A 55,923-nucleotide genomic window follows, 5' to 3' on the forward strand; every position below is an offset into this window, starting at 1 on the left:
GCTTCGCCCTGCCCCGCCCCCTGCTGCGCGAGCCGCATTGCGACATGAGCTTCTCCGGCCTCAAGACGGCCCTGCTGCGCGCCCGCGACGAAGTGCTGCTGGAGGGCAACCGCCTGCACCGGCAAGACGTGGCCGACCTCTCCGCCAGCTTCCAGGCCGCCGTGCGCGATGTGCTGGCGGCCAAGACAGCCCGCGCACTTCAAGCCTACCTGGCGCTCTCGCCCGCCGCCCCGGCGCTCGCCGTCGCCGGGGGCGTCGCCGCAAATGCCCAGCTGCGCGCCGCGCTCGCCGCCGAGGCCGAGCGCGCCGGGGTGAGCTTCACCGGGCCGCCGCTCGCGCTGTGCACCGACAACGCGGCCATGATCGCCTGGGCCGGTATCGAGCGGCTGCGCGCGGACCACCCGGCGGATGATCTCACCCTGGCAGCCCGCCCGCGCTGGCCGCTTGACAGCGCGGCCACGCCAATGCTCGGCTCCGGCAAGAAAGGCGCAAAGGCATGAGCGATATTTCCATCATCGGGGCAGGCGCCTTCGGAACCGCGCTTGCAAGCCAGCTTGCGGGCACGGATGGCCCCACCGTCACCCTCTGGGCGCGTGACCCCGAGCACGCCGCGCAGATCAGTGAAGCGCGGGAGAATGCCCGGCACCTGCCCGGAGTCTCCCTGCCCACCGAGCTGGCCGTGGTCAACGACAACGGCGCCTTCGCCGCGCCGATCCTCATCATGGCCACCCCGATGCAAACCCTGGGCAGCCTTCTGGTCGAGCACCGCGAGCACATCGGCGAGGCCTGCGTTGTCGCCGCCTGCAAGGGCGTCGATCTGGAGCGCGGCAAGGGGCCGACCGGCATCATCGAAGCCGCCGCGAAAAAGGCCATACCCGCCATCCTCACCGGCCCCTCCTTTGCCGTCGACATCGCCCAGGGCCTGCCCACCGCCCTCACCCTCGCCTGTGCCGACAAGCGCACCGGCGAAATGCTGCAATCGGCCCTCTCCACCACCACCCTGCGGCTCTATCTCTCGACCGATCCGATCGGGGCCGAGCTAGGCGGCGCGCTCAAAAACGTCATCGCCATCGCCTGCGGGGCCTGCATCGGCGCGGGCTTCGGCGAGTCGGCCCGCGCCGCCCTGATGACACGCGGCTACGCCGAAATGGCCCGCCTCGCCGCGGCGCTCGGCGGCAAACGCGAAACGCTGGCAGGCCTCTCCGGCTTTGGCGATCTCGCCCTCACCTGCACTTCCGACAAGAGCCGCAACTTCCGCCATGGCTTCGCGCTGGGCCGGGGTGAGCTGCCGCCGCCGGGTGTCACCACCGAGGGCATCGCCACCGCCGAGGCCACGCTGCGGCTCGCCAAGCGCTACAAGCTTGAAATGCCGATCACCGAGGTTGTGGCGGCGCTCACGTCAGGCACGCTTTCCGCGCCAGAGGCGATGGCCGTGCTGCTCTCTCGTCCGCTCAGGAAGGAATAAACCCATGGCCTACTGGCTCTTCAAATCCGAACCCTCCACCTGGAGCTGGGATGACCAGGTTGCCAAGGGCGACGCGGGCGAGGAATGGGACGGCGTGCGCAACTACCAGGCCCGCAACATGATGCGCCAGATGAAGCTGGGAGACCTCGGCTTCTTCTACCACTCCCAGAAAGACAAGGAGATCGTCGGCGTGGTCGAGGTCTGCGCCGAGATCCACCCTGACAGCACCACCGATGACGAGCGCTGGGAGTGCGTGGATATCAAGACCGTCGGCCCCATGCCCAATCCGGTGACGCTGGCGATGTGCAAGGACGAGCCCGCGCTGAAGGACATGGTGCTCGTCAACAACACGCGCCTCTCAGTGCAGCCCGTGACAGAGGCTGAATGGACGCATATCTGCACGCTCGGCGGCTATTCCCATAAAGGTTGATATGCCGCATACTCCCTGAAAACGGAGGGAGTGATATGGGCCTCATCGCAGTTCTCGTCGCCGCGCTGGCAGGCTTTGCCGTAGGCGCCGCGTGGTACATGACGCTCTCCAGGCCCTGGCTCGCTGCGGCGGAGATTCCCTGTGATGATAGCGGCCAACCCGAGGGCGGCTTCTCGCCTCTTCCATTCATCATTTCCGGCATAGCCATGCTACTTGTTGCCGGGATGATGCGTCACATCCTCGCCATGGCGGGCATCGAGGGGGCGGGCAAGTCGGCCATGGTGGGCCTCGGCATCGGCCTCTTCATGATCACGCCCTGGGTGGCGATGAACTACGCCTACGGCCGGCGCAAGCCCGCTCTTACGCTGCTCGACGGCGCTTATTCCGTGCTCGGCCCCACCGTGATTGGGCTGGTGCTCGGGCTGTTCTGAGCGATCCGCACCGCCTCCCACTCCGGCACCGCCTCGTCCGAGCCCGCCGCAAAGACGGCCACGCTCACCGGGCGCGGCGCATCGGGAAAGCGGGTAACCGTACAGCAGCTGAACGGGCCGACGCCCGCGTGCCCTGTCGCCCGTCCCAGCGCGCCTGCGCGCCCCGCCATCAGGCCCAGCCCATAGCCCGTTTCGGTCCATGGCCGCCCTTCGATGCCGCCGCCGAGCGGGTGCACCCCTTCGCCAATCAATTCGGGCACCAGAACCGCCACGAGGCGCGCCGCTTCTGCTGGCGCACCCATGAAGCAGCCGTGATAGACCCATCCGGGGTGATAGCCCTCGGCGCCCGGCACATCGGCAAAATCCTCCGGCTCCGTAGCAAGGCGCATCGTCTCTAGCCCCAGCGGCTCGCCGAAACAGCGCGCTGCAAGGGTGCCGATCCCGCAGCCCGCTGCCGCCTCCACCCGTTCCCGCGCCAGCATGTATCCGACGTTGGAATAGGCCCAGCCCGTGCCGGGAGAGAAATCCGCTGTGTCAGAGACCTCGGCCATCAGCCGCGCCCGGCTCCACGGCACCTCGCCCCGCGCCACCGCCGCGTGATACTGCGGCAACCGGCCATAGCAGGGCACACCCGCACGGTGCTGAAGCAACTGCCGCAGGCTCCACGGCCCTCCCGCCTCTGCGTCCAAGTCCAACCGGCCTCCGCGCGCGAGGCGCAGCGCGCATCCGGCGATGATCGTCTTTGAAAAGCTCCACCATGGCCACAGCGCGCCCAGGTCACCGGCCCCGCCCGTTTCGCCGTCTTCAAATACCCAGGCCGCGTCCACCCGAACCCCGAAATAAATGGAGGGCCTCGACCCCCCGAGACCCTCCATCTTCCCACGAGCTCCCAATCGCACCGCTCGTATCTGGTATGTCCCGGGTCATCCTGACCCTTCGCTTGTGAAGGACCCTACGCCATCCGCACCACAAATGCAATCCCGCCATGCAGAAAAGTGTCTGTTTTACAGTGGGTTAGGATATAAGGCACGTTAACCATGAGGGTCGCCTCAAAGCCGCCACATCCGCCGTCATCCGGCTCGGCGCCAAACCTGCCAAGCGCCCGAAACAAAAGGGGGAACCGCTGAAGCGCGGTTCCCCGTGTTGATCGCATAACCGGGGCGCCGACGCCACTTTCCTCTCGGAGAGGTTACAGTTTCGGCGGCAATCGGCTGCCTTACTTGTAAACGGAGTCTTTCTTGAAGTGCTTCACGAGCAGGTAATAGAAGACCGCGCGATATTTGTTGCGCTCCGATTTGCCATAGGTCTCGATCGCCTTCTCGATTCCCGCCATTAGGTCGGGGCCGGCGGACAGGCCGAGTTTCTTGATCAGAAAGTTCTGCTCGATCGTTTCCAGCTCGCTCTTCTGGCTCGCCGCGACAGTGGAGGCATCGTCGTTGTAGATCGAGGGGCCGCAGCCGATGGTCACTTTCGTCAGCAGGTCCATGTCGGGCGTCATCCCGCACTTGTTCTTCAGATCGTCGGCATATTTCTCGATCAACTCATCTCTTTTGCCCATGATGCTTCACTCCCTCGCATGGTGGCGTTCCGGCGAATTCTCCCGCCGTTGGCAGGGACCATACGCAACGGCCCCATGTGGGCAAAGAAAAAATGCCCTGAACGCAGGGTCAAGCAGATGTCGGGCGACATATTGCGCGAAGCGGCAATTTCGCCCTCATTCCGGCGGGTGCCTGCCGAAACCCTGCATCCAGCGTCAAAATTTCCGTGACAGGACTGTGACATATCGCACAGGCTCAAGGGGCGCCCCACCGGCTGCATTTCGTTTCCGCGAATTTCCGGTGGGATTCAAAGCAGGAAAAGACACGGGGGACTAAACATGAGCTCAGAGACATTCATTGTCGCATATGAGGGCGAGGAGGGCGATACGCCCACGCTCGATTACGCGATCGAACGGGCCAGGAAAGACGGGGCCGGATTGCTCGTCGTCCATATTCTGGAGTGGTCCCCCTACAGCTTTCTCACCCCCGACGAGATTGAAGAGCGCCACGGCCGTCGCAAGCAGGAGATGACCCGGGCCAGGGAAATCGTCCTCGACCCGGCCGTGGCCAAGGTGAAAGCCGCCGGCCTCGTAGGCAGCGCCGAGCTGCGCTACGGCAATGTCGTCGACAAGATCGTCGAGATCGCCTCCGAAACCAATGCCTCGATGATCTTCGTCGGGCGCGCCGGGTCGCAATCCATGGCCGCGCGGGTCTTCGGCTCGGTGCCGATCGGGCTGGCCCAGGTTGCCCCCGTCCCCACCGTGATCGTGCCCTGAGCGCCGGAGAAAGAGACATGAACTTCAAAACAGCCTTCGCCGCCCTCCTTGCCACGCTCTTCGCGCCCTTCCCGGCGCTGGCACAGGGCATCGACGAAACCATCAACACCATCTTCGCGGACTATACCGGCTGGTACGTGTCCTTCATCTTCGCGCCCCTTCCGGGCACCACCTTCTCGTGGATCGCGCTTTGGCTCGTCGTCGGTGCGCTCGTGTTCACGGTCTATTTCGGCTTCATCCAGCTCAAGGGCTTCGTCCATTCGATCCAGCTGGTGAAGGGCGATTACTCCGACCCCAACGATGCCGGTGAGGTCAGCCACTTCCAGGCACTTGCCACCGCGCTTTCGGGCACCGTGGGCCTCGGCAACATCGCCGGTGTGGCGGTGGCCGTGGGTATCGGTGGGCCGGGCGCGACCTTCTGGATGATCGTTGCGGGCCTCTTCGGCATGGCGACCAAGTTCACCGAATGCACCCTCGGCGTGAAGTATCGCAACGAATACCCCGACGGGCGCGTTTCGGGTGGCCCGATGTATTACATCACAAAGGGATTCAAAGAGCGCGGCCTGCCCGGCGGCAAAATCCTCGCCGTGCTGTTCTGCATCTTCACCATCCTCGGTGCACTGGGCGGTGGCAACATGTTCCAGGCCAACCAGGCCCACGCGCAGCTTTCGGGCGTGATCGGGGATTATCCCGGCTGGATCACCGGGATCATCCTCGCCGCCGTGACCTTCGCAGTGATCGTGGGGGGCATCAAATCCATCGCCCGCGTGACCGAAAAGGTCGTGCCATTCATGGGCATCTTCTATGTCGGCGTGTCGCTCATCATCCTGATCATGAACTACGACATGATCACATGGGCCTTCGGCCAGATCTTCATGGGCGCCTTCACCGGCCTCGGCGTGGTCGGCGGCTTCACCGGCGCCCTGATCCAGGGTTTCCGCCGCGCCGCATTCTCCAACGAGGCGGGCATTGGCTCTGCCGCCATCGCCCACTCGGCGGTGCGCACCAAGGAGCCGGTGACGGAGGGCTACGTCGCCCTGCTGGAGCCCTTCATCGACACCGTGGTGATCTGCACCATGACCGCGCTGGTCATCGTCATCACCGGGGTGCTCAACGTCGATCCCGAAACCGGGCTCTACATCTGGAACGCCGAGGCGGGCCGGATCGCGACCGAAGGCGAGGTTTCAGGTGTGGCGCTCACCTCAGCGGCCTATGCCAAGGCCTTCTCGTGGTTCCCGGTCCTTTTGGCCGTGGCGGTGGTACTCTTCGCCTTCTCCACCATGATCTCGTGGAGCTACTACGGCCTGAAAGCCTGGACCTATCTCTTCGGCGAAGGAAGCGGGACGGAAGTGATCTTCAAGGTCATCTTCTGCCTCTTCATCATCATCGGCTCGGCGGCCAACCTCGGCCCGGTGATCGACTTCTCCGATGCCATGCTCTTCTCTATGGCGATCGTGAACATCATCGCGCTCTATCTGCTGATGCCGATCGTGAAGCGTGAGGTGAACAGCTACATCTCCCGGCTCAAGTCCGGCGAGATCAAGCGGTTCAAGCACTAAAACTCCGGCGCTCCGCGATCCGTCGCGGGGCGCCCTTCCGTGGGGTGGGCAATCTGCCCACCGCCCCTACGCGCTGAAAAGCCTCTCGCGCAACTCCGCCACGCTCAGGCTCCCGGGCTTTCCACCCTCCGCCATCATCGCCACCGAAAGCGCCTGCACCCGCGCATTCAGCGGTGCCGCCACCCCGTGCAGCCGCGCAAGCTGCACGATCTCACCATTCAGCCAATCCGTCTCCACGCTGCCCGTCGCCCTTGCCAGACTTTGGGTGGTGGAGTTACCTGCGCGGCCCTGTACGTTGTCGCCCCGCTTTTGCATGAATTTTGCGCGCCGCTCGGTCTTACTGACGTCTTCCCAGGCAATCCCCGCCGCCTTCAACACCGCCTTGCCCTCCTCGCGCAAAGGCCCGTCAAACTCGGCACAGTCCGCGCCCGGCGGCAGCAGGGCACCCGTGATGTTGCCGAGGTTGAGGATCAGCTTGCCATATTTTGGCGCCATCGCATCATCGCGCACTTCGGCCGCGATATTGGCGTGGTTCAAGGCCTCCGCCATCGCATCGTCCGCCTCGTCATGCCCGCCGGGATAGCGGCCAATGTCAAATACACCGAATTTGGGCTGACAGTGGATCTGCACCTCGCCCGGCTTCAGGTAACTGGCAGGCATCATCACCGTGACCGCGTGAACATTGGGGAAGAACCGCATCGCCAGCGGCTCATTGGCCACGCCATTCTGGCAGCAGAACACCGGCTGATCGGTTAGCCCGGCAGCCCGAAGATCGGCCAGCGCGGCGGCGGTGTCCTGCCCCTTCACGCAGAGCAGCACCGCGTCATCGGGCCTGAATGTGATTTCGCTCGGATGGCCAACACAGTCGAACCGGGCCACCTCGCGCCCGCGCTCACTGTCGAGCAGCAGCCCCTTCTCCCGGATTGCCTGCAGCATGCGCCCGCGCGCAATGCCGATCACCTCCTGCCCCGAAAGCGCCAGCGCCGCCGCCACCACGCCGCCGATTGCACCCACCCCATGCACGATGAACCGCATTGCCGTCTCCCATTTGTCCGCCCAAGAAGTCTCAGCCTTTGCCGCCAGTGGCAAACCGAAAACGCGCCAATCCTCTTGCGCGGATCACGGAGGGCACGCCATGATCGCAGCAGTGAGGGCAAAATGAACTGTGATCTGATCTGGAACGAGTACGCATTGGCCTTCAATGCCTACGAGGCGTTCAACAGCCACGCGCTCACCCTCAAGAGCTGGTCGGTCACGGTTGCGCTCGCTGCCATGCTCTCAGCCTATAGCCAGCCAATCCGCCATAACGGACGGATAGCGCTTTTACTGGCCGCCTGCTCAACCTTGCCATTCTACTGGATCGACGCCCTGTGGAAGAGCTTCCAACGCGGCTATCTCCCACGCCTCAAGGAGTTGGAAGAGCTGTCGAAGAAGTTCGACTGTGCCGAAGGTCTGGGCATCATCGGCTCCTGGCAGTTCACCAATGGCGACACCAACCTGCCTAGCTTCCTCCTTGCAAATGTAATGTTACCTCATCTCTTTATACTTGCCGCAGGGGTGCTTCTGGCTTGGAAGTTTCCGCCGAACCCCGCAAGAGAAACGGCCCCGGAGTCTCCTCCAGGGCCGTGAGCTTTCGCCAATAAACGCATATCAATAGCGATAATGCTCGGGCTTGAACGGCCCTTCCGGCGTCACGCCAATGTAGGCCGCCTGATCCTTCGAGAGCTTCGACAGCTTCACCCCGATCCGCTCAAGGTGCAGCATCGCCACCTTCTCGTCGAGGTGCTTGGGCAGAATGTAGACGCCCGGCTGATACTCCTCGCCCTTGGTCCAAAGCTCGATCTGCGCCAGCACCTGGTTGGTGAAACTGGCCGACATCACGAAGCTCGGGTGGCCGGTGGCGTTGCCGAGGTTCAGCAGGCGGCCTTCCGACAGCAGGATGATCCGGTTGCCGCCCGGCATCTCGATCATGTCCACCTGGTCCTTGATGTTGGTCCACTTGTGGTTCTTCAGGTTGGCAACCTGGATCTCGTTGTCGAAGTGGCCGATGTTGCCGACGATGGCCATGTCCTTCATCTCGCGCATGTGCTCGATGCGGATCACGTCCTTGTTGCCGGTGGTGGTGATGAAGATGTCGGCCTTGCTGGCCTCGTCTTCCAGCGTCACCACCTCAAACCCGTCCATCGCGGCCTGAAGCGCGCAGATCGGGTCGACTTCCGTCACCTTCACCCGCGCACCGGCGCCGCGCAGCGAGGCGGCAGAGCCCTTGCCCACGTCACCATAGCCGCAGACCACGGCCACCTTGCCAGCCATCATCGTATCGGTCGCGCGGCGGATGCCGTCGACGAGCGATTCCTTGCAGCCATACTTGTTGTCGAACTTCGACTTGGTGACCGAGTCGTTCACGTTGATCGCCGGGAAGGGCAGCTGGCCCTTCTTGTGCAGGTCGTAGAGCCGGTGAACGCCGGTGGTCGTCTCTTCGCTTACGCCCTTGATCTGGTCGCGCACCTTGGTGAACCAGCCGGGGGAGGCTGCCATCCGCTTGGCGATCTGCTTCTTGATGACTTCTTCTTCTTCCGACTGCGGGACGGGGATGATGTCTTCCCCGGCCTCGGCCCGCGCGCCGAGCAGCACATAAAGCGTCGCATCGCCGCCATCGTCCAGGATCATGTTGGGTCCGTCCTCGAACAGGAAGGACTTGTCGAGGTAGTCCCAGTGCTCTTCCAGGCTCTGGCCCTTCACCGCAAACACCGGCACACCGGCCTCGGCAATCGCCGCCGCCGCGTGGTCTTGTGTGGAAAAGATGTTGCACGAGGCCCAGCGCACATCGGCGCCCAGCGCCACCAGCGTTTCGATCAGCACCGCCGTCTGGATCGTCATGTGCAGGGAGCCAACGATGCGGGCGCCTTTCAGCGGCTTGCTCTCACCAAACTCTGTGCGGCAAGACATGAGCCCGGGCATCTCGGTTTCGGCAATGTCCAGCTCCTTGCGCCCGAACCCGGCAAGAGAAATATCTTTAACAATGTAATCGGCGGCCATCGGGCGCTCCTACTGCATGTTTCGCTTGCAGCGGCACATAGCACCCGGCCCGGAAGGCGGCAACCAAACCCGCCCAATCTGAGGTTGTCCGTTCAGGAGGCCTCGCCGCGGACGCCCACGAAGCCCGAGGCTTCATGGAAATCTTCGCCCGTGAAGGCCACGCAGGTGCGTCCGCCCGCGTCGGTGACGAGAATGGTGAAGCTGCCGGTCTCCTGGGACGCCCAGATCTCCACCAGCGAATCTTCGCTTTGGAGGCCTCCGGCCACGGGCTGCTCTTCGTAGGTCTCCACCAACTGGTCGACAAAGAACTCCCGCTTCCCGCATGGTCCGTCCGATGACTGCGCGGCCAACGGGGCTGCGGCGATCAGAAGCGTGGCGGTTGCAATGGCGGTTTTCATGGTCCTATCCCTTGGGCACGATGCCGGTTGTCGAAATTCTCGTATTGTCAGGAGCATAACAGGCCCGGGGTGTCGCCGGTTCCAGGTCGCGTTTACACCTCGGCGTGATCGCGCTACCCAAATCCCACGAGAGGGAGACGTTCATGGCCAAGGCACCGCCCCGCGCGTGGCAACGCATGCTTTCGGGCCGAAGGCTCGATCTGCTGGATCCCACGCCGGTCGATATCGAGATCGAAGACATCGCCCACGGGCTCGCCTTCGTCGCCCGGTGGAACGGGCAAACCCATGGCGACTATGCTTATTCCGTGGCCGAGCACTCGCTGCTGGTGGAGGCGCTCTATCGCCGCATGAACCCCGCCGCCCCGGTCAAATGGCAACTCGCCGCCCTGCTGCATGACGCGCCCGAATACGTGATTGGCGACATGATCTCGCCGGTGAAAGCCGCCGTCGGCCCCGGCTACGGCGCGCTGGATGATCGGCTCTCTGCCGCCATCCACATCCGCTTCGGCCTGCCCGCCGCCATCCCCGCGACAGTCAAGAAGCAGATCAAGAAGGCTGACAAGGTCTCGGCCTGGCTCGAGGCCACACGCATCGCGGGCTTCACCGTGGCCGAGGCCAACAAGTTCTTCGGGGTGCCCGCGCCCGAGCTGATCGAGGGCATGGAAATCACCCTGCGCCCGCCGGTGGAGGTGCGCGCCGAGTTCACCGCCCGCCACGCCGCGCTGCTGGAGGCGCTCTGATGCAGCCGCTGGCGCTGCGCGGCCTGCTCTTCGTGCTCTACGCACTCGTGGCCTATGGCGTCATGTTCGAGCTGCCAGAGCGGCTTGACAGGCTGCTGCCCAATGCAGGGCTGTCCCCGGTCTCTGCGCTGCTCATCGTGCTTTGGCTCGGCCTGGGGCTGGGCCTCGCCGGGCAGCTGGTGTTCGATTGGCACCGTCGGCACCGTTACAGCACCGTTCTTCTCCGCACCTCTGTCGCCCTCTTGTCTGTCGCCGTGCTTCTTGCCCTTCTGTGGATCGAGACGGTGATCTGCGTGGCCATCATCCTGCCTGTCGCCGTGGCCGAGGCGGCGCTGGGCATCTGGCTCACCCGGCTGCTGCTGGCGCGGTTCGAGGCGCGGACGCAGCTCTGCGTGGCGCTCTTCGCCCTGCCCTTCGCCGCACCCTTCCTCCATCTGCCGCTGCCCGAGATGTCAGAGCGCGTGGCCATCTCCACCTCCATCACGATCGAGGCCCCCGCCGCAGTGATCCGCGCAGAAGCCGAGAACGTCTCTGACATTGCCGAAAATGAGCACATATGGACCTTCACCCACAGCATCTTGCGCGCGCCGCGCCCGGTGTCGGCCCACACATCCGGCGGCATCCGCCACGCCCGCTGGACAAAGGGGGTGCGCTTTGAAGAGCACCTTCTGCCGGGGCCAGACTTCGCGTGGCGCTTCGCCTTCCCGGAGCCGGAGCTGCTGCGCGCTATCGATCCGCGCATCTCTCCCACCGGCCCCGAGGTGGTGATGCTGGAAGGGCGCTATGCCTTCGAGCCACTCGGATCTGCGCGCACCCGCGTCACGCTGACCACGACCTATCAGCTCAACACCCCGATCAACGCCTACCTCAAGCCCTGGGGCAGGCTCTTCTTGAACGACATGCACCGCGCTGTGCTCCATGTCATCGCCAACCGTGCCGAGGCCCGCCCATGATCCACGTCCGCCCCGCCGCCCGGGCCGATGCCCGCGCCATTGCCGAATTGCTGCAAGAGGTCGTCGATGCCGGTGGCACCACCGCCCTCACCGGACAGGTGAGCCGCAACGACATTCTCGACTGGATGCAGGCCAGCCCCCGCGCCGCATGGCACATAGCCGAAGACGAGGGCGGCGCGCTGCTCGGGTTCCAGTGGATCGACCCAATGGTGGACGAGCCCGAAACCTGCGCCGAAATCGCGACCTTCGCCCGCGTCGGGCGCACCGGCCTCGGCATCGGCTCCCGCCTGTTCGAGGCCACCCGCGAGGCCGCCAAACGCCTCGGCTACACATGGATCAGGGCCAACATCCGCGCCGACAACGCGGGCGGCCTGGCCTATTACCAGTCGCGCGGCTTCGAGGACTACGGCCGGATCGAAGGCTACCGCATGGCCGATGGCACCGTGGTCGACAAGGTACTCAAACGGTACGATCTGTAGGGTGGGCAATCTGCCCACCGCCCCGTCAGCACGTCGCGCCTGCGCTCCGCCCCTCGGCCTGCCAGCCCACGAACTCGCGGCCCCGGAAGGTGGCCACCAGCCCCTCGCGGAAGGTGATCCGCGTCATCCCCGGCCCGCAGCTCTCCCGCGCCGTCACCGGCCCGGCCAGCTTGGCGAGCGAGATTTCCGCCCCCGGCAGCACCCGGTCGAAGCTGACCTCCTGCGGCGAGCCCGGAACGCCCACGCCGGTCGGGCGCAATTCGTAACCAAGAGGTTTGCCCATCGGGCGCGGGGCCTCACCAGATGTGGTGCAGCCCGCGAGGAGAATCACTAAAATCGAAATTCGCGTATGCATAGGTTGTGCATGGGATGTGCATGGGTTGTTGCCCATGCGATTTTTCACTTCGGGGAGCGTTTGGCGAGGATCCGCTGGAGCGTGCGGCGGTGCATGTTAAGCCTGCGCGCGGTCTCGCTCACGTTGCGGTCACACAGCTCGTAGACCCGCTGGATATGCTCCCAGCGCACCCGGTCGGCGCTCATCGGGTTTTCCGGCGGCGGCGGCAACTCGTCTCCCGTCGCCAGCAGCGCGGCGGTGACTTCGTTGGCATCGGCGGGCTTGCTCAGGTAGTCCGTCGCCCCGATCTTCACTGCCGCCACGGCGGTGGCGATAGCGCCGTAGCCGGTGAGCACCACAACCTTGGCATCTGGCCGTTTTTCTCGAATGGTTTCAACCACATCGAGGCCATTGCCATCTTCCAGCCGCAGGTCGATCACGGCATAGGCCGGGGGGCGGGCGGTGGCAATCGCCTTGCCCGCGGCGACCGAGCCGGCCATCTCGGGTTCGAAGCCGCGTTTCTCCATGGCACGGGACAGGCGACGCAGAAACGGCTCGTCATCATCCACGATGAGGAGGGATTTATCCTCGCCAATCTCCTTGAGATCACGTTCGGCCACGCGCTCCCCTCCGCTGGTCGTCCCTTGGTTCCGCCACGCTATACGGGCGGGGAATCCGCTACAAGCCTTTCCGCGCAACGGGTTATCCCGCGTCGAGAAAGCACTGCACCCGATCCGCCAACTGCTCCCCCGTCAACTCCCGCTTGAAGAACCCGGCAAAACCGGTGTCGGGCAGGGTGAGATAGGTGAAGGTGGAATGGTCCACCAGGTAGTAGTCGGGGTCATCGTCGGTGTGGGCGTTGTAGTAGGTGCGATAGGCCTTTGAGGCGGCATCCACCTGCTCCGCGCTACCCGTCAGGCCCACCATCTTCTCACTGATATTAGCGGCAAAATCCCCCACCGCCTCTGGCGTGTCGCGAGCCGGGTCGATGCTGATGAACACCGGCGTCACCGCGTAGCCGCGCTCCGCAAGGATATCCACGGCCTCGGCGTTGCGCACCGTATCAAGCGGGCAGACATCGGGGCAAAACGTGTAGCCAAAATAGATCAGCGCGGGCTCGGTGATGACGTCCTTGTCGGTGACCGTCTTGCCCTCGGCATTCACCAGCTCGAACGGCCCGCCGATGCTGGCCGCACTCGCCCCACCGGCGCAGTCGGCAAAGGGATCATCCGGCGCACCGGGATAAACCTGCCAGATCGTCACACCGATAACGCCGCAGATCGCCGCTGCCGCCACTCCCGCCCATATCGCTGTCCGCATCTGATGCACTCCTTCGCCGTCTTGCCCTTTGCTGACGGCGCTGGGCCGGGCTATCAATGGGTCCGACTGTCACACCAAAGGCTCCAGCCGCAAGTCAAATGCCCGAGACCGGCCCTCCTCAAACGCTCTTCGAGCACCCGCATCGGGCCAACTGGATCCGGCTGCGCACGCTGATCGTTTTGCGCTGGGTGGCCGTGGCAGGGCAAAGCGTCGCCATCGCCATAGCGCATTTCTGGTATGGCCTTCAGCTCGAGATCGGGTTGTGCGTTCTGGCCATCGGAATGTCGGTCATCGCCAACCTCGTGGCCATGTTCATCTACCCGGCGAACAAACGGCTGAACGAGACCGAAACCATGCTGATGCTGATCTTCGATCTCGCGCAGCTGGCCTTCCTGATCTACCTCACGGGCGGCCTCCACAATCCTTTCGCGCTGTTGCTGCTGACACCTGTGACCATCGCGGCAACCGCGTTGGGGCTGAACGCGGTTCTGATCGTCGGAACCGCCGCCATCGGCCTTGTCACCCTCGTCGCCTTCGCCTACCTGCCCCTGCGCACAGTTCAGGGCTTCGTGCTGCGCGTGCCCTCGATCTTCCTCTTCGGGTCATGGACGGCCATTGTCATCGGGGTATCGTTCCTTGCGCTCTATGCCCGCCGCGTCACCACCGAGATCGCAACCATGGGCGATGCCTTGCTGGCCACACAGCTTGCCCTTGCCCGCGAGCAGAAGCTGACCGACCTCGGCGGCGTGGTTGCCGCCGCCGCGCATGAGCTGGGCACGCCACTGGCCACGATCAAGCTTGTCAGCTCCGAGATGGCAGATGAACTCCGGGGGGATGGCGACAGGGAAAGCCTGCTGGAAGACTCCCAGCTGATCGCCGAACAGGCCGATCGCTGCCGCGAGATACTGCGCTCGATGGGCCGGGCCGGCAAGGACGATCTGCACATGCGGACGGCCCCGCTCGGCGCGGTTCTGGAAGAGGCTGCGGAGCCGCATATGGAGCGAGGCAAAGCCTTGCACTTCGACATGCAGCCCGGCCCCGGCAACGAGGCCGAAGACCGGCAACCACAGGTGCGGCGCAGCTCCGAGCTCATCCATGGCCTGCGCAACCTGATCCAGAACGCCGTGGACTTCTCGGAAGGCCATGTCTGGGTCGAAGCGCGGTGGACAGCCCGCCGTATCACCGTGCGCGTGATCGACGACGGCGAGGGCTATCCGCCCCATCTGATCGGCCGTATTGGCGACCCCTTCATGCGGCGGCGGCGCAGCCCGGAAGACAGGCGCAAGCGGCCGGAGTACGAGGGCATGGGGCTTGGGCTCTTCATTGCCAAGACCCTGCTCGAACGTATCGGCGCCGAGCTGACCTTCGCCAACGGGTCAGACCCCTTTCTCGCCCCCGAAGAGCGCCCTGACCGGGGCGGCGCGATCGTCGAGGTCACATGGCCGCGGGCGCTTCTCGTCACCGAAGAGGAAGACGCCCGCGCCGCGCTTGGCCTCAACCGGCCAATGCAGGCCTGAAGCCTCCGCCTGACGTGGGGTTTGCCTGCGGGGGTGCGCCAAATTAACGGACGGTTAACCAGATTGCCCTTTGATCGGTCTGATCGAAGGCAAATACCCTATCTGGAGAACAAGCCTTGCTGAGCGATTTGTCGTGGACGTTCGCACTTGTATTGGTGATCACATCTTTCGGGACCGCACTCGTCGCCCTCATGGCCGTGGGCTACCTGCAGCCAAAGCGGCGGATCACCTGGGACAGGTTGAAACGTGACGCGGGCGAGATCACCTTCCTCTTCGAAGATGAAGACCTCGTGGACGCAACCGATGAGGCGCGAAACTTCCTGGCCAAGGGGCCCGAGACCCTGCCCGCCTGGCCGCGCTTTCTCTCCCTTCTCGCAAGCAGCTTCCCCGACATTGGCGCCCGGGTCTCCCGACTGGCGGAGGTTGGCGTTCTGGAGATGCGCGCGCGGGACGGAACGTCGCGACTGGAAGCAGAGTGGAAGGCCGGGTTGGCGCGCTTCTCTCTGCACGAGGGTGAAGACGCGGAGCCCGCAGAGTATGACAACTTTTCCGTCGTCGCGATGGCCGAAGAGCTGGAAGTGCTGCGCGCGGTTGTCGATGATGCCCCGGTGCTGGCGTGGCGTGAGGACGAGGACGGGCAGGTGACATGGGCCAATGGTGCCTACATCGACCTGCTCTACCGCATGCACCCAGACCGGACGACACTGACCTGGCCACTGCCACGCGCCTTTGCGCACACCTTTTTCGATTGCGAGGCCGACATTGTGCATCGCGTGTCCGTCACGGTTCCCTACATCGAACAGGTGATCTGGTATGATTGCATGACCCGTCCGGCGGGGAGTGAGGCATTGGTCTTCGCGACGCCCGCCGACCGTCTGGTGCAGGCCGAGCGGTCACGCATCGAGTTTCTCCAGACGCTGACCAAAACCTTTGCCGACTTGCCCACCGGGCTCGCCGTCTTCGACCGGAACAGGCAACTGGCGCTGTTCAACCCCGCGCTTACCGACCTCTCGGCACTCGAACCCCAGTTCCTCTCCTCGCGGCCAACACTGGTCGCCTTTCTGGACCACCTTCGCGAGGCCCAGAGGATGCCCGAGCCGAAGGATTACAAGAGCTGGCGAAAGAGCATCGCCCAACTCGAATCCGCGGCCTCGGAGGGGATGCACCAGGAAATCTGGTCTTTGCCCACCGGACAGACCTACAGGATCACCGGCCAACCGCATCCAGACGGGGCAATCGCCTTCCTCTTCGAGGATATTTCCGCCGAAATGTCGCTGACCCGCCGGTTTCGCTCCGAGCTCGAGATGGGGCAGGCGGTGGTGGACAGCCTTGACGAGGCCATTGCCGTCTTTGCGCATACCGGCTCGATGGTGCTGTGCAACCGGGCTTACCAGGATCTCTGGGGCTGTGATCTGACAACTTCGCTCTCGGATGTGACGGTGCAGGATGCCGTGCGCGACTGGTCGGCTCTCTGTGCTGACGATGCGCTCTGGAACCGCGCTACCCGCTTTCTGTCCGGTCAGGAAGACCGTCGGCCTTGGAGCATCGAGATCCAGAGTCCTGCACATGGTCAGGTCAGCTGTCGTTTCGCCCCGGTCGCCGGAGGTGCAACGCTGGCGGGCTTCAAGACAAGCAAGGCTGTTGTGGAAGGCGCCTCGCCGGGAGCCGCGCAAACCGTCTCGGCCTGACGTCATCACACCTTGCCCTGCGCCGCGCGGAAGATAGTCTGGCGGCGATGACCCGTACTGCTTCGTTCTCCCGCCCGCTCCGTCTCGGCAGCCCCGAGGAAACGAGCCGCCTCGCCGAGGCCATTGCGCCCCTGCTCGCGCCCGGAGACGTGCTGCTGCTGTCCGGGCCGGTCGGCGCAGGCAAGAGCCATTTTGCCCGCGCGCTCATCCGCTGGCGCATGCGCCGCGCCGATGCGCTCGAAGACGTGCCCTCGCCAACCTTCACCCTCATCCAGAGCTATCCCCTCCCGGATGGAGAAATCTGGCATGCGGATCTCTACCGCCTGTCTGACCCTGACGAGGTGGAAGAGCTTGGACTTGCCTCGGCTTTCGACGAGTCCATTTGCCTCGTGGAGTGGCCTGATCGCCTGCCCGAGCCGCCCGCCGACGCCCTGCTGCTGGAGTTTTGCCCCGAAGACGACCCCGACGCCAGAAGCCTGACGATAACCGCGCCGGGCACATGGCCCACACGCCTGGCGTCTGTACTTGAGGCGGCATCATGAGCGATATCGGCAGCTTTCTTTCCGAGGCGGGCTGGGGCGGTGCCGAGCGTGCCCCGCTTGCGGGGGATGCCTCATCCCGCAGCTATGAGAGGCTGGCGCTCGGGCCCGATCGCGCCGTTCTGATGAAGGATCCCGACGGCAACATTCGCCCCTTCCTCGACATCGCAGCGCATCTCGTGGCCGAGGGCCTCTCCGCCCCGCGTATCCTCGCCCACGACGCGGCGGCGGGTCTCATCCTCATGGAAGACCTCGGGAATGCGCTCATCGCAAAACGCGCCGTGGCCCATCCAGAGGAGGAGGTGGCGCTCTACCGTGCGGCAACCGATGTGCTGGTTGCCCTGCACGGCGCGCCCGTTCCACCCGGCCTCTCCAGCTATGGCCCGGCGGAGATGGCGCTGGCAATAGGCCCGGCGGCCGAATTCTACGCCCCTGCCGCGGGCGCACCGGTGACCCATGAAGGATGGCTTCAGCTGACGGCGACAATCGAGGAGGCGTTGTTGGCCTCCGACATGGAGCCACAGGTGATGCTGCACCGGGACTATCACGCCGAAAACCTGCTTTGGCTGCCAGAACGGGCCGGACCCGCGCGCATCGGCCTGCTCGATTTTCAGGATGCTCTCCTCGGCCACCGCGCCTACGATCTGGCCTCCCTGCTCGGCGATGTCCGACGCGATGTGCCCCCGACCGTGAAAGAGGCCGCAGTTCTCCACTATCTCGACGCAACCGGCGTGGAAGAGGGTACGTTCCGCATGGCTCTGGCAGCGCAGGGCGCCCAGCGCAACATCCGCATTCTCGGCATCTTCGCCCGGCTCTGCACCCGCCTCGGCAAGCCAGCCTACCTCGATCTGATGCCGCGCGTCTGGACGCTGCTAATGGCCGATCTCGCACACCCCGCTCTCACCACGCTGCGCGAGGCGGTGCTTGATACCCTCCCCGAGCCGACGCCTGATGCGCTGTCACGCATTCGCAAGGTCGCCGCATGACACCGCCCAGGGCCGCCATGATCTTCGCCGCCGGGTTCGGCACCCGAATGCGGCCGCTCACGGAGACCCACCCCAAGCCGCTCATAGAAGTTGCGGGACGGCCGCTGATCGACCATGCGCTTCACCTCGCGCAGGGCAGTGAACCCATCGTCGTGAACACCCATTACCTCGGCGACCAGATCGCGCGTCATCTTTCCGACCGCGACATTCATGTGGTGCACGAACCCGAGATTCTCGACACGGGTGGCGGGCTCCGCAATGCGCTGCCCCTGCTCGGCCCCGGGCCTGTCATCACCCTGAACTCCGATGCCGTGTGGACCGGGCCAAACCCGCTCGACACCCTCCGCGCGGCATGGGACGCGGAGAGGATGGATGCCCTCCTGCTGCTGGTGCCGGTGCCAGCCGCACGTGGCTACACCGGCGAAGGCGATTTCGCGGTTGATACCGAAGGCCGCCTCACCCGCGGCGCGGGCCATGTCTATTCCGGTGCGCAGATCATCAAACCGGAGGGGCTGGCCGATGTCCCCGACGCGGCTTTCTCGCTCAACCTTCTGTGGAACGCGATGCAACCCGAGGGCCGGCTCTTTGGCGTTGTTCATCAAGGCGGCTGGTGCGATGTGGGCCATCCCGGCGGCATTGCCGAGGCAGAGGCGATGCTGGAAGAGTCCGGCCATGTTTGACCCGTCACCCAAGCCGCGCCTGTTCTCCACGCCCATCGGGGTAGATTTCGGCACCGCTCTCCTGCGCGGCCTCGAATCCCGGCTTGAAGGTGCGGCACCGGACGCATGGGCGCGGGCCACGATCTACGTGAACACCACCCGCATGCGCAGGCATCTTATGGAGCGGTTCGCTGAAGGCCCCGCCCGGCTGATGCCGAAGGTCCGGCTGGTGACAGACCTTGCCTCCGATCCGCGCATCACGGGCCTCTCCGCGGCCATGTCTCCGCTGCGCATGCGGTTGCAGCTTCGGCAAGCGGTGGCCCGGCTGATCGCGCTTCAGCCAGACCTCGCCCCAAGCGCCTCTGCCTTCGATCTCGCGACCAGCCTCGCGGCGCTGCTGGAGGAGATGCAGGACGAAGGGGTGCAACCAGGCGATCTGGCACAGCTGGATGTGGGTGAGCACTCGGCACATTGGGCGCGCAGCCTGCAACTGATCTCCATCCTGGCGGGCACCCCGGGCAACAGCTTTCGCGGTCAGGCCGCGCGCAACCGCGATGCCCTGGAATCGATGCTTGCCATGTGGGAGCAGGCCCCATCGGCTGACCCGATCATCGTTGCGGGCTCAACCGGTTCGCGCGGCACGACCCGCAAGCTGATGGAGGCTGTTGCCGCGCTTCCCCAGGGTGCAGTGGTTCTTCCCGGCGTTGACGCGGAGATGCCGGATTTTGTCTGGAACCAGCTCATCACCTCCGCCTCCGCCGTCTCCCGCGCGCCCGAGGAGGACCACCCCCAGTATCGTTTCGCCGCACTTCTCGAAGGGCTGCAGCTTGCGCCGTCCGACATACGGCCATGGGCTGACTTGCCCGGCAAATCGCCCGCGCGAAATCGCCTGCTGTCACTCGCACTCCGCCCCGCCCCGGTCACCGACCAATGGCGCCGCGATGGCCCGGCCTTGCAGGGTGAATTGCCCAGCGCGACCGACTCGCTCACACTGATCGAAGCACCCACACCCCGGCACGAGGCCAGTGCAATTGCGCTGTCACTGAGGGAGGCCGTTGAAAGCGGCAAATCCGCCGCGCTTGTGACCCCGGATCGCACCTTGGCACGACAGGTCACTGCGGCTCTGGGGCGCTGGGGCATAGTGCCCGACGACTCCGCGGGCCTCCCGTTGCATCAAAGCCCGCCTGGCCGCTTTCTCATCGAAACCGCAGGGCTCTTCGGAAAACCGCTGGCGCTGGCGCCGGCGCTTTCCCTGCTGAAGCACCCCCTTACGGCGTCTTCCCCGGACACGCGCGGCCTTCACCAGTTGTGCAGCGGACGGTTTGAGATCTGGGCGCGGAAGAACAGCGTCGCCCAGCTTGATCCTTCGAGCTTTGTGGCCTGGGTCGCCGACATGGGCGACAACAAGGAAGAGGCCCAAGCCTGGGCGAGCTGGGTGGCCGACCTGCTCCTTTCGCCCCATGCCGCGCCCGGCACGGCGGATCTGGAGGAGCGGCTTGCCGCCCATCTCTCCCTTGCCGAAGCGCTTGCCGCCGGGCCGGGGCAACCCGGCGCCGGAGGGCTCTGGCTCAAGGATGCCGGAGAAGCGGCACGCGCCGCAATGGCCGAGCTGCAGGAGGTTGCGCCGGATGGCGGTGATCTCGCCGCACATGACTATGCCGCCCTGATCCGCGGCTTCCTGGCCGAGGGGGAGGTGCGCGAGGCCATGATCGCCCATCCGCTCGTCTCGATCTGGGGCACCATCGAGGCGCGGACCAAGGTTGTCGATCGCGCGATACTTGCCGGCTTGAACGAGGGCACGTGGCCCGCCAGCCTGCCGCAGGATCCATGGATGAACCGGGCCATGCGCCGCGAGGCGGGCATGCTCTTGCCCGAGCGCCGTGTGGGGCTGGCCGCGCATGATTTTCAGCAGGCGATGGGGGCCACCGAAGTGGTCTTGAGCCGCAGCGCCCGAAGCACCGACGCCGAAACGGTGCCCTCCCGCTGGCTCAACCGGCTCACCAACCTGCTGACAGGCCTCGGCGCAGAGGGGCAGGACGCCCTGGCAGCCATGCGCCAGCGCGGCGCCAATTTGCTCGAAATGGCTGAAGCGGTTTCGCATCACCTTGCCCAACCGGTTTCGGCCCTGCCGGCCCCACGGCCCTCGCCTGCTCCGCCCATCGAGGCCCGGCCCCGCAAGCTCTTTGTCACGGCTATCTCGACACTGATCCGCGACCCCTACGCAATATACGCCCGCCATGTGCTTCGCCTACGCCAGATCGGGCCACGTGCGCCCGACGCCGATGCGGCACTGCGCGGCACCGTTCTCCACGCCGTGATGGAGCACGCATTGCGCAATGAATTCCAGTTTGTCGGCGATCCCGAGGAGCGAGTCGCGGCGTTCCTCGCCCTCGCCGAACAGGTTATATCCGCCCGCATCCCATGGCCTGCCACCCGCCGCCTCTGGCTGGGCCGGTTGGCGGCTGTTGCGCCCGATCTGGTGCGGCTCGAGGCGCGCTGGCAGGCAGAGGGGAAGCCCGTCGTAATCGAGAAAACAGGCACTGTTACACTGCAAAACGCCAATTTCACGGTTGCGGCCAAGCCTGACCGCATCGACTCCCTCGGGGAGGGGCTCTGCGCCGTTCTGGACTACAAGTCCAGCACCCGGCCACCGAGCGAAAAAGAGGTGGAGGCCTTCGAGAAGCAGCTGCTGATCGAGGCCGCCATCGCCGAGGCAGGCGGTTTCACCAAGCTCGGCCCGGCGAAGGCTCTGCGCGTGGGCTACATCTCGCTTGGCAACCCCGGCAACTCGCGCGACGAGCCGCTGGAGGCGGAGGGTATATGGCGGCCTGATGCCATGCTGCACGACCTCGCGGCGCTGATCCGCGTCTACGATGACCCCAAGAAGGGCTATACGGCACGGCGGGCACCCCAGCATCTGAAATATGCCAGCGACTACGATCATCTCTCGCGCTACGGCGAGTGGGATGACACGGCCCCGCCCGAGACGATTTCGGTGGGGCAATGATGGCACTCAACGAAGCTTCGATTGCACAGATCCGGGCCGCACAACCCGAGATGTCCACCTGGCTTTCGGCCAACGCAGGGTCTGGCAAGACCCGTGTGCTCACGGATCGGGTGGCGCGGCTACTGCTGCGCGACGTGCCGCCGCAGAACATCCTCTGCCTGACGTTCACCAAGGCCGCCGCCGCCGAGATGCAGAACCGCCTGTTCGACCGTCTCGGCACATGGTCGATGCTTGATGATGCTGCTCTCGGCGAGGCGCTTGGCTCCGTTGGTGAGGCCACGCCCGTGCAAGCCGAGAGGCTCGCCAAGGCCCGTCGCCTTTTCGCCCGTGCCATCGAAACACCGGGCGGCTTGAAGATCCAGACGATCCACTCATTCTGCTCCGCCATCCTGCGGCGCTTTCCGCTGGAGGCGGGCGTGCCCCCCGGATTCACCGAACTCGACGACACCACGTCGAAGGCGCGTCTGCGGGAGGCGCTCGATCACGTGGCTTCGAATGCCCCCGCTGCGTTCGACAGGTTCGCCGGGCTGTTCACCGGTTTGGAGATCGAGGCCTTCTGTGGTCGCCTCGCCGGCCAGCGCGAAGCTTTCTCCAACCCTGCCTCGTTCGAAGATATCGCGGCCTCCCTCGGGCTTCCGCCCGGATATGACGAAACTGCTCTTCTGCAAGAGGCCTTCGACGGCAGCGAGGCCGACCATGTCGCCGCGCTCCTGCCACACCTGCGCGCCGGATCGTCGAATGACGTGAAGGCCGCAGAGGCGTTCGCCGACCTGCCGGAAGATCCCTTTGCCCGCCTCGCCGTGCTCGACAAACGTCTGGTCGGGCAGTCCGGGCAGAAGGCGGGACAGGCCAAGATCGGCAGTTTTCCCACCAAGGCAACGCAGAAAGCCCTGCCCGCAGACCTGCTTGAAGCGCTTGAGGCCCTGATGACGCGCGTCGAAGCGGTGCACGAGCCAACCAAGCAGCTGCGCCTTGCGCGGCGAACCCACGCGCTGCATGCTTTCGCCGCCGTCTTTCTGCCCGCCTACGAGGCCGCAAAGAGCCTGCGCGGCGAGTTGGACTTCGACGATCTGATCCTGAAAACCCGCGATCTGCTTACCCGTGAGGGCGTGGCCGAGTGGGTGCTGTTCCGCCTCGATGGCGGGATCGACCACATCCTTGTGGACGAGGCGCAGGACACCGGCCCGGAGCAATGGGAGGTGATCGACCTGATCTCGCGCGAGATCACCGCCGGCAGCGGCCGGCGCGAGGCGGGCGAACGGACGATCTTCGTTGTGGGTGACAAGAAGCAATCGATCTACGGGTTTCAAGGTGCCGATCCGGACGGGTTCGAGCGGATGGCCGACACCTTCACCGACAGACTCGGGCAATTCGGCACCCCACCACAGCGGATGGAGCTGCAATATTCCTTCCGTTCCGCCACGCCAGTGCTGCGCGTGGTCGATGAGGCCTTCCCCGATGCGCCGCCTGCCATGGGCGGCGCGCTGACCCATATCGCCTTTCACGATACCATGCCGGGCCGTGTGGATCTTTGGCCCTTCATTCCGAAGCCCGAGAAATCCGAAGATGAAACGCCCTGGTACAACCCGGTGGACATGGTCAGCGCCGATGATCCCCAGGTTCAACTTGCCGAACGTATCGCGGGCGAGATCGTGCGGATGCAGGCTGAGGAGCGGCTCTACGAGCGGGTCGATAAAACGTATCGGCCGCGGCGCATCACCGATGGCGACATCCTCATCCTCGTGCAGCGGCGAGCGCTGATCTTTCACGAGGTGATCCGGGCCTGCAAGGCTGCGGGCCTCGAAGTGGCAGGCGCCGACAGGGTGCAGCTTACCGAAGCGATGGCCGTGAAAGATCTGCTCGCCCTGCTCGCCTTCATCGACACGGCTGACGATGACCTCTCGCTTGCAGCCGCCCTGCGCTCGCCGCTCTTCGAGTGGAGCGAGGATGCGCTCTATCGGCTGGCTCAGCCCAGGCCAGGTACGCTGTGGCAGGCGCTCCGAAACCATGGCGCAGAGGGCGAACCCGCGCGGTCGATCCTCGAAGACCTCCGCAACCATGCAGGTTTCCTGCGGCCATACGAACTGATCGAGCGCATCCTGACCCACCATCAGGGCCGGCCACGCTTGCTGGCCCGGCTCGGCGTGGAGGCGGAAGAGGCGATCGACCTGTTGCTGACCACGGCGCTGGACTACGAACAAAGCGAAACGCCCAGCCTCACCGGCTTTCTCGCGTGGATGGAAGCCAGCGACATTTCCGTCAAGCGCGGGCAGGAAGGCGGCGGGCGGGCCATTCGGGTGATGACGGTTCATGGTGCCAAGGGTCTTGAAGCGCCCATCGTTATCCTGGCCGAAAGTGGTGATCGCCAACCACCGCGCGAGGATGGGGCCATTTTGCTTGAGGGGCGACCCCCGCTCTGGAAACCGTCTCAGGCCGATTCCCCGGCTGATCTCCTGCCAGAGCTTGCGGACGTGAAGGAAAAGCAGGCCGAGGAGCGGCTCAGGCTCCAATACGTGGCGATGACCCGGGCCGAGCAATGGTTGATTGTCTGTGGGGCCGGGGAGGCAAAGGAAGACAAGGAAAACTGGTATCGACGCACCGAGGCCGCGCTGGACCGTGTTGGCGCAGCGCGGCACTTGTTCGGCTTCGGTCAAGGGCTGCGATATCAGAATGCCCGGCCGGAGGGCGCCGATGTGGTGCCCGAACCCACAGCGAACACCGCCCCGCCATCTCTCCCGCAATACGCCCTCTCGGCGGCCACCACGCCCATCCGGCCCCTGGGCCTCATCTCACCGTCCACGCTACCGGGGCCAAAAACGCTGCCCGGAGAAGGCGAGGGAAACCCCGATGCCCTGAGCCGCGGAACGGCCCTGCACCTCCTGCTTGAACACCTCCCTGCGTATCCACCCGAAGACCGGGCTCGCCTTGCGGCCAGCCTTCTTGCCGCCCATGCTCCGACCGCAGGAGAGGACGTGATTGACGAGGCGCTCGCGGTCCTCGCCAACCAAGACCTCGCGCCACTGTTCGCAGAACCGGCCTTGGTCGAGGTTGATCTAACAGCCAACCTCCCGGACCACGACGACAGGCCGATGCAGGGCGTGATCGACAGGCTGATCGTCACCGAAACGCGGGTGACGGCGATTGATTACAAGTCCAACCGGGTCGTGCCGACGCGCATCGAAGACACGCCCACCGGCCTGCTCGCCCAGATGGGCGCCTATGCCTCGGCCCTGTCACAGATCTACCCGAGCCATGAGATTCAAACCGCCCTTCTGTGGACGCATGTGCCCCGCCTCGATGTGCTCCCACACGACCTTGTGACGAATGCGCTAAAGGCCACCGCATCTGCTTGACCTGCCCCAGGCACAACCCTACCTTCCCCACCCGAACCGCAAATCATCAGGAGAGCCGAAATGGCGACCGTTGCCGTGACCGATGACACCTTCGACACCGAGGTGAAAGAAGCTGATCTGCCCGTGGTGGTGGATTTCTGGGCCGAGTGGTGCGGCCCCTGCAAACAGATCGGCCCGGCACTCGAGGAGCTTTCTGAAGAGTTCGACGGCAAGGTGAAGATCGTCAAGGTCAACGTTGACGAGAACCCCAACTCCCCGGCCCAGATGGGCGTGCGCGGCATCCCCGCGCTGTTCCTGTTCAAGGACGGCCAGGTGGTTTCCAACAAGACCGGCGCCGCCCCCAAAGCCGCCCTGCAAGGCTGGATCGAAGAGTCTATCTGATCCGTCTGCACAGTTGAGAATACAAGTGGCGCCTTCGGGCGCCATTTTCATATGTTCCAGCCATGGCTGCGGAGTTTTTCCGGGAGCGTTTCCTCGAAGGCCTCCTGCCCGGCGTTGACGGTGTCGCTGGTCAGGAACCAGTGGAGATAGCGGGCGTAGTCCGGTTGTTGCTTCACATGCTCAAAGGCCGCCTCCAGCCCATGGTGTGGCACCGAGCCCGCGATGTGCCAAAAGTCGATTTCAGCGAAGAGCACCGCGGGTTTCTCCAGAAAATAGCCTTTGAAAGCCAGCGAGCTGTTCTGGGTCACGACAAAACTGCACCGACGAAGCATCAGGTCTGAGCTAGCCTCCTCGACTTCCAGGCGCGGGTTGGCTTTGGCCATTGCCTTGAGCGCGTCAATCTCTTCAGGTGTGTAGGTTTCGCGCGGATGCAGAGTGGCAAGGACCGGCATGTCCGTGCGTTTCAACACATGATCAATCATCCGAACCGGCGACATCGACTGAAACGAGCGGTTCTCCAGTAGCCTGCCTTGCAGCGGCACCAAGACAAACCCGTCGTCACCGACGCCGCGCGCGCCGTCAAAAGCCCAGCGCCGCCAGTTCTGGAAGAATTTGCCGGCGGCAGCGGCGTCCACCTCATTCGGCTGAAACTCTGCGCGGGCGACAGGCCAGTTCCAGCGCTCATGTTCGGCTTCGATCCGCCAGAACGCCCCGATGTAGGCCCGCCGACATGTCAGCGCCCCCGCATGCGTCGGCTCCTCCATGTGCAGCAGCGTCGGGCCGCCCCATTTTCTCGCATCGGCGCGGTCGGTCGGCGAATTGCCCGTGACTTCCACCGACCAGCCGCGCGCTTGGACGATATCCATCAGCCGGTTGAAGAAGTTGAACTCTCCCGCACGCACCCGCTTGAGGCTCGGTGCATCCAGCAGAATTTGCAGCCTTTCCTGTCCCATAGCAAAGGCTAGGCCGGGCCATTTCGACCTGCAAGGGTTGCACCCATGCCTGCGCGCCAATATCTCCCCTGAAAACGGAGGACGCTATGGCGGACGACAATTTCCCCGGGTGGCACGGCACCACGATCATCGGCATCCGCAAGGGCGATGAGGTGGTTGTGGCCGGTGACGGGCAGGTGAGCCTCGGCCAGACGGTCATCAAGGGGTCGGCACGCAAGGTGCGGCGCATCTCCCCCGGCGGGTTCGAGGTTGTCTGCGGTTTTGCCGGCTCCACAGCCGATGCCTTCACCCTGCTGGAGCGGCTGGAGGCCAAGCTGGAGGCCACGCCCGGCCAGCTCGCGCGGGCCTCGGTGGAGCTGGCAAAAGACTGGCGCACCGACAAATATCTGCAAAAGCTCGAGGCCATGCTGATCGTGACAGACGGCAAGGAGCTTTTGGTTATAACCGGCGCAGGCGACGTGCTGGAACCTGAGCATGGCATCGCGGCCATCGGCTCTGGCGGCAACTACGCGCTCGCCGCCGCCCGCGGACTGATCGACCAGGATCTCGATGCCGAAGCCATTGCCCGGCGCGCGATGGAGATCGCGGCCGATATCTGCGTCTATACCAACGGTAACCTCACCGTGGAGAAGATCGGCGGATGACGATCACCCGCGACGATATCCGCGCCGCCGTTGGTGCCGGCAAGATCAGTGAGGCCCAGGCCACGGCCATCGTCGCGCTTTCCGATGCCCGGCGCGGTGCGCGCGAAAATTTGCAGGGCCTCGATGAGCCCTTTGAGCTGTTCAAAGGCTTCAACGAGATCTTCATCGTCGTCGGTCTCACGATCCTCTACGCCGGATGGACGGGCCTCACAGGCGTCACCACGTTCCTCGCCACCAGCTCCATGACGTCGCTCCTGCTGTGCGGGATAACCGGCATGGCAGCCCTTGTCGCGCTGGCGGCCTACTTCACGCGTCGGCGCAGGATGATCGCCCCCTCTATCGCGCTCGCCATCATGTTTGCCTTCTCCGCGATCCAGGCCGGATGGGCGGTGAGCTACTGGATGGTGCCCGAGAACGGCATCCCAAAGGTGACCGGTTTCGAGGATGTGCGCACCGTCATCATGCTGGCCCTCGCCACCCTTGTCGTCATCTTCTACTGGCTCGCCTTCCGGGTGCCCTTTGCAATGCTTCTCATTGCGCTGGGCTTCTACGCCACCTGCTTTGGCCTGACCGCGCTTAATGGCCCCGAGCTCGACAGCTTCCGCGATGTCTTCCTGCTGTCGGCCAACTCGGCATTTTCCTGGATGACGCTTGCGCTCGGCCTTCTCGGCCTGACGATCGCAATGCGCTTCGATATGTCAGACCCGCACCGCGTGACCCGGCGGGCAAGCCAGGCGTTCTGGCTCCATGTCATCGCCGCGCCAGCCATCGTCAACACGGTCGCCTTCACCCTGTTCCTGCAGGGCGGTGCCACCGCCTACCTTATCCTCAGCGGCTTCCTCTTGCTCATGGCGCTCTTTGCCGTAGTGATAGACCGCCGCTCCTTCCTCATTTCCGGGATCGGCTACGTTGTTGCGCTGACCGCTCTCGCAGCCGAGGGCAATACATGGGCCTTCATTCTGCTGCTCGGTGTCTTTCTCGTCGCCCTCGGCGCCTTCTGGGAGAGCATCCGCGGCGCGATCATGGCCGCGCTTCCTGCGTTTCCGGGCAAGGATAACCTGCCGCCCTGGACGCGGCCAGGTTCAGTTCCCGAAGGCTAGATCGAGATCCGCCGAAACCGGAACGACGGGAGGCGCCATTTCACAGACTGAACCCCCCTCATCGAGTAGAACCATTTCCATGGACACGCTTTCAAGCGCAACGCCCGCACGATTCAAGGCAGAAGCCGCCGCTTGGGTGAGCGGCACTTGGGGAAGCAGGCCACTCAGGATTCTCGCGGCATCATGGCTGTCGGTACTGTCCGTCCACTCCGGCGTTTCGGCCAGCTGAGCGTAGAGCGCACAGATGTCGAAAGGCCAGCCGGTAACAGGCGCTTGCCCGAGATAAAACCTGCTGCGGCCCTCAAGCACCCCGGCACCCCACGCCGCCAATGCTGGCCAAAGGTCTTCATTGGCCGGGCATCCCTGGGTCACGAAAAGCCCTTTGCCATCCTCGGTCGCCTGCACCTCGATATCGCAATTCTCGCCAGAGACCACCAGAGGCAGCCCCCCCGGCAGCGCCAGCCAGAGAGCCACAACCGCAACCAGCATGCCCAGCGCGATCAGTGCCCGTTTCATTAACTCATCCTCAAAAACTCGTTCCGATGCCGGGATTGACCATCTTCATCCTTGAGTTGTCCAGCGAGTTTTCGCTGCGGGTTGTGTGCAGCAGTCAGGCGCTTACATAGGGCGGAAGCCAAGGACGGAATACATGACAGACCTGACCCCCCGCGAGATCGTTTCCGAGCTCGACCGTTTCATCATCGGACAAAAGGACGCCAAGCGCGCTGTTGCCGTTGCCCTTCGCAACCGCTGGCGGCGCAAGCAACTGGCCGATGACATCCGCGAAGAGGTGTATCCCAAGAACATCCTGATGATCGGCCCCACCGGTGTGGGCAAAACCGAGATCAGCCGTCGGCTTGCCAAGCTGGCAAAGGCGCCCTTCATCAAGGTCGAGGCCACCAAGTTTACCGAGGTTGGCTATGTTGGTCGCGACGTTGAGCAGATCATCCGCGATCTCGTCGACGCGTCCATCGCCCAGACCCGGGAAATGATGCGTGAAGACGTAAGGTCGAAGGCCCGCGAAGCGGCCGAAGAGCGGGTGCTCCGCGCCATCGCCGGAGAGGATGCGCGCGGCAAGACGCTCGACATGTTCCGCGACAAGCTGCGCCGGGGCGAGCTGGACGATACCGAGATCGAGCTCGACATCGCAGAGTCGGCACCTTCAATGCCGATGTTCGAGATCCCGGGCCAGCCCGGTGGCGGGATGCAGGGCATGGGCAACCTGCAAGACCTGTTCGGCAAGGCCTTCGGCGGTCGGACAACCCGGCGCAAGTTCACTGTGGCGGAAAGCTACGACGTGCTGATCGGGGAAGAGGCCGACAAACTCCTCGATGACGAGACGGTCAAGACAGCCGCGCTGGAGTCGGTGCAGGAAAATGGCATTGTCTTCATCGATGAGATCGACAAGGTCTGCGCCCGAGCTGAAGCCAGGGGCGGAGACGTGAGCCGCGAGGGCGTGCAGCGCGACCTGCTGCCGCTGATCGAGGGCACCACGGTGTCCACCAAGCATGGCCCGGTCAAGACAGACCATATTCTCTTCATCGCCTCAGGCGCCTTTCACATCGCCAAGCCGTCTGATTTGCTACCGGAGCTTCAGGGCCGCCTGCCGATCCGCGTGGAACTGCGGGCGCTGACGGAAGGCGACTTCGTGCGCATCCTCACCGAAACCGACAACGCGCTCACCCGCCAATACACCGCCCTCATGAAGACCGAGGGCGTGGATGTGAGCTTTACCGAAGATGGGATCGCGGCGCTCGCCCGCATTGCGGCAGAGGTCAATCAGAGTGTTGAGAACATCGGCGCCCGGCGGCTTTACACGGTCATCGAGCGGGTGTTCGAGGAGCTTTCGTTCGTTGCACCGGACAAGACAGGCGAGGCGGTTGAGATCACCGCCGACTACGTTGAGGAAAACCTTGGCGAGCTTGCCAGATCAACCGATTTATCGCGCTACGTTCTGTAGGAATGGCGCGCACCTCTACCGCGGGATAACTTGCGCCACATGATGGGCTTCGTTCGGTTTCTTGCGGTGATTCTGCTGCTTTCGGCCTGCGCGCCGCGGGCCACGCTTGTTATCGTGCCCAGCGCGGTTGGCGTGGGCACGCCCTATACCATCTTCGTCGGCAGCACCCGGCAGCGCGACCCTACGAAAAAGGCTCTGCGCTACACCGAACGGGGGCCGCTCGGCTTTCTTTCGTACGATGTGTCGGTGCCCCCAAACCGCGAGCCGGGCGAGGTCCGGACGGCACGACGCAAGGGGCCTGATGTCACCCGTGATTTCGTCGCCACGGCGGCCAAACGCTATGCTGGTCCGCAGGCCTTCCGGGGCGCCATTCTCGCGGCCCTGAAGGCGCGGCCACAGGCGCGCGGCAACGCGATTGTCTATGTCCACGGCTACAACAACACCATCGGAGACTCGGTCTTCCGGCTCGCGCAACTGACCCACGACCTGAAGATAGACGACCTGCCGATCAGCTACACATGGCCCTCCGCCGAAAACCCGCTGGCCTACGCCTATGACCGCGACAGCGCGCTCTTCGCCCGTGACGGGTTTGAGCACTTTCTCACAGAGGTTGCCCAATCGGGGGTTCGGAAGATCACCATCGTCGGCCACTCGATGGGCTCGCTGGTGGTGATGGAGACCCTCCGGCAAATGGCCATCCGGGGTGACAGGCAGGTGCTGCCCAAGTTGAACGGCGTTGTGCTGATGTCGCCCGACCTTGATGTGGATCTGTTTCGCACCCAGGCGAAGCGCATCGGCAATCTGCCCCAGCCCTTCCTCATCTTCACCTCCAGCCGCGACAAGGCGCTGCGCCTCTCGGCGCGCCTCACCGGACTGCCCACGCGCCTGGGCAATCTCGGCGATGTCGAAGAGGTGGCCGATCTGGATGTGACGGTGATCGACGTGTCCGAGTTTGGCAGTGGTGGGCTCGATCACTTTGCAGCCGCCGAAAACCCCGCTCTGCTCAAGATCCTTGGCCAGATCACCGCCGTCGATGCCGCCTTCGGCACCGATAACGCGGGGCGAACCGGGCTGTTGCCCGGAACGATCCTGACGGTGCGCAACGCCACCTCCATCATTCTCTCCCCCGTCACGGCGCTCGCCGGAAACTGACAGGTTTTCATTCCTCTCCCGGGGCGCGATAACGGCGGCATGGGTCTCCTCGGCTTTCTGCGTGGCAATGCCCCGTTCCTGCTGGCCGGAGCGCTCTTGTCGTTCACCTCCTCCTATGGCCAAACCTTCTTTATCTCGATCTTTGCGGGCGAGATCATGGGAAGCTTCGGGCTTTCGGATGGGCAGTGGGGGCTGATCTACACCATCGGCACCACCATCTCGGCCATCACCATGATCTGGGCCGGCACGCTGACAGACCGTTACCGGGTCAGAGCCTTGGCAAACGTCGTGGGGCCCGGGCTTGCGCTGGCCTGTCTGGCCATGGCTGCGGTGTCGAACCCGATCTTGCTGGTATTCGTCATTTTCACCCTGCGCTTGTTCGGTCAGGGCCTCTTCAGCCACCTCTCGATGGTGGCCATGGCGCGGTGGTTCGTGGGGCGGCGGGGGATGGCGCTTTCGATTGCCTCGCTCGGCTTCGCCCTTGGCCAGGCCATCCTGCCGGTCGCCTTCGCAGCGGCTCTGCCATCTGTGAGCTGGAGATGGCTCTGGGTGATCTCGGCAGCCTTGGTGCTGGCCGCCCTGCCCGTTCTTGCCATGCTCCTTCGCACCGAGCGAACGCCACAATCGGTGGCCAAGGCCACGCCCTCCGCAGGTATGGGAGGCCAGCACTGGACCCGCGCCGACATGCTGCGCCACCCGTTGTTCTGGTTCAGCATCCCGGTGGTGCTTGGCCCTGCGGCCTGGGGCACAGCACTCTTCTTTCAGCAGGTGCATTTCACCACGATCAAGGGCTGGGCGCTGGTCGACTACGTTGCGCTGATGCCCATTTTCACCGCCCTTTCCATTTGCTCGACCTTTGCCACAGGCGCCCTGATCGACCGGTTCGGCACATCCTGGCTGATGCGCCTCTACATGCTGCCCTTCTCGCTTGGTTTCCTCATCCTGTGGCAGGCCCAAACGCTCTGGGGCGCCGGGCTCGGTCTGGGCACCGTGGCGCTCGGTGTAGGGGCACAGGCGGCCCTGCCCGGTTCCTATTGGGCGGAGTTCTATGGCACGCGCTACATCGGGTCCATCAAGGCTGCCGCAGGGGCCGTCATGGTCTTCGGGTCGGCCATCGGCCCGGGTATCAGCGGCTGGCTGATCGATGCAGGGCTGACCTTCGAGGATCAGCTGCCATGGATCGCCGCCTACTTCATCTGCGCCGCCGCTTCGATCAGTTTTGGCATCGGGCTGACCCGACGCCGTCTAGCGGGTGCGACGTAGATAGACATAAAAGGCACCGTCGCCGCCGTGCCGAAGGTTGGCCGGAGCTACCTCCAGAACCAGTGCCGAAAGCGGCGGGCGGCTCAGCCAATCGGGCACCTGCCGCCGGAGCACTCCGGGACGCGAGGGAATGGGCCCCTCGTCATTCGGCCTCGTGCGCCCCTTGCCGGTGATGACAAGCACCAGCCGCTTTCCATCAGCATGTGCCGCGTGAATGAACTTCAGCAAGCGCGGGTGGGCTTCTGCAAGGGTCATGCCATGCAGGTCGATCCGAGCTTCGGGCTTCAGCTTGCCGCGCTTCATCCGCATGAAGGCCTTCCGGTCCATCGCCGGTGTCGGCTTCACCGGATCGGCGGGCGCTGGGCGCGGCTGGGAAGTTTCACCGAGGGTGAAGGGTTGGGGCACGAAAACAGGCTTTGGCTCAGGCTCATGATGCGGCTTGGCCTCGTTCCTGGGTTTGGCCTTGGGGTGGTTCCTGGTGAGAGGCGTGGCCTTCTCCACGACCTTTCGCCACAGCGCCTCGTCTTCGCTGCTCAATCGCTTTGGAGTTTTCCGGCTCATGCGCCGGCCGACTTCGGCACAAGCCGGTAGACAGCCGTCGACGCAAGAAGCGGGCCAGCCTCCGCCCCGGCACCATCGCCCGTGCCGCAAAACAGATCGGTCCGGCCCGGCCCCTTTATGGCGCCTCCCGTATCCTGAGCCACGCAAAGCCTCGGTCCGATCGACGCATCGAGAGGGGCCAGATATACAAGTGATCCGAGCGCGATGTGCTCAGGATCAACCGCAATACTGCGATGCGCCGTCAGCGGCACGCCGGATGTGCCGATGGGCCCCTGATCGGGCGGCAGATCGTCCAGTCTTTGGAAGAACACGTAGCTGGGGTTCCGGCGCAGGTAGTCCATCGCCCGCGCCGGGTCTTTTTCGAACCAATCGTATATCGCCTGCATCGACACGTCGTCGGCAGCCAACTCGCCGTGCTCCACGAGCAACTTGCCAAGGGAAACATAGGGTTGGCCATTCTTGCCAGCATAGCCGACACGCAGCTCGCTGCCCTCTGCTGTCCGGATGCGACCAGATCCCTGCACCTGTAGAAGGTAGGCATCGAGCGGAGATTTCAGCCATGCGAGTTCGCGACCGGCAAGCAGATCTTCGTCTTCGATCTCGGCCCGGGCGGCAAATGCCTGCCCCTCAGCCCAACCTTCGGGAAGGGCGTGAACCGGTGTTTGACACGCAGCATCAGGATAGAGGGAGCCTTCGTAGACTGGCTCGAAGTAACCGGTAAGCACAGCGCTCCCGGCCACAAGCTCGGCTGCATATGTGTCCTCAAAAAAAGAGCATGCGTCACGCGGCAGAGCAGAACGCGCGTTCAGGTCATCAGGGGCTGTTTTCAGGTAAGTGGTCAGGGCCGCCGCATGATCGTCGTCCGCCCAGCCGGGCAGGTCTCTCAACGAAAGCTGTGCCACGCCGGGCTCACTCGCCCGTGGCCACCAGCTTCCAGTTCGGGTCGCCCGTGCCCATCCGGCGCGCGAACGTCCAGACATCGCGCTGGCGCTTCACTGCGTTGGGATCGCCTTCCACAATGTCGCCCGCCGCATCGCGGACAACGCTGGTGATCTCGCCGATGAACTTCACCGTGATCTCGGCTTCGGCACTTTCCTCGTCGTAGCTTGCTTCCTTCAGCGCGGTTTCCCGAACGCCAATAAAGCTGGCCTCAACTGTCACACCATTCTCCGCACGCATTTTCACGACGTCTTCGAAGCTCTCCGCCACATCCTGCCCGAGAAACGGCTTCACGCCATCCAGCTCGCCCCGCTCGAAGGCCATCAGGATCATCTCGTAGGCGCCGCGTGCCCCATGCAGGAACTCACCGACCGAAAAGCCGGGCTCGACCGTCTTCATCGTGGCCAAGGCATCTGCCGCCGGGCCTTCAGACACATGATCGGTGATATCGCGGTCAACGCCGCCCTCGATCACCTCAAATTCATGGCGCGATTTTTCGCGGCTCCGGCTCGGCCCTGGCTGCGGCGCCTGGGGCTTTTCGAAGCCCTCCCGGGTGCCCAGCACGGAACGCAGACGCAGGATCAGGAAGATCGCGACGCCGGCAAGCACAAGAAGCTGGATCACAGCAAGATTCATCGGGGCCTCGGGCACAAAGTTGGCATTTCAAACGTTCCGCACATATGTAGGCTTTCGCAGGGGGCAAGTCCACCAGCGCTCCTGCGACACTTACGGAGGTTTGATGCCCCTACTTATCCTTTTCATCGCGGTTCCGATCATCGAGATCGCCCTGTTCATTCAGGTGGGAGGGTGGATCGGCCTGTGGCCGACCCTCGGGATCGTGATTGTAACCGCAATTCTCGGAACCTGGCTTGTCAAAAGCCAGGGTCGACAGGTTCTTGCCGAATTGCAGGGGCGCTTCAACGAATTGCGGGATCCGACAGAACCTCTGGCGCATGGCGCGATGATCCTGTTTTCCGGTGCGCTCCTGCTGACGCCGGGGTTCTTCACCGATGCCTTTGGGTTTCTTCTTCTGATCCCCGCCTTCCGAACCGCCGCCTTCGCCTGGCTGCGCAAGCGTGTTCGGGTGCAGAGCTTCACCATGGGCGGCGGCCCGGCCCAGCGACCCACCCGCGATGATGTGGTGGAGGGCAGCTATCATGAAGTTGAGCCAGACAGGCCCAAGGTGCCCGGAAATTCCGGCTGGACACGCCATTGAGGCCGCTCGCTCTGCCTGATAAAGCAAGCGCGACCCAAAAGAACCGGAGGGCCCCATGGCCGACACCCCCGAAAATGGCGCCGCTGCGCCGCAAGAGCCGCCGCAGGTGCAGCTTCAGATCCTCGCGCAGTTCATCCGCGACATGTCGTTCGAGAACATCGTGGTTCAGAAGGGCATCACTGGTGATGTCCAACCCGAGATGCAGGTGGCCGTCGCCGTGGACGCGCGCAAACGCACCACGCCGAACCAGTATGAAGTGACCCTGAAGACCAAGGTTGAAAGCAAGAACAAGGGCGATGGTGCCACGTTGTTCCTGCTGGAGCTGGATTACGGTGCCGTGTTCCAGATCGAGGGTGTGCCGGATGAGCAGCTGCACCCCTTCCTGCTGATCGAGTGCCCGCGCCAGATCTTCCCCTACGTCCGCAGGATCGTTTCCGACGTGACCCGTGACGGCAACTTCCCCCCGGTGAACCTGCAAAACATTGATTTTGTTGCGCTCTACCGGCAGCAGATCGCCCAGCGTGCCGAGGCTGCGCCCAAGGCCGACGCCTAATCTGCAAACCTCTTCCAGACCGCCGCGTCACCGAGCTTTTCGACGAAGGCCCGGTGCGCGGCGGTTTCGTTTTCGGTCAGCCTTGGGGGAAGGGCCTGCGGGCGCGGCGACGGGCGCCAGTTGGTGTCAGTGGAGTCGGCGGAGCTGCGGCTCGATGCCTCCGAGAGCACGAGGCCCGGCTGCCGGCCTCCGATCAGCTCGAGGTACACGTCAGCCAGGATCTGGCTGTCGAGCAGGGCGCCGTGCAGTTCGCGCTCCGTCGTAATGCCAAACCTCCGGCACAAGGCATCGAGGGAGGCAGGAGAGCCGGGAAATTTCTTGCGCGCCATCGCAACAGTATCAATCGCACGGTCATCGGGGATGAGCGGCTTTTTCACCCAGCCCAGCTCGGCATTGAGGAATTTCATGTCAAAGGCGGCGTTGTGGATCACCAACTTCGCGTCACCGATAAAATCCAGGAAGTCCTGCGCGATGGCCGCAAACAGCGGTTTGTCGGCGAGAAACTCTTCGCTGATCCCATGCACCTCAAAGGCTTCGGTGGGCATGTCGCGTTGCGGGTTGATATACTGATGATAGTGCCTGCCGGTGGGCATGTGACCCACCAGTTCAACCGCGCCAATCTCCACAATGCGATCACCGCTGAACGGGTCGAAACCGGTGGTTTCGGTGTCGAGCACGATTTCACGCATCTTGCTTCTCCCTGACTTCGGCAACGATCGCCTTCACTTGGTCACGTGCGCCCTCAAGCGTGTCTGTCTCGATGACGCGATCCGCACGTGCACGTTTTTCCGCGTCTGGCATCTGTGACGCAAGGATACGTTCCAAGGCCTGCTCGTTCATCGTGCCCCGCTCCAGCACGCGGCGCTTCTGTTCTTCTGGCGGGCATGAAACCGTTACCACCATATCCATATCGGCGTCCGCTCCGGTTTCGAACAGCAGCGGAATGTCGAACAGGAGAATATCAGCCTCCGTCAGCGCGGAAAACTCTGCCCGATCGTTCTGAACGAGCGGATGCACAACTGCTTCGATCCGCTTCAGGGCGGCGGCATCTTCCGCAATCCAGGCGCGCAACGCCTCTCGCGATACGGCCCCTTCCACCACGGCATCCGGCCGAAGCGCTGCGATGACCTCAACCGCGGCGCCCTTTGGGCCATAAAGCCGGTGCACCGCTGCGTCGGCATCCCAAACGGCAACACCTTCCTCCGCAAACATCCGGGCTGTTGTCGACTTTCCCATTCCGATCCCACCCGTGAGGCCTATCCGAAAGGGTCGGCTCACCAGCCAAGCACCGCCGAGCGCGTCTGATCAGTGACAGGCGGACGCTCACCGAACCAGCGCTCGAAACCTGGCGCGCCCTGGTGGATCAGCATGCCGAGGCCATCAACCGTGGTGCAGCCCTTCGCGGCAGCCGTCTTCAAGAGCTCTGTCTCAAGCGGCGTGTAAACGATATCTGTCACGACCATGTCTGCTGTCAGCGCATCCAGCGGGACCTTGAACTCCGATTTACCGACCATGCCGAGGGACGTCGTGTTTACGATCAGGGCCGCGCCTTCAATCATCGAGCCCGCGAGCACCCAGTCATACACGGTGATCTTGGGGCCAAACTCGGTGCGCAGCGCTTCCGCCCGCGGGCGGGACCGGTTGGAGAGCCGAATATCCGTGCAGCCCGCTTCGATAAGCGAGGCAAGCACGGCACGACAGGCGCCGCCCGCCCCGAAAATCACGACGGGCCCGTCTTGCGCACTCCAGTCCGGCGCGCCTGCCCTGAGGTTGGCGATAAAGCCATATCCATCCGTGTTGTCGGCGTAGATCGTTCCGTCATCCCGGAAGATCAATGTATTGGCCGAACCGATCAGCGCAGCTCGGTCGCTGACCGCATCCGCGAGATTCAAGGCGGCCACCTTGTGCGGGATGGTGATGTTACAGCCCACGAATCCCATCTTCGGAAGAACCCGAAGCACCTCCTCGAGGTTTTCGTGGTTCACATCCATGGGGATGTAATGGCCCCGCAGCCCAAGGCTTTCGAGCCAGTGGCGATGCAAGGCGGGGGAACGAGAGTGAGCGATTGGCGAGCCGATCACTCCCGCCAGCGGTATCTTGTCCGTCATGTGGGGATCACACCTTTGATCGACAGGTAGTTCAATACCTCCAATAGCGGCAATCCGAGCACATTAAAATAGTCGCCCTCAATACGGGCAAAGAGCCGCGCACCTTCACCTTCCAGTTGATAGCCGCCCACGCACCAACGGATGGTCTCCCAGTTCCGCGCCACGTAGTCCCCAACGTAGGCCGGTGAGAGCTGGCGCATGTAGAGGCGCACCACACCAACGTGGCGCCACACCGGCTCCCCGTTTTCATAGATCACGGCGGCCGAGAGCAGGGTGTGCTTTTTCCCAGCCATCTCGATGATCTGGCCAACAGCATCGTCCGAGCTTTCGGGCTTCGCGAGCAACCGGCCCTCGAACTCCAGAACCTGGTCACAGCCAAGAACCATACGCTCAGGTCGCTTGCCGCCGACCTTTGCCGCCTTCATCTCTGCCAGTGCATCCGCCACATCGCGCGCTTTTGCCCCTTCGGCCTCAAGCGCCGCACGCAGGGCCGCTTCATCCACGCGCGCCACTTCCACGTCGAAAGGCACGTTCGCATTGCGCAACAGGGTGGCACGGATCTCGGAACCGGAAGCCAGGATCAACGGCGGTGTCATGTGGATAACCTCGTGGATGACTCTGGGTGTTGGCTGTGGGGCCGGTGTGACCTCATTCTGAGCGAGCTTCAAGCCGGGAGTAACTGGCCCGCTTCTCCCCCGACTGTCACATTTGCTCCCCATGAGGATAACCATTTCGGCCTGGCGTGGAGATTTGGTTTCTACGCTGGCTATGCACCGGGTTACTCACAGACCCGGATACTCCTTTTTCACTTAAGCCTCTGACAAGTAACGATTTTATCAGAAGGCTGTGTAGATGGACGCAGGGCTGGTGACTGTTTGCAGATCTGTGGACAACCGAGTAATCCCCATATCCCCAGCCCCTACTACAAAAACAACCTTTCTTAAGAATCTATTTTATTATTGAAGGGGGTCAGGAGGTGACCCGTGGTCTTCGATTTCCTGAGCTGGTTCTATCCGTGGACCAAGACGCTGCATATCCTGGCCGTCATCTCCTGGATGGCCGGTATCTTCTACTTGCCTCGCTTGTTCGTCCATCATGTTGAGAAAGGGATAGAGAACCCGCACTCCGATGCGATGCTCCAGATGATGGAGTTGAAGCTTTTGCGGGTCATCATGAATCCGGCGATGATCGCCACATGGGTCTTCGGGATCATGCTGGCTCTCACACCGGGCATTATCGATTGGTTCGCTGTCTGGCCCTATGCCAAGTTCGCCTCGGTCGGAGCGCTGACCTGGTTTCATCACTGGTTGGGACAGCGACGCAAGGATTTCGCCGCCGGAACCAACACCGTCCCGGGTCGCACCTATCGGATGATGAACGAGGTGCCGACTGTGCTTTTGGTCATCATCGTCATTGCAATCGTGGTCCGCCCGTTCTGAGCTGCGCTTGACTCAAGCCGCCTCGGCGCTTATCTGACGTGCCCAAGCGGCCGTTCTGGTCGTGGATCTTCCCGTTATTCCAATTCGCGCCCCGCAGCACCCCTGCGATCTGCGCAGCGAAGGCCTGTTTATGACCCAGCCGCAACTTTCCCTGTACGATCTCAAGTCCAAGACGCCCGCCGACCTTCTGTCGATGGCCGAGGAGCTCGAGATCGACAACGCCTCCACCATGCGTAAGGGCGACATGATGTTCGCCATCCTCAAGGAGCGCGCGGAGGAAGGCTGGGACATTTCCGGTGATGGCGTGCTTGATGTACTGCAGGACGGCTTCGGCTTCCTGCGCTCGCCCGAGGCCAACTACCTGCCCGGCCCCGATGACATCTACGTTTCGCCCGAGATGATCCGCCAGCACGGGTTGCGCACCGGCGACACCGTGGAAGGATTCATCAAGGCGCCCGGCGACAACGAGAACTATTTCTGCATGACGAAGGTTACGCAGATCAATTTCGAAGAGCCGGAGAAGGCCCGCCACAAGATCAACTTCGACAACCTGACACCGCTTTACCCGGACGAGCGGATGACCATGGAAATCGACGATCCGACCATCAAGGATCGCTCCGCCCGCATCATCGACCTGGTGTCGCCCATCGGCAAGGGCCAGCGCTCGCTCATCGTCGCGCCGCCGCGGACGGGTAAAACCGTTCTGCTGCAAAACATCGCCCACTCGATCGAAACCAATCACCCCGAGTGCTACCTGATCGTCCTGCTGATCGACGAGCGCCCCGAAGAGGTGACCGACATGCAGCGCTCGGTGAAGGGCGAGGTTATCTCCTCCACCTTCGACGAGCCCGCCACACGCCACGTTGCCGTATCCGAGATGGTCATCGAGAAAGCCAAACGCCTGGTTGAGCACAAGCGCGACGTCGTTATCCTGCTCGATTCCATCACCCGCCTTGGCCGCGCCTTCAACACCGTGGTGCCGTCCTCCGGCAAGGTGCTGACCGGCGGTGTGGATGCAAACGCGCTCCAGCGCCCCAAGCGTTTCTTCGGCGCTGCCCGGAACATCGAGGAAGGTGGCTCGCTCACCATCATCGCCACCGCTCTGATCGACACTGGCTCCCGGATGGACGAGGTGATCTTCGAAGAGTTCAAGGGCACGGGTAACAGCGAGATCGTGCTCGACCGCAAAGTTGCCGACAAGCGCGTGTTCCCGGCGATGGACATTCTCAAGTCCGGCACCCGGAAAGAGGATCTGCTGGTCGACTCCAAGGATTTGCAGAAGACTTTCGTGCTCCGCCGCATCCTCAATCCGATGGGCACAACCGATGCCATCGAGTTCCTGATCGGCAAGCTGAAGCAGACCAAGAGCAACGCCGAGTTCTTCGACTCCATGAACACCTGATAAATCAGGAATATCAAGGAGTTACCAATGGATACCATCGTCGCCCAAGCCACCGCGCCTGGCCGCGCGGGGGTTTCGGTGATCCGGATTTCCGGCCCCGGGGCAAAGCCTGCGCTGGTGCGTCTGGCGGGCCGTGTTCCGGAGGCGCGGCGGGCAACGCTGATGCCCCTGCACGGAGACTCCGGCCTGCTGGATACCGCTCTGGTTCTGGTTTTTGATAAGGATGCCAGCTTCACAGGTGAAGACGTGGTGGAGCTTCAAACCCATGGATCCATCGCCGTAACGCGCGCTCTGCTCACTGCCTTGACCGCCTTCGATGGGCTGCGTCTTGCGGAGCCCGGTGAGTTTACTCGCCGTGCGCTTGAGAACGACAGGCTGGACCTCTCCCAGGTCGAAGGCCTCGCAGACCTCATCGAAGCCGAGACGGAAGCGCAGCGTCGTCTGGCCCAAGCCACCTTCTCAGGGGCCCTTGCCAAGAAGGTTGAAGCTTGGCGCGCGCAACTCATCCGTGCCGCCGCGCTTCTTGAGGCGATGATCGACTTTGCCGATGAGGAGGTGCCGGAAGATACGACGTTTGAAGTCCTATCTCTTGTTGATGACCTCACTACCGCATTTGAAAGCGAGGCCGGTGGCGTTGCTGCCGCGGAGCGGATCCGCGAAGGGTTCGAGGTGGCCATCATCGGGGCGCCGAACGCAGGAAAGTCCACGCTCCTGAACCGCCTCGCGGGTCGGGACGCGGCGATCACCTCCGAAGTGGCCGGCACAACGCGGGACGTCATCGAAGTACGGATGGATATCGTCGGCCTCCCGGTCACATTGCTCGATACGGCAGGCCTCCGTGACACGGAGGATTCGGTTGAAGCTATCGGTGTGGAGCGCGCGAAAGCCCGGGCCGCTGCTGCAGATCTCCGCATCTTCCTCGGCGCGCCTATCGGTATTGCGCCGCAGCCCGGCGACATCCTCGCACATCCAAAGGCAGATCAGTCCGGCGCACCCGAAGGGCTGCTCGGGGTATCCGGCCTCACTGGCACCGGCGTCGATAGCTTGCTGGCTAGAATTTCCGCTGAACTGTCAGGTCGGCTGCCCGCCCAAACCACCGCCACCCACGCTCGCCATCGCGCGGCTCTGGAGGCGGCGAGCGATGCTTTGCGGGCCGCTCGAATCGAGGTAGAAGCGGGGCCGGAGCGCGCTGAGTTCGCGGCCGAAGAACTGCGAACCGCGCTGCGACGGGTCGAAGGGCTGACCGGCCGGATCGGCGTAGAGGACCTGCTGGGAGAAATCTTCTCCAGCTTTTGCATCGGGAAGTAGGGGTGTTTCACGTGAAACATGACTTCGACGTCATCGTTGTTGGCGGCGGCCATGCTGGCGCCGATGCAGCACACGCAGCGGCACGCATGGGCGCACGCACGGCCCTTGTGACGTTGAAGGCCAGTGATCTGGGTGTAATGTCGTGCAATCCCGCCATAGGCGGTCTCGGCAAGGGCCACCTGGTGCGCGAGATCGATGCGCTGGATGGGCTGATGGGCCGTGTGGCGGATGCAGCTGGCATCCAGTATCGGCTCCTCAACCGCAAGAAGGGCCCCGCGGTTCAAGGCCCCCGGGCGCAGGCGGATCGCAAGCTTTATCGTGCTGCCATGGGCGCCGCAATTTCAGTGACGCCAGGTTTGGCGCTACTGGAAGCGGAGGTGGCGGGCCTTCTTATCACCGATGACGCTGTCTCCGGTGTAATCCTCGGGGATGGATCGGAAGTTCGAGCTTCTGCGGTTGTCCTGACCACCGGGACATTCCTGCGCGGAACCATTCACATCGGGGACAGGTCGTTTCCCGGCGGGCGGATCGGTGCCGAGCGGTCCCAACTGCTGGCCGATCAGTTGGCGGAGCTGAACTTGCCACTTGGTCGCCTCAAAACCGGTACGCCGCCAAGGCTTGATGGGCGGACGATTAATTGGGAAGGCTTGGAGGAGCAGCCGGGCGACGAGAGCCCTACTCTCTTCTCATTCTTGTCCAAGGCACCTGCGACCCGCCAAATCTCATGTGGGATCACCTACACGAATGCCCGGACTCATGAGATCATCCATGAAAACCTCCACAGAAGCGCCATGTATGGCGGCCATATCGAGGGGGTCGGCCCACGGTACTGTCCGTCGATCGAGGATAAGGTGGTCCGCTTTGCCAGTAAGGACTCCCATCAGATCTTCCTCGAGCCTGAAGGGCTGGATGACCCAACGATCTATCCAAACGGCATCTCAACGTCCTTGCCGGAGGACGTTCAGGCGGCCTACGTCCGCTCGATTGCCGGGCTTGAAGCAGTTGAAATTCTGCAACCAGGCTACGCGATCGAGTATGATTACATCGATCCACGCGCGCTTTCGGCGTCGCTGGAGCTTCGTGCGCTGAAAAATCTGTATCTGGCCGGCCAGATCAACGGAACGACGGGGTATGAGGAGGCCGCAGCACAAGGTTTGGTGGCTGGACTGAATGCTGCATGCAGAGCCAAACAGCTGGAGCCAACGGTTTTCAGCCGCTCCAACTCCTACATCGGCGTCATGATCGACGATCTGACGACGCAGGGTGTTGCCGAGCCTTACCGCATGTTTACCTCGCGTGCCGAGTTCCGCTTGTCCCTTCGCGCCGACAACGCCGATCAGCGTTTGACGCCCCTTGGGCTCGAGCTGGGATGTGTTGGCGACACTCGAAAGAAGGCGTTCGACCAGAAGATGGAGGGATTGGAAAGTGCCCGCGCCCGGCTAAACTCGCTTTCCTATACATCGAGAGAGCTCAGTGAGGCAGGCTTCCGCGTCAACGCGGACGGACCGAGGCGCAACGGGTTGGAGGCGCTTGGCCTTCCGGAAGCGAATATCGACAAGCTTTGTGTTGTGTCGCCGCAGCTGTCGGAAATCGCACCAGACATCGCGACGCAGGTAGAGCGTGACGCGCTGTATCAAAACTACATTCACCGTCAGGAACAGGATGTAGCGGCGCTTGCGCGCGACGAGAACCGCCGAATTCCTGAAGACTTCAGTTATGATGAACTCAATGGGTTGTCGAACGAGCTAAAGACAAAGCTGAAGGCCGCGCGTCCCGAATCTCTCGGCCAGGCCGCGCGCATCGGGGGCATGACGCCGGCTGCGCTGGGCTTGATCCTCGCGCGGCTTCGCCGAGATGACCGAAAGAAGGCATCGTGAGCGACAAATCCGAGGTTCTGGCGCGGCTCGGTGTTTCACGTGAAACATCTGAACGCCTCGAAACTTACGCGCAGCTTCTGGAGAAATGGAACAAGGCGATAAACCTCGTCGCTCCGGCGACGATCCCCAACCTTTGGAGCCGACACATTTTGGATTCGGCCCAGGTCTTCCAGCATGCACCACGAGGTGGGACCTGGGTAGATATCGGCACCGGCGGAGGCTTCCCCGGGCTCGTTTGCGGGATTCTAGCCGCCGAGCAGGCGCCCGATGTCTCATTTCACCTCATAGAATCCGACCAACGGAAGTGTACGTTCCTCACCACGGTTCTGAGAGAGGTTGGCCTTACAGCAAAGGTTCACGCCCACCGGGTGGAGGCCGTACCGCCACTTGGTGCACGGGTTCTCTCGGCCCGGGCGCTCGCCCCCCTTGCGGCTCTGCTGGAGTATGCGCACCGCCACCTTGAACGGCACGGAAAGGCTTTGTTCCTGAAAGGGGCGCAACATAATGACGAGATAGCGAAGGCGCTTGAAAGTTGGGCCTTTGATGTTCAGAAACACCCCAGCGAAACCGATCCCGCCGGGGCCGTTCTCACAATAGGAAACATCACCCGTGTCTGACCTGAGCCGCCCCAAGGCGCCAAAGATCATCGCCGTTGCCAACCAGAAGGGCGGTGTCGGCAAGACGACAACGGCCATCAACCTCGGCGCCGCCCTCGCCGCGGAGGGAAAGGCCGTATTGATCGTGGATCTGGATCCGCAGGGAAACGCGTCCACTGGCCTCGGCGTCGAGCCCGCGGATCGAAAGAAAACAACATACGATCTCCTGCTCGACGATGCCCCGCTGCGTGAAGTCGTCTTGGCAACCGATGTTGACAATCTCCTGCTCGCGCCCTCAACCACCGATCTAAGCTCCGCCGACATCGAGCTGGTCGCTAACGAACGGCGCAGCCACCTCCTGCATGATGCGTTGCGCCAGCCCGAGATCGATCGTTACTCCCTGGACTACGTCCTGATTGATTGCCCCCCCTCGCTGAACCTCCTGACGGTCAACGCGATGATTGCCTCCGACTCCGTGCTTGTGCCGCTCCAATCGGAGTTTTACGCGCTCGAGGGCCTGTCACAACTGATGCTAACTCTCCGTGAGGTGCGCGAAACGGCAAACCCCAACCTTCGGATTGAGGGTGTTGTGTTGACTATGTTCGACAGCCGAAACAACCTTTCGCAGCAGGTGGATGATGACGCCCGCGAAGCGCTTGGAGATCTCGTGTTCCAAACGCGAATTCCTCGAAATGTGCGGGTCAGCGAAGCACCGAGTTTTGCCATGCCGGTGTTGGACTATGATCCAACATCAAAGGGCAGCATCGCCTACCGCGACCTCGCGAAAGAATTGCTCGGGCGACCGGCACACTAAAAGGGATTGAGCAATGGCTGAGAAGAAAAGAGGCCTGGGTCGCGGATTGTCGGCGCTCATGGCCGATGTCGCGCCGAAGGAAGAGCAAGCACCGGCATCTCCCGGCACCGAGCGGCGTCTTCCGATCGAGCAGATCGAGCCCAACCCCGAGCAGCCGCGCCGGGATTTCGAGATGGAGCCGCTGCAGGAGCTGGCCGATTCCATCCAGGAGCGTGGTATCATCCAGCCACTCATTGTTAGAAAAGACCCAACTAAATCAAATATTTACCAGATTGTCGCGGGTGAAAGGCGTTGGCGCGCCGCGCAAATGGCACAGCTTCACGAAGTGCCCGTCATCGTGCGGGACTTCTCCGATGAAGAGGTGCTCGAAGTCGCCATCATCGAGAACGTCCAACGCGAAGATCTGAACCCGATCGACGAGGCCCACGGGTATCGGCAACTCATCGACCGCTTCGGCCACACGCAGGAGCACATTGCCAAAGCGTTGGGGAAGAGCCGCAGCCACCTCGCCAACCTCATGCGTTTGCTGCAACTGCCCGAAGATGTTCAGCGTCTTCTCCGCGACGGTCGCCTGTCTGCCGGCCATGCCCGCGCGCTGATCACCGCGGAGAACCCGTCAGACCTCGCCAAGCAGGTCATTCAAAAAGGGCTTTCAGTCCGGCAAGTTGAGAAGCTGGTGAAAGGAGGGGGCGCTTCCAAACCACCAAAGCAGAAAACGGCCACGAAAGATGCCGATACGCGGGCCCTCGAGGCCGATCTTGCCGCCAACCTCGGCCTGAAGGTTGCTATCGAGCATGATTCCTCGGGCGCCGGACGCCTCGCCATCTCCTATCGGGACCTGGATGATCTCGACGCGCTTTGCCGCGTCCTGACGGCTACGCCTCTGGACGTGTCCAGATGAACAGCATCACGCATCCGAGCGTGATCGCCTGAATCAAAAGAACGTGCGGTGGCAGGGCCAGTGCCACCGAGAGACCGAAGACCACAGCGACTGAACCAGTTGCCGCCCACTTTGCCCGGCGATGAATTGCTCCGCTCCGCCGCCAATCCACGATCATCGGCCCAAAGGTTGGATGGGCCAGAAGCCAGTCATGTAGCCGCTCCGAGGACCGGGCAAAGCAAAAGGCTGCTAACAGAACGAGCGGGACAGTCGGCAAGAGCGGCAGGAAGATACCGATCGCGCCAACCATCAGGCTGATCACACCTGCTGTCGCCCAGAGAACGCGCACGTCAGACCATCAGCTCACGAATGACGGCGTTCAGCATCATTCTGCCACGCTGTGTCGTTCGCACCCTGTCATCGGCAAATTCCAAGAGACCGTCGTCGCACAGCGCGCCGACCTTGCCTTCATCCAGGCCGAAGCCAGCCAAGGCACGGTAACGGGACACGGAAATTCCCTCGTTGATCCGTAGGCCCATCATCAGGTACTCGGCCGCTTGTTCGGGACCACTCAGGGCACTTCGGCTTTCTGCGCCATCACCCCCAACGTCACGCAACCACAACCCGGGCGCCGCCGTCGCAACAGTCGCTCGCTTCTGCCCCTCAATCGTCAACCGCCCATGCGCTCCCGGTCCAATACCGGCGTAATCTCCGTAACGCCAATACACCAGGTTGTGCCGCGAAACGGACCCGTTCATGGCATGATTAGAGACTTCATAGGCCTCAAACCCCGCGTTCCGCGTCATCTCCTGGGTGAGCTCGTACATATCGGCACCCAAGTCATCATCGGGCAACCCGCGCAGCTTGCCTACAGCGTAACGATCCCCGAAGGCGGTGCCCGGCTCAATCGTCAACTGGTAGAGCGATAGGTGATCGGCGGCCATGTCGAGCGCCTCTGAGAGCTCGCCCCGCCAGTCATCCAGCGTCTGATGCTGACGGGCGTAGATCAGATCAAAACTGACCCGTCCAAAGTGTGCCTTCGCCACATCAAGCGCTGCCCTCGCCTGAGGCACATCATGCAACCGGCCCAGCGCCTTTAAGTCGTCATCGCGCAAGGCCTGTACACCGAGAGATACCCGGTTCACCCCGGCCTCTGCGTATCCGGCGAAGCGCCGCGCCTCCACGGAAGAGGGGTTTGCCTCCAGCGTTATCTCGATGTCATTGGCGCGCGGCCAGTACTGGCCAATTTCGCCAAGGATCGCGGCAACCGTCTCAGGCTCCATCAAAGATGGCGTGCCGCCCCCGAAGTAAACCGACGAAAGCACGCGGCCTTCCGTTTCTCGGCCCAGTCGGGCGATCTCGCGCAAGTAAGCCTCACGCCAGGCAGCCTGGTCGATCTGTGCTGAAACATGTGAATTGAAGTCGCAATAGGGGCACTTGGCCGCACAGAACGGCCAGTGAATGTAAAGGCCAAAGCCCCCGGCGTGCCAGTCAGCTTTCAAAGCAACCTGCAACGAGCTTCTCGAACGCCGCAGTCCGGTGGGTAAGCGGGCCCTTCTGCTCGGGTGTCATTTCACCAAAGGTCTGATTGTGGCCATCGGGCAGGAACATCGGATCAAACCCGAAGCCGTTCTCGCCGCGCATTGGCCAGACAAGCCGCCCTTCGGCCGCGCCTTCGAAGATCTCGTCGTGACCGTCCGGCCACGCGAGGCAAAGCGTTGCGCGAAAACGGGCAACTCTCGGCTCAGGTGCGCCCATGGCCTCGCACTCTTCCCAAACCCGCGACATCGCCATCGCGAAATCTCGGCCATTCGGTGTCTCGGCCCAATCAGCTGTATAAACGCCGGGCCGTCCGTCCAGCGCATCCACTTCGATCCCGCTGTCGTCGGCCAACGCCGGTAGGCCGCTCTTTTTAGCGGCGAAATGCGCCTTGATCCGGGCATTTCCGATGAAGGTCGCTTCGGTTTCTTCCGGCTCCTCCAACCCCAGCTCTCCGGCGCTCGTCACCTCAACATCAAATGGAGCGAGCAAGGCAGAAATCTCCCGCAGCTTGCCCGCGTTATGGGTGGCGATCACCAGTTTGCTGCCGTCAAACCGCCGCACGCCTCAGCCCTCAACTGCGGCCTTCTGCGCCGCTACCAGTTCGGCCACACCGGCCTCGGCAAGGTCCATCAGCGCGTCGAGCTCGCTGCGCGCAAAGGTGGCACCCTCGGCACTGGCCTGCACCTCAATCAGCTTACCGGCGCCCGTCATCACAAAGTTGCCATCCGTGCCCGCTTCGCTATCTTCCGCGTAATCCAGATCCACCACCGGCTGTCCGGCATAGATCCCGCAGCTCACGGCCGCGACGTGATCAAGGATCGGATCGGTCTTCACCAGCCCCGCCTTCATCAGCTTCTGAACTGCCAGCTTCAGCGCCACCCAGCCGCCGGTGATCGAGGCGCAACGGGTGCCGCCATCGGCCTGAATCACGTCGCAGTCGATCTGGATCTGCCGCTCGCCCAGCGCCTGAAAATCAACGCCGGCGCGCAGCGATCTTCCAATAAGTCTTTGAATTTCCTGCGTTCTTCCGCTCTGCCCATTCTTCGCTTCGCGCCGCATCCGGCTGTGCGTGGCGCGCGGCAGCATCCCGTATTCGGCCGTCACCCAGCCTTTGCCGCTGTTCTTCAGGAATGGCGGCACGCGCTCTTCTACCGTTGCAGTGCAAATCACATGGGTCTCGCCGCATTTGATCAGGCAGGAGCCTTCAGCGTAGCGGGTGACTTCGGTTTCAATCTCGATCGGGCGCATGTCGCTCAGGGCGCGGCCGGAAGGGCGCATTTCAAGTCCTCCTCATGGGTCGCCCCCGTCTAGGCTTCCCCGGCCCCCCGACGCAAGCAAGATTGACCTTCGCCGCCCCGCATCCCTATCTAATCCCCATGAACGACGCCGCGAAACTGCTTGAAGAGATGAACGACCGGTCCCGCGAGGTCTTCCGTCGCGTGGTCGAGAGCTATCTCGCCACGGGCGAGCCTGTGGGCTCCCGCACGCTCACCCGGATTCTCGAAGAGAAGGTCTCAGCCGCCACGATCCGCAATGTGATGCAGGATCTCGAGTATCTCGGCTTGCTCAACAGCCCACATGTGTCTGCCGGGCGCGTTCCAACCCAGCAGGGCCTGCGCATGTTCGTCGACGGGCTCCTGGAGGTGCGTGATCTTGGCGCCGACGACCGCGAGAAGATCGACGCAACGCTGGGCTCCAACGCCTCAGACGTTTCCACTCTTCTTTCGCGTGTCGGCTCCGCGCTGTCCGGCACCACACAGGTTGCAAGCCTTGTCCTCGCCCCGAAGCATGAGGCGGACATCAAGCACATCGAGTTCGTTCAGCTCGGGCCGGATCGTGCGCTGGTGGTGCTGGTGTTCTCTGACGGTCACGTTGAAAACAGGGTGTTCACGCCACCGCCCGGGCAAACCCCCTCTTCACTCCGCGAGGCCGCCAACTTTCTCAACTCATTCGCCGAAGGCCATTCCCTTTCGGAGATGCGCGGGCTGATCGAACGTGAAATCGGCAAGCGGCGCCAGGAGATTGATGCGCTCGCCGCTGAGCTCGTGGCTGAGGGAACGGCCATATGGGAGGCCCAGGGAGAACAGCATGAGCGCCTCGTCGTGCGCGGGCGTGCCAACTTGCTGGCTGATTCCGAGCCGGAAGAGCTCGACCGCATAAGAACCCTGTTCGACGACCTCGAGCGCAAGCGTGACATCGCCGAATTCCTCGAACTCACCGATGAGGGTGAGGGTGTGCGCATTTTTATCGGCTCGGAGAACAAGCTTTTTTCACTTTCCGGTTCATCTTTGGTCGTTTCTCCATATATGAATGCCGACCGGAAGATCATCGGCGCCGTAGGGGTCATCGGGCCCACGCGGCTCAACTACGGCCGGATCGTTCCAATCGTGGATTATACCGCGCAGCTTGTCGGAAAGCTGATCGCGGATCGAGGCAAAGGGTAGAACATGGCTGATCCCAAGCAGGAACCGGAAGAGCTCATCGACATTGATGCGCTCTCCGAAGAGGGTGAAGATGCGGGCGAGATGGACGAGGTCGAAATCCTTCGCGCCGAGCGCGACGAGATGCGCGATCGCTTCATGCGCGCCCTCGCGGATGCCGAGAACGCCCGCAAGCGCGGCGAGCGCGACCGAAAGGAAGCCGAGCACTACGGTGGCTCCAAGCTGGCGCGCGACATGCTGCCCGTCTACGACAACCTCAAGCGCGCGCTCGAAGCCGCGGGCGGTTCAGAAGGTAAGGGCGAGGGCATGTCGGCGCTGATCGAAGGCGTGGAGCTAACGATGCGTGAGCTTCTGAACATCTTCGAAAAGCACGGCATCACCAGGATCTCGCCCGAGGTGGGCGACAAGTTCGATCCGCAGCACCATCAGGCCATGTTCGAAGCACCGCTGCCCGAAACCAAGCAGGGTGACATCATCCAGGTCGCCGCCGAGGGTTTCATGCTCTATGATCGCCTGCTGCGTCCAGCCCAGGTGGGCGTGTCCAGCAATCCCGGCTGAAACGGGAGAGAAGCCCAGTCTAATCGGCCAGCCGTTTCAACTCGTACATGAGTTCAAGCGCCTCTCGCGGCGTCAGCTCGTCGGGCAATACCCCGGCGAGTTTTTCCTTCAGCGCATCCGCCTCTTGCTTCGGGGGTGGCGGCGCCTGCTTTGGCATGGCGGCGAACAGGGGTAAATCGTCAATCAGCTGCACCTTGTCGCCACCCTCACGCTCCCCTTTCTCCAACTGCTCCAACACCATGCGCGCACGAGCCACCACGGCCTCCGGCAGGCCGGCGAGCTTGGCGACCTGTACGCCATAGCTCGCTTCGGCGGCCCCCATCCGAACCTCGTGGAGAAAGATCACATCGCCATCCCACTCCTTCACAGCCACGGTCGCATTCTCAGCGCCATCCAGCTTGGCGGAAAGGGCGGTCATCTCGTGGTAATGGGTGGCGAAAAGGGCTCGGGCGCGGTTCACATCATGCAGGTGTTCCATCACCGCCCAGGCAATCGAAAGCCCGTCATAGGTTGCCGTGCCACGCCCGATTTCATCGAGAATGACGAGGCTGCGGTCGTCCGCCTGATTCAGGATCGCGGCGGTTTCGACCATTTCCACCATGAAGGTCGAGCGGCCCCGGGCGAGGTCATCCGCAGCGCCAACGCGGGAAAACAGGCTGGAGACGAGCCCGACATGGGCGCGCCGCGCCGGAACGAAGCTGCCCGCCTGTGCCAGAAGCGCGATCAGCGCGTTTTGCCGCAGAAAGGTTGATTTACCCGCCATGTTCGGGCCGGTGAGGAGCCAGATATGCGCCCCATCGCCCCCGTCGGAGAGTCCGCAGTCATTCGCCACAAAGGCTTGCCCGCCCTCGCGCCGCAGAGCCGCTTCAACCACCGGGTGCCGCCCCGCCTCTACCTCAAAGGCGCGCCCTTCATCCACCACCGGTCGCACCCAGCCTTCTCCACTGGCCAGATCGGCAAGTGCGCAGGCAAGATCAAGCTCCGCCAGGGCCCTGGCCGCCGCGCCAACGCCAGCCGAAGCCTCCAAGACAGCCTCTCTCAAGGTGGAATAGAGCCGTTTCTCGATCTCGAGCGACCGGCCCGCGGCATTCAGAATCCGCGTTTCCAATTCGCTCAACTCCACCGTCGTGAAGCGGATGGCATTTGCCGTGGTTTGCCGATGGATGAATGTGTCCGAAAGTGGCGGCTTCATCATCTTGTCGGCATGTGTCGCCGTGGTTTCAATGAAGTATCCAAGCACGTTGTTGTGCTTGATCTTCAACGCGTTGATGCCCGTTTGCTCGATGAAGTCCGCCTGCATCCGCGCAATCACCCCGCGGCCTTCATCCCTCAACGTCCGAGCCTCGTCCAGTTCGGCGTCGTAGCCAGTGGCAATGAAGCCTCCGTCGCGCACCAGCAACGGCGGCTCGGCAACCAGCGCCAAATCGAGCAGGTCGGCCAGCTCTCCGTGGCCACGCATCGCTTCCGCTGCCTCGGCCACCAAACCGGGCACCTCTCCGCTCAACGCCTCGGCGAGCACTTCGGCCTGCGCCAGCCCGTTCCGGATTGCAGCGAGATCTCGCGGACCACCCCGGTCCAGCGCCAGCCGCGAAAGCGCCCTGTCCATGTCGGGCACCCGGCGCAGCGCGTCGCGCAACCTCTCGCGGCGCGCGCCACCCAGCGCCCACTCCACGGTGTCGAGGCGCCGCTGCACCTCGCTCAGTTTCCGTGAAGGGGAAGAGAGTCTTCGCTCCAGAAGCCGACCACCCCCGGCAGTCAGCGTCCGGTCGATCGCGGCAATCAGGCTGCCCTCTCGCCCGCCGCTCAGGCTGCGTGTCAGCTCCAGATTGCGGCGGGTTGCGGCATCAATCTGCATCACGCCGCCAACGTCTTCTGCCACCGGCGGGCGCAACAGCGGCAGCCGGCCCTTCTGGGTCAATTCGAGATAGGCCACAATCGCGCCCATGGCAGAAATTTCGGCCCGCCCGAAGGTGCCAAAAGCATCCAGCGTCTTAACGCCCAAGGCCTCACACAGCCTTGCCTTGCCGCCTTCGCTATCAAAGCTCTCGGCAGAGGCATGCGTGGCCGACCCGCCCAGATCAGTGACTGTTTCTGCCTGAAACGCTTCCGCCCGCTCGCTCAGGAGCACTTCGCGCGGCATCAGCCGGGCCAGCTGCGGGCCCAGCATCTCCGCCCCGCACCGCACCACACGAAACGCACCGGTTGAAATGTCGACCCAGGCCAACGCCCCCTCGCCCCGCACTTCGGCATAGGCGGCAAGGTAGTTGTGGCGGCGTGGCTCCAGCAGGCTCTCTTCGGTCAGGGTGCCCGGCGTGACCAGCCGCACCACTTCGCGCCGGACCACCGCCTTGTAGCCGCGCTTCTTGGCTTCTTCCGGGCTTTCCATCTGCTCGCAGACGGCGACGCGAAAGCCCTTGCGAATAAGGGTCAGCAGATAGCTCTCTGCCGCATGCACCGGCACCCCGCACATCGGAATGTCATCGCCGTCATGCTTGCCACGCTTTGTCAGCGCAATATCCAGCGCTTCCGCCGCGGCGACGGCGTCGTCAAAGAACATCTCGTAGAAGTCGCCCATCCGATAAAACAGCAAGGCACCCGGATGATCCGCCTTGATCTCCAGGTACTGCGCCATCATCGGTGTAACTGTTGCAGAACTCACCCTTGCCCCCGCCTGCCGGTTTGGCGGACCATAGCCCCCGCGCCCGGGAGGAAAAAGCCCCGGTGGACGCCCGGGCACGGGCAGACTATTGAGCTGGCGCCCAAGGAGGAGAGACATGGCCAAATCCCGCATCACGCCCGAAGAGGCGCTCAGCTTCCACCTCGAGCCGAGCCCCGGCAAACTCGAGATCAATGCCACCGTTCCGATGACCACGCAGCGAGATCTCTCGCTCGCCTATTCCCCCGGTGTCGCTGTGCCTGTCGAAGCCATCGCCGAGAATCCGGCTGCGGCCTATGACTACACGTCCAAGGGCAATCTCGTCGCCGTCATCTCCAACGGCACCGCCATCCTCGGCCTCGGCAACCTCGGCGCTCTGGCCTCCAAGCCTGTGATGGAAGGCAAGGCGGTGCTCTTCAAGCGCTTCGCCGATGTCGACTCCATCGACCTCGAGCTCGATACCGAAGACGCGCAGGAATTCATCAACGCCGTCAAGCTGATGGGCCCCTCCTTCGGCGGCATCAACCTTGAAGATATCAAGGCCCCCGAGTGCTTCATCATCGAGCAGCAACTCAAGGAGTTGATGGACATTCCGGTGTTCCACGACGATCAGCACGGCACGGCCGTCATCTGTGCCGCCGGCCTGATCAACGCGCTGCACATCTCCGGCAAGAAAATCGAAGATGTCCGCATTGTGCTCAACGGCGCCGGGGCCGCCGGGATCGCCTGCCTCGAACTGCTCAAGAGCATGGGCGCGCGGCACGAAAACTGCATCATGTGCGATACCAAGGGCGTCATCTACCAGGGTCGCACCGAGGGCATGAACCAGTGGAAATCGGCCCATGCCGTCAAGACCGATCTGCGCGAGCTGAAGGACGCAATGGAGGGTGCAGATGTGTTTCTCGGCGTCTCGGCCAAAGGTGCGGTGACGCAGGAGATGGTGATTAGCATGGCTGACAAGCCAGTCATCTTCGCCATGGCCAACCCCGACCCCGAGATCACCCCCGAGGAAGCCCACGAAGTGCGCCCCGATGCCATCGTGGCGACGGGCCGCTCCGACTACCCGAACCAGGTCAACAACGTCCTCGGTTTTCCCTACCTCTTCCGTGGTGCGCTCGACATTCATGCCCGCGCCATCAACGACGAGATGAAGATCGCCTGTGCCGAGGCACTGGCAGAGCTGGCCCGGCAGGATGTGCCCGACGAGGTTGCCATGGCCTATGGCCGCAAGCTCACCTTCGGGCGTGATTACATCATTCCCACGCCTTTCGACCCGCGCCTGATTCACGTGGTGCCGCCCGCCGTCGCCCGCGCCGGGATGGATACCGGTGTCGCCCGCCGCCCGATCGTCGATATGGATGGCTACGAAGCCGCGCTCAAAGCCCGGATGGACCCAACAGCCTCCATCCTCCGCTCCATCCACGCCCGCGCCCGCAACGCGCAGGCCCGGATGATCTTTGCTGAGGGCGATGACGTGCGTGTGCTGCGCGCCGCGGTTGCCTACCAGCGCCAGGGCTGTGGCAAGGCGCTTGTCGTTGGCCGCGAGGATGACGTGCGCGAGCGCCTCGAAGGTGCCGGGCTGGGGGATGCGGTGCGCGAGCTTGAGGTCGTCAACGCCGCCAACACCGAACACCTCGATGCCTACAAGGATTTTCTCTACACCCGCCTCCAGCGCAAGGGGATCGACCGGCAGGATGTGCACCGGCTTGCCGCCCGTGACCGCCACGTTTTCGGGGCGCTGATGCTTGCCCATGGCCACGGCGACGGGCTCGTGACAGGGGCCACCCGCAAATCGGCGCACACCCTGCAACTTGTCGGCAATGTCTTCGATGTTACCCCCGAATCCGGGGCCGTGGCCGTGACCGCGCTCTTGCACCGCGGCAGGATCGTACTGATCGGCGATACCCTGGTGCACGAATGGCCGGATGAAGAAGACCTCGCCACAATTGCCGAGCGCGGCGCCGCCGTGGCCCGCTCTCTCGGGATCGAGCCGCGCGTGGCCTTCCTGTCCTTCTCGACTTTCGGCTATCCCGTCTCCGAACGGGCCGAGAAAATGCATATCGCACCCCAGGTCCTTGATCGGCGCGGCGTGGACTTCGAGTATGACGGCGAAATGACTGTGGACGTCGCGATGAACCGCGAACAGATGGCGACCTATCCTTTCTGCCGCCTCACCGGCCCGGCCAACGTGCTTGTGGTGCCCGCCCGCCACTCTGCCTCCATCTCCACGAAGCTGATGCAAGAGATGGCAGGCGCCACCGTGATCGGCCCGATCCTCACCGGCATCGACAAGTCCATCCAGATCTGCTCGACAACCTCTACCGCGAGCGACATTCTCAACATGGCCGTACTGGCCGCAGCCAAGATCG

The 55,923-nt window shown here is 63.4% G+C and carries 56 protein-coding genes and 1 pseudogene (1 of these 57 only partly in view); 35 read left to right on the forward strand and 22 right to left on the reverse strand.

The genetic code is table 11. The features are described from left to right. From DYI42_RS01260 to DYI42_RS01275, 4 genes and pseudogenes are all read left to right on the forward strand, one after another. Positions 1-500, forward strand: a pseudogene (locus tag DYI42_RS01260) (tRNA (adenosine(37)-N6)-threonylcarbamoyltransferase complex transferase subunit TsaD); the annotation flags it as partial. Then, positions 497-1,465 (forward strand): NAD(P)H-dependent glycerol-3-phosphate dehydrogenase, encoded by a 969-nt coding sequence (locus DYI42_RS01265; protein WP_213544097.1) that lies wholly within the window; start codon positions 497-499, stop codon positions 1,463-1,465. The pseudogene DYI42_RS01260 and the gene DYI42_RS01265, both read left to right, overlap by 4 nt. A gap of 4 nt (positions 1,466-1,469) precedes the next feature. After that, positions 1,470-1,895 carry an EVE domain-containing protein gene (locus DYI42_RS01270; RefSeq protein WP_213544098.1) on the forward strand — a complete coding sequence of 142 codons (426 nt, stop codon included), beginning with the start codon at positions 1,470-1,472 and terminating at the stop codon, positions 1,893-1,895. 35 nt (positions 1,896-1,930) lie between these two features. Then, positions 1,931-2,326 (forward strand): DUF1761 domain-containing protein, encoded by a 396-nt coding sequence (locus DYI42_RS01275; protein WP_213544099.1) that lies wholly within the window; start codon positions 1,931-1,933, stop codon positions 2,324-2,326. Here the strand turns inward: DYI42_RS01275 and DYI42_RS01280 are convergent. Beyond that, the gene (locus DYI42_RS01280; RefSeq protein ID WP_244867402.1) at positions 2,275-3,201 is read right to left on the reverse strand and encodes a serine hydrolase domain-containing protein; all 927 of its coding nucleotides are present in this window, start codon (positions 3,199-3,201) and stop codon (positions 2,275-2,277) included. The two genes, DYI42_RS01275 and DYI42_RS01280, sit on opposite strands and share 52 nt — an antisense overlap. Before the next feature lie 341 nt (positions 3,202-3,542). Further along, a complete protein-coding gene (locus tag DYI42_RS01285) occupies positions 3,543-3,884 on the reverse strand; it encodes a DUF2853 family protein (protein WP_213544101.1) in 342 nt (113 codons plus the stop codon). A 318-nt stretch (positions 3,885-4,202) separates the two neighbouring features. Here DYI42_RS01285 and DYI42_RS01290 point away from each other — a divergent pair, with 318 nt between their 5' ends. Next, entirely contained in the window at positions 4,203-4,640 is a 438-nt protein-coding gene (locus DYI42_RS01290; protein ID WP_213544102.1) for a universal stress protein, read from the forward strand. A 17-nt stretch (positions 4,641-4,657) separates the two neighbouring features. Next, entirely contained in the window at positions 4,658-6,199 is a 1,542-nt protein-coding gene (locus DYI42_RS01295; RefSeq protein WP_213544103.1) for an alanine/glycine:cation symporter family protein, read from the forward strand. Positions 6,200-6,265: 66 nt separating this feature from the next. Here DYI42_RS01295 and DYI42_RS01300 read toward each other — a convergent pair whose 3' ends face one another. Next, positions 6,266-7,234 (reverse strand): ketopantoate reductase family protein, encoded by a 969-nt coding sequence (locus DYI42_RS01300; protein ID WP_213544104.1) that lies wholly within the window; start codon positions 7,232-7,234, stop codon positions 6,266-6,268. 123 nt (positions 7,235-7,357) lie between these two features. On the opposite strand from DYI42_RS01300, the gene DYI42_RS01305 reads away from it, so the two are divergent. Beyond that, positions 7,358-7,828 carry a hypothetical protein gene (locus DYI42_RS01305; protein ID WP_213544105.1) on the forward strand — a complete coding sequence of 157 codons (471 nt, stop codon included), beginning with the start codon at positions 7,358-7,360 and terminating at the stop codon, positions 7,826-7,828. Positions 7,829-7,849: 21 nt separating this feature from the next. Here the strand turns inward: DYI42_RS01305 and ahcY are convergent, their stop codons facing one another. Continuing rightward, positions 7,850-9,238 carry an adenosylhomocysteinase gene (ahcY, locus tag DYI42_RS01310; protein ID WP_213544106.1) on the reverse strand — a complete coding sequence of 463 codons (1,389 nt, stop codon included), beginning with the start codon at positions 9,236-9,238 and terminating at the stop codon, positions 7,850-7,852. 92 nt (positions 9,239-9,330) lie between these two features. After that, the gene (locus tag DYI42_RS01315; protein ID WP_213544107.1) at positions 9,331-9,636 is read right to left on the reverse strand and encodes a hypothetical protein; all 306 of its coding nucleotides are present in this window, start codon (positions 9,634-9,636) and stop codon (positions 9,331-9,333) included. Between the two features lie 143 nt (positions 9,637-9,779). On the opposite strand from DYI42_RS01315, the gene DYI42_RS01320 reads away from it, so the two are divergent. From DYI42_RS01320 to DYI42_RS01330, 3 genes are read left to right on the forward strand one after another with little or no spacing between them, the layout of a single operon-like run. Beyond that, on the forward strand, positions 9,780-10,376 hold the full coding sequence (locus tag DYI42_RS01320; protein ID WP_213544108.1) for an HD domain-containing protein: 597 nt from the start codon (positions 9,780-9,782) through the stop codon (positions 10,374-10,376). Beyond that, complete coding sequence (locus DYI42_RS01325; protein WP_213544109.1) at positions 10,376-11,329, forward strand: SRPBCC family protein; 954 nt, start codon at positions 10,376-10,378, stop codon at positions 11,327-11,329. Before DYI42_RS01320 ends, DYI42_RS01325 begins: the two co-directional genes overlap by 1 nt. After that, positions 11,326-11,808, forward strand: a complete 483-nt coding sequence (locus DYI42_RS01330) for a GNAT family N-acetyltransferase (protein ID WP_213544110.1) — start codon at positions 11,326-11,328, stop codon at positions 11,806-11,808. The genes DYI42_RS01325 and DYI42_RS01330 overlap by 4 nt, the downstream gene beginning before the upstream one ends. A gap of 25 nt (positions 11,809-11,833) precedes the next feature. On the opposite strand, the gene DYI42_RS01335 is transcribed toward DYI42_RS01330, so the two are convergent. The 3 genes from DYI42_RS01335 to DYI42_RS01345 all read right to left on the reverse strand — a co-directional run bounded on the left by DYI42_RS01335 (position 11,834) and on the right by DYI42_RS01345 (position 13,462). Further along, positions 11,834-12,139, reverse strand: a complete 306-nt coding sequence (locus DYI42_RS01335; protein WP_213544111.1) for a hypothetical protein — start codon at positions 12,137-12,139, stop codon at positions 11,834-11,836. A 68-nt stretch (positions 12,140-12,207) separates the two neighbouring features. Further along, positions 12,208-12,762 (reverse strand): ActR/PrrA/RegA family redox response regulator transcription factor, encoded by a 555-nt coding sequence (locus tag DYI42_RS01340; RefSeq protein ID WP_213544112.1) that lies wholly within the window; start codon positions 12,760-12,762, stop codon positions 12,208-12,210. An 82-nt stretch (positions 12,763-12,844) separates the two neighbouring features. After that, complete coding sequence (locus DYI42_RS01345; RefSeq protein WP_213544113.1) at positions 12,845-13,462, reverse strand: SCO family protein; 618 nt, start codon at positions 13,460-13,462, stop codon at positions 12,845-12,847. Between the two features lie 98 nt (positions 13,463-13,560). On the opposite strand from DYI42_RS01345, the gene regB reads away from it, so the two are divergent. From regB to trxA, 8 genes are all read left to right on the forward strand, one after another. Further along, the gene (regB, locus tag DYI42_RS01350) at positions 13,561-14,979 is read left to right on the forward strand and encodes a sensor histidine kinase RegB (protein ID WP_213544114.1); all 1,419 of its coding nucleotides are present in this window, start codon (positions 13,561-13,563) and stop codon (positions 14,977-14,979) included. Positions 14,980-15,134: 155 nt separating this feature from the next. Next, entirely contained in the window at positions 15,135-16,667 is a 1,533-nt protein-coding gene (locus DYI42_RS01355; RefSeq protein ID WP_342344590.1) for a PAS-domain containing protein, read from the forward strand. A 47-nt stretch (positions 16,668-16,714) separates the two neighbouring features. Further along, on the forward strand, positions 16,715-17,209 hold the full coding sequence (tsaE, locus tag DYI42_RS01360; protein WP_213544116.1) for a tRNA (adenosine(37)-N6)-threonylcarbamoyltransferase complex ATPase subunit type 1 TsaE: 495 nt from the start codon (positions 16,715-16,717) through the stop codon (positions 17,207-17,209). After that, on the forward strand, positions 17,206-18,192 hold the full coding sequence (locus DYI42_RS01365) for an aminoglycoside phosphotransferase family protein (RefSeq protein WP_213544117.1): 987 nt from the start codon (positions 17,206-17,208) through the stop codon (positions 18,190-18,192). The genes tsaE and DYI42_RS01365 overlap by 4 nt, the downstream gene beginning before the upstream one ends. Continuing rightward, complete coding sequence (locus DYI42_RS01370; protein ID WP_213544118.1) at positions 18,189-18,872, forward strand: nucleotidyltransferase family protein; 684 nt, start codon at positions 18,189-18,191, stop codon at positions 18,870-18,872. Before DYI42_RS01365 ends, DYI42_RS01370 begins: the two co-directional genes overlap by 4 nt. Next, complete coding sequence (gene addB / locus DYI42_RS01375; RefSeq protein ID WP_213544119.1) at positions 18,865-21,858, forward strand: double-strand break repair protein AddB; 2,994 nt, start codon at positions 18,865-18,867, stop codon at positions 21,856-21,858. Before DYI42_RS01370 ends, addB begins: the two co-directional genes overlap by 8 nt. After that, positions 21,858-25,211 (forward strand): double-strand break repair helicase AddA, encoded by a 3,354-nt coding sequence (gene addA / locus DYI42_RS01380; RefSeq protein WP_342344585.1) that lies wholly within the window; start codon positions 21,858-21,860, stop codon positions 25,209-25,211. The genes addB and addA overlap by 1 nt, the downstream gene beginning before the upstream one ends. A 60-nt stretch (positions 25,212-25,271) precedes the next feature. Next, positions 25,272-25,592, forward strand: coding sequence for a thioredoxin (trxA, locus tag DYI42_RS01385; RefSeq protein ID WP_213544121.1), 321 nt, complete (start codon positions 25,272-25,274; stop codon positions 25,590-25,592). A 47-nt stretch (positions 25,593-25,639) separates the two neighbouring features. On the opposite strand, the gene DYI42_RS01390 is transcribed toward trxA, so the two are convergent. Beyond that, positions 25,640-26,545 (reverse strand): hypothetical protein, encoded by a 906-nt coding sequence (locus DYI42_RS01390; protein ID WP_213544122.1) that lies wholly within the window; start codon positions 26,543-26,545, stop codon positions 25,640-25,642. An 86-nt stretch (positions 26,546-26,631) separates the two neighbouring features. Here DYI42_RS01390 and hslV point away from each other — a divergent pair, with 86 nt between their 5' ends. Both hslV and DYI42_RS01400 read left to right on the forward strand, forming a co-directional pair. Then, positions 26,632-27,189 carry an ATP-dependent protease subunit HslV gene (gene hslV / locus DYI42_RS01395; protein ID WP_213544123.1) on the forward strand — a complete coding sequence of 186 codons (558 nt, stop codon included), beginning with the start codon at positions 26,632-26,634 and terminating at the stop codon, positions 27,187-27,189. Next, positions 27,186-28,289 carry a hypothetical protein gene (locus DYI42_RS01400; RefSeq protein ID WP_213544124.1) on the forward strand — a complete coding sequence of 368 codons (1,104 nt, stop codon included), beginning with the start codon at positions 27,186-27,188 and terminating at the stop codon, positions 28,287-28,289. Before hslV ends, DYI42_RS01400 begins: the two co-directional genes overlap by 4 nt. On the opposite strand, the gene DYI42_RS01405 is transcribed toward DYI42_RS01400, so the two are convergent. After that, the gene (locus DYI42_RS01405) at positions 28,272-28,805 is read right to left on the reverse strand and encodes a hypothetical protein (protein WP_213544125.1); all 534 of its coding nucleotides are present in this window, start codon (positions 28,803-28,805) and stop codon (positions 28,272-28,274) included. The two genes, DYI42_RS01400 and DYI42_RS01405, sit on opposite strands and share 18 nt — an antisense overlap. 133 nt (positions 28,806-28,938) lie before the next feature. Between DYI42_RS01405 and hslU the strand changes: the two genes are divergently transcribed. From hslU to DYI42_RS01420, 3 genes are read left to right on the forward strand one after another with little or no spacing between them, the layout of a single operon-like run. After that, entirely contained in the window at positions 28,939-30,249 is a 1,311-nt protein-coding gene (hslU, locus tag DYI42_RS01410) for an ATP-dependent protease ATPase subunit HslU (RefSeq protein ID WP_213544126.1), read from the forward strand. 39 nt (positions 30,250-30,288) lie between these two features. Beyond that, positions 30,289-31,401, forward strand: coding sequence for an alpha/beta hydrolase (locus DYI42_RS01415; protein WP_213544127.1), 1,113 nt, complete (start codon positions 30,289-30,291; stop codon positions 31,399-31,401). A gap of 39 nt (positions 31,402-31,440) precedes the next feature. Next, entirely contained in the window at positions 31,441-32,664 is a 1,224-nt protein-coding gene (locus DYI42_RS01420; RefSeq protein WP_213544128.1) for an MFS transporter, read from the forward strand. On the opposite strand, the gene DYI42_RS01425 is transcribed toward DYI42_RS01420, so the two are convergent. The 3 genes from DYI42_RS01425 to DYI42_RS01435 are packed head-to-tail and all read right to left on the reverse strand — an operon-like array spanning position 32,647 to position 34,800. Further along, positions 32,647-33,225 carry a Smr/MutS family protein gene (locus DYI42_RS01425; RefSeq protein WP_213544129.1) on the reverse strand — a complete coding sequence of 193 codons (579 nt, stop codon included), beginning with the start codon at positions 33,223-33,225 and terminating at the stop codon, positions 32,647-32,649. The genes DYI42_RS01420 and DYI42_RS01425 overlap by 18 nt on opposite strands. Then, positions 33,222-34,127 (reverse strand): murein transglycosylase A, encoded by a 906-nt coding sequence (gene mltA / locus DYI42_RS01430; protein ID WP_213544130.1) that lies wholly within the window; start codon positions 34,125-34,127, stop codon positions 33,222-33,224. The genes DYI42_RS01425 and mltA overlap by 4 nt, the downstream gene beginning before the upstream one ends. A gap of 7 nt (positions 34,128-34,134) precedes the next feature. Then, positions 34,135-34,800: a Tim44/TimA family putative adaptor protein gene (locus DYI42_RS01435; protein WP_213544131.1), complete on the reverse strand. Its 666-nt coding sequence runs from the start codon at positions 34,798-34,800 to the stop codon at positions 34,135-34,137. 103 nt (positions 34,801-34,903) lie between these two features. Between DYI42_RS01435 and DYI42_RS01440 the strand changes: the two genes are divergently transcribed. After that, positions 34,904-35,380 carry an FxsA family protein gene (locus DYI42_RS01440; RefSeq protein ID WP_213544132.1) on the forward strand — a complete coding sequence of 159 codons (477 nt, stop codon included), beginning with the start codon at positions 34,904-34,906 and terminating at the stop codon, positions 35,378-35,380. 55 nt (positions 35,381-35,435) lie between these two features. After that, entirely contained in the window at positions 35,436-35,933 is a 498-nt protein-coding gene (secB, locus tag DYI42_RS01445) for a protein-export chaperone SecB (protein WP_213544133.1), read from the forward strand. On the opposite strand, the gene dnaQ is transcribed toward secB, so the two are convergent. From dnaQ to DYI42_RS01465, 4 genes are read right to left on the reverse strand one after another with little or no spacing between them, the layout of a single operon-like run. Then, entirely contained in the window at positions 35,930-36,622 is a 693-nt protein-coding gene (dnaQ, locus tag DYI42_RS01450; protein ID WP_213544134.1) for a DNA polymerase III subunit epsilon, read from the reverse strand. The genes secB and dnaQ overlap by 4 nt on opposite strands. Further along, complete coding sequence (gene coaE, locus DYI42_RS01455; RefSeq protein WP_213544135.1) at positions 36,615-37,211, reverse strand: dephospho-CoA kinase; 597 nt, start codon at positions 37,209-37,211, stop codon at positions 36,615-36,617. Before coaE ends, dnaQ begins: the two co-directional genes overlap by 8 nt. Further along, a complete protein-coding gene (locus tag DYI42_RS01460; RefSeq protein ID WP_213544136.1) occupies positions 37,208-38,041 on the reverse strand; it encodes a shikimate dehydrogenase in 834 nt (277 codons plus the stop codon). Before DYI42_RS01460 ends, coaE begins: the two co-directional genes overlap by 4 nt. Next, the gene (locus tag DYI42_RS01465; RefSeq protein WP_213544137.1) at positions 38,038-38,637 is read right to left on the reverse strand and encodes a Maf family protein; all 600 of its coding nucleotides are present in this window, start codon (positions 38,635-38,637) and stop codon (positions 38,038-38,040) included. Before DYI42_RS01465 ends, DYI42_RS01460 begins: the two co-directional genes overlap by 4 nt. A gap of 387 nt (positions 38,638-39,024) precedes the next feature. Between DYI42_RS01465 and hemJ the strand changes: the two genes are divergently transcribed. The 7 genes from hemJ (at position 39,025) to DYI42_RS01500 (ending at position 46,378) form a co-directional block, all read left to right on the forward strand. Further along, positions 39,025-39,480 carry a protoporphyrinogen oxidase HemJ gene (gene hemJ, locus DYI42_RS01470; protein ID WP_213544138.1) on the forward strand — a complete coding sequence of 152 codons (456 nt, stop codon included), beginning with the start codon at positions 39,025-39,027 and terminating at the stop codon, positions 39,478-39,480. Positions 39,481-39,610: 130 nt separating this feature from the next. Continuing rightward, positions 39,611-40,882 (forward strand): transcription termination factor Rho, encoded by a 1,272-nt coding sequence (rho, locus tag DYI42_RS01475; RefSeq protein WP_213544139.1) that lies wholly within the window; start codon positions 39,611-39,613, stop codon positions 40,880-40,882. A gap of 27 nt (positions 40,883-40,909) precedes the next feature. Beyond that, a complete protein-coding gene (mnmE, locus tag DYI42_RS01480) occupies positions 40,910-42,190 on the forward strand; it encodes a tRNA uridine-5-carboxymethylaminomethyl(34) synthesis GTPase MnmE (RefSeq protein ID WP_213544140.1) in 1,281 nt (426 codons plus the stop codon). An 11-nt stretch (positions 42,191-42,201) separates the two neighbouring features. Continuing rightward, positions 42,202-44,067 (forward strand): tRNA uridine-5-carboxymethylaminomethyl(34) synthesis enzyme MnmG, encoded by a 1,866-nt coding sequence (gene mnmG / locus DYI42_RS01485; protein ID WP_213544141.1) that lies wholly within the window; start codon positions 42,202-42,204, stop codon positions 44,065-44,067. Then, on the forward strand, positions 44,064-44,684 hold the full coding sequence (gene rsmG / locus DYI42_RS01490; RefSeq protein WP_342344586.1) for a 16S rRNA (guanine(527)-N(7))-methyltransferase RsmG: 621 nt from the start codon (positions 44,064-44,066) through the stop codon (positions 44,682-44,684). The genes mnmG and rsmG overlap by 4 nt, the downstream gene beginning before the upstream one ends. Next, complete coding sequence (locus DYI42_RS01495) at positions 44,677-45,477, forward strand: ParA family protein (protein ID WP_213544142.1); 801 nt, start codon at positions 44,677-44,679, stop codon at positions 45,475-45,477. Before rsmG ends, DYI42_RS01495 begins: the two co-directional genes overlap by 8 nt. 13 nt (positions 45,478-45,490) lie before the next feature. Continuing rightward, positions 45,491-46,378: a ParB/RepB/Spo0J family partition protein gene (locus tag DYI42_RS01500; protein WP_213544143.1), complete on the forward strand. Its 888-nt coding sequence runs from the start codon at positions 45,491-45,493 to the stop codon at positions 46,376-46,378. On the opposite strand, the gene DYI42_RS01505 is transcribed toward DYI42_RS01500, so the two are convergent. From DYI42_RS01505 to rph, 4 genes are read right to left on the reverse strand one after another with little or no spacing between them, the layout of a single operon-like run. After that, positions 46,353-46,706 (reverse strand): YbaN family protein, encoded by a 354-nt coding sequence (locus DYI42_RS01505; RefSeq protein WP_213544144.1) that lies wholly within the window; start codon positions 46,704-46,706, stop codon positions 46,353-46,355. The genes DYI42_RS01500 and DYI42_RS01505 overlap by 26 nt on opposite strands. Before the next feature lies 1 nt (position 46,707). Further along, on the reverse strand, positions 46,708-47,859 hold the full coding sequence (gene hemW, locus DYI42_RS01510; protein WP_213544145.1) for a radical SAM family heme chaperone HemW: 1,152 nt from the start codon (positions 47,857-47,859) through the stop codon (positions 46,708-46,710). Then, on the reverse strand, positions 47,849-48,460 hold the full coding sequence (gene rdgB, locus DYI42_RS01515; protein ID WP_213544146.1) for an RdgB/HAM1 family non-canonical purine NTP pyrophosphatase: 612 nt from the start codon (positions 48,458-48,460) through the stop codon (positions 47,849-47,851). Before rdgB ends, hemW begins: the two co-directional genes overlap by 11 nt. A 3-nt stretch (positions 48,461-48,463) precedes the next feature. After that, positions 48,464-49,177, reverse strand: a complete 714-nt coding sequence (gene rph / locus DYI42_RS01520; RefSeq protein WP_213544147.1) for a ribonuclease PH — start codon at positions 49,175-49,177, stop codon at positions 48,464-48,466. A 98-nt stretch (positions 49,178-49,275) separates the two neighbouring features. On the opposite strand from rph, the gene hrcA reads away from it, so the two are divergent. Together hrcA and grpE are read left to right on the forward strand one after the other, a co-directional pair. Beyond that, a complete protein-coding gene (hrcA, locus tag DYI42_RS01525; RefSeq protein ID WP_213544148.1) occupies positions 49,276-50,343 on the forward strand; it encodes a heat-inducible transcriptional repressor HrcA in 1,068 nt (355 codons plus the stop codon). A gap of 3 nt (positions 50,344-50,346) precedes the next feature. Further along, on the forward strand, positions 50,347-50,898 hold the full coding sequence (grpE, locus tag DYI42_RS01530) for a nucleotide exchange factor GrpE (protein ID WP_213544149.1): 552 nt from the start codon (positions 50,347-50,349) through the stop codon (positions 50,896-50,898). Positions 50,899-50,917: 19 nt separating this feature from the next. Here grpE and mutS read toward each other — a convergent pair whose 3' ends face one another. Further along, positions 50,918-53,533 (reverse strand): DNA mismatch repair protein MutS, encoded by a 2,616-nt coding sequence (mutS, locus tag DYI42_RS01535; protein ID WP_213544213.1) that lies wholly within the window; start codon positions 53,531-53,533, stop codon positions 50,918-50,920. A 139-nt stretch (positions 53,534-53,672) separates the two neighbouring features. Between mutS and DYI42_RS01540 the strand changes: the two genes are divergently transcribed. Beyond that, on the forward strand, positions 53,673-55,923 hold the 5' portion of the coding sequence (locus DYI42_RS01540) for an NADP-dependent malic enzyme (protein ID WP_213544150.1). 5 nt of this gene lie beyond the right edge of the window; 2,251 of the gene's 2,256 nt are visible here — the first part of the coding sequence; the start codon lies at positions 53,673-53,675; its stop codon lies off the right edge, out of view.

Source organism: Vannielia litorea (assembly GCF_018424695.1).
GTDB classification, from domain to species: domain Bacteria; phylum Pseudomonadota; class Alphaproteobacteria; order Rhodobacterales; family Rhodobacteraceae; genus Vannielia; species Vannielia litorea_A.

Coding starts and splice junctions, on each gene's coding strand:
- DYI42_RS01265 (WP_213544097.1), top strand. CDS start 497: ATGAGCGATATTTCCATCATCGGGGCAGGCGCCTTCGGAACCGCGCTT.
- DYI42_RS01270 (WP_213544098.1), top strand. CDS start 1,470: ATGGCCTACTGGCTCTTCAAATCCGAACCCTCCACCTGGAGCTGGGAT.
- DYI42_RS01275 (WP_213544099.1), top strand. CDS start 1,931: ATGGGCCTCATCGCAGTTCTCGTCGCCGCGCTGGCAGGCTTTGCCGTA.
- DYI42_RS01280 (WP_244867402.1), bottom strand. CDS start 3,201: ATGGAGGGTCTCGGGGGGTCGAGGCCCTCCATTTATTTCGGGGTTCGG.
- DYI42_RS01285 (WP_213544101.1), bottom strand. CDS start 3,884: ATGGGCAAAAGAGATGAGTTGATCGAGAAATATGCCGACGATCTGAAG.
- DYI42_RS01290 (WP_213544102.1), top strand. CDS start 4,203: ATGAGCTCAGAGACATTCATTGTCGCATATGAGGGCGAGGAGGGCGAT.
- DYI42_RS01295 (WP_213544103.1), top strand. CDS start 4,658: ATGAACTTCAAAACAGCCTTCGCCGCCCTCCTTGCCACGCTCTTCGCG.
- DYI42_RS01300 (WP_213544104.1), bottom strand. CDS start 7,234: ATGCGGTTCATCGTGCATGGGGTGGGTGCAATCGGCGGCGTGGTGGCG.
- DYI42_RS01305 (WP_213544105.1), top strand. CDS start 7,358: ATGAACTGTGATCTGATCTGGAACGAGTACGCATTGGCCTTCAATGCC.
- ahcY (WP_213544106.1), bottom strand. CDS start 9,238: ATGGCCGCCGATTACATTGTTAAAGATATTTCTCTTGCCGGGTTCGGG.
- DYI42_RS01315 (WP_213544107.1), bottom strand. CDS start 9,636: ATGAAAACCGCCATTGCAACCGCCACGCTTCTGATCGCCGCAGCCCCG.
- DYI42_RS01320 (WP_213544108.1), top strand. CDS start 9,780: ATGGCCAAGGCACCGCCCCGCGCGTGGCAACGCATGCTTTCGGGCCGA.
- DYI42_RS01325 (WP_213544109.1), top strand. CDS start 10,376: ATGCAGCCGCTGGCGCTGCGCGGCCTGCTCTTCGTGCTCTACGCACTC.
- DYI42_RS01330 (WP_213544110.1), top strand. CDS start 11,326: ATGATCCACGTCCGCCCCGCCGCCCGGGCCGATGCCCGCGCCATTGCC.
- DYI42_RS01345 (WP_213544113.1), bottom strand. CDS start 13,462: ATGCGGACAGCGATATGGGCGGGAGTGGCGGCAGCGGCGATCTGCGGC.
- regB (WP_213544114.1), top strand. CDS start 13,561: ATGCCCGAGACCGGCCCTCCTCAAACGCTCTTCGAGCACCCGCATCGG.
- tsaE (WP_213544116.1), top strand. CDS start 16,715: ATGACCCGTACTGCTTCGTTCTCCCGCCCGCTCCGTCTCGGCAGCCCC.
- DYI42_RS01365 (WP_213544117.1), top strand. CDS start 17,206: ATGAGCGATATCGGCAGCTTTCTTTCCGAGGCGGGCTGGGGCGGTGCC.
- DYI42_RS01370 (WP_213544118.1), top strand. CDS start 18,189: ATGACACCGCCCAGGGCCGCCATGATCTTCGCCGCCGGGTTCGGCACC.
- addB (WP_213544119.1), top strand. CDS start 18,865: ATGTTTGACCCGTCACCCAAGCCGCGCCTGTTCTCCACGCCCATCGGG.
- addA (WP_342344585.1), top strand. CDS start 21,858: ATGGCACTCAACGAAGCTTCGATTGCACAGATCCGGGCCGCACAACCC.
- trxA (WP_213544121.1), top strand. CDS start 25,272: ATGGCGACCGTTGCCGTGACCGATGACACCTTCGACACCGAGGTGAAA.
- DYI42_RS01390 (WP_213544122.1), bottom strand. CDS start 26,545: ATGGGACAGGAAAGGCTGCAAATTCTGCTGGATGCACCGAGCCTCAAG.
- hslV (WP_213544123.1), top strand. CDS start 26,632: ATGGCGGACGACAATTTCCCCGGGTGGCACGGCACCACGATCATCGGC.
- DYI42_RS01400 (WP_213544124.1), top strand. CDS start 27,186: ATGACGATCACCCGCGACGATATCCGCGCCGCCGTTGGTGCCGGCAAG.
- DYI42_RS01405 (WP_213544125.1), bottom strand. CDS start 28,805: ATGAAACGGGCACTGATCGCGCTGGGCATGCTGGTTGCGGTTGTGGCT.
- hslU (WP_213544126.1), top strand. CDS start 28,939: ATGACAGACCTGACCCCCCGCGAGATCGTTTCCGAGCTCGACCGTTTC.
- DYI42_RS01415 (WP_213544127.1), top strand. CDS start 30,289: ATGATGGGCTTCGTTCGGTTTCTTGCGGTGATTCTGCTGCTTTCGGCC.
- DYI42_RS01420 (WP_213544128.1), top strand. CDS start 31,441: ATGGGTCTCCTCGGCTTTCTGCGTGGCAATGCCCCGTTCCTGCTGGCC.
- DYI42_RS01425 (WP_213544129.1), bottom strand. CDS start 33,225: ATGAGCCGGAAAACTCCAAAGCGATTGAGCAGCGAAGACGAGGCGCTG.
- DYI42_RS01435 (WP_213544131.1), bottom strand. CDS start 34,800: ATGAATCTTGCTGTGATCCAGCTTCTTGTGCTTGCCGGCGTCGCGATC.
- DYI42_RS01440 (WP_213544132.1), top strand. CDS start 34,904: ATGCCCCTACTTATCCTTTTCATCGCGGTTCCGATCATCGAGATCGCC.
- secB (WP_213544133.1), top strand. CDS start 35,436: ATGGCCGACACCCCCGAAAATGGCGCCGCTGCGCCGCAAGAGCCGCCG.
- dnaQ (WP_213544134.1), bottom strand. CDS start 36,622: ATGCGTGAAATCGTGCTCGACACCGAAACCACCGGTTTCGACCCGTTC.
- DYI42_RS01460 (WP_213544136.1), bottom strand. CDS start 38,041: ATGACGGACAAGATACCGCTGGCGGGAGTGATCGGCTCGCCAATCGCT.
- DYI42_RS01465 (WP_213544137.1), bottom strand. CDS start 38,637: ATGACACCGCCGTTGATCCTGGCTTCCGGTTCCGAGATCCGTGCCACC.
- rho (WP_213544139.1), top strand. CDS start 39,611: ATGACCCAGCCGCAACTTTCCCTGTACGATCTCAAGTCCAAGACGCCC.
- mnmE (WP_213544140.1), top strand. CDS start 40,910: ATGGATACCATCGTCGCCCAAGCCACCGCGCCTGGCCGCGCGGGGGTT.
- DYI42_RS01500 (WP_213544143.1), top strand. CDS start 45,491: ATGGCTGAGAAGAAAAGAGGCCTGGGTCGCGGATTGTCGGCGCTCATG.
- rph (WP_213544147.1), bottom strand. CDS start 49,177: ATGCGCCCTTCCGGCCGCGCCCTGAGCGACATGCGCCCGATCGAGATT.
- hrcA (WP_213544148.1), top strand. CDS start 49,276: ATGAACGACGCCGCGAAACTGCTTGAAGAGATGAACGACCGGTCCCGC.
- grpE (WP_213544149.1), top strand. CDS start 50,347: ATGGCTGATCCCAAGCAGGAACCGGAAGAGCTCATCGACATTGATGCG.
- mutS (WP_213544213.1), bottom strand. CDS start 53,533: ATGATGGCGCAGTACCTGGAGATCAAGGCGGATCATCCGGGTGCCTTG.